Annotated in this window: 53 protein-coding genes and 1 tRNA gene (1 of these 54 cut by a window edge); 33 read left to right on the forward strand and 21 right to left on the reverse strand. The window is 60.5% G+C overall.

What is annotated here, in order from left to right; translation table 11 throughout:
- The first annotated feature begins 168 nt into the window (after positions 1-168).
- The 10 genes from BSU04_RS27080 to hutG all read left to right on the forward strand — a co-directional run bounded on the left by BSU04_RS27080 (position 169) and on the right by hutG (position 11,058).
- Positions 169-1,035, forward strand: coding sequence for a transporter substrate-binding domain-containing protein (locus BSU04_RS27080; protein WP_089163452.1), 867 nt, complete (start codon positions 169-171; stop codon positions 1,033-1,035).
- Between the two features lie 80 nt (positions 1,036-1,115).
- On the forward strand, positions 1,116-1,838 hold the full coding sequence (locus BSU04_RS27085; RefSeq protein WP_089163453.1) for an ABC transporter permease: 723 nt from the start codon (positions 1,116-1,118) through the stop codon (positions 1,836-1,838).
- Between the two features lie 33 nt (positions 1,839-1,871).
- Positions 1,872-2,651, forward strand: a complete 780-nt coding sequence (locus BSU04_RS27090) for an ABC transporter permease (protein ID WP_089163454.1) — start codon at positions 1,872-1,874, stop codon at positions 2,649-2,651.
- Between the two features lie 19 nt (positions 2,652-2,670).
- A complete protein-coding gene (locus BSU04_RS27095; protein WP_089163455.1) occupies positions 2,671-3,462 on the forward strand; it encodes an ABC transporter ATP-binding protein in 792 nt (263 codons plus the stop codon).
- Between the two features lie 115 nt (positions 3,463-3,577).
- Complete coding sequence (locus BSU04_RS27100) at positions 3,578-5,059, forward strand: aromatic amino acid ammonia-lyase (RefSeq protein WP_256983334.1); 1,482 nt, start codon at positions 3,578-3,580, stop codon at positions 5,057-5,059.
- 277 nt (positions 5,060-5,336) lie between these two features.
- Complete coding sequence (hutU, locus tag BSU04_RS27105) at positions 5,337-7,019, forward strand: urocanate hydratase (protein ID WP_089163457.1); 1,683 nt, start codon at positions 5,337-5,339, stop codon at positions 7,017-7,019.
- A 2-nt stretch (positions 7,020-7,021) separates the two neighbouring features.
- Complete coding sequence (locus tag BSU04_RS27110; protein ID WP_089163458.1) at positions 7,022-7,603, forward strand: HutD/Ves family protein; 582 nt, start codon at positions 7,022-7,024, stop codon at positions 7,601-7,603.
- Between the two features lies 1 nt (position 7,604).
- Complete coding sequence (gene hutI, locus BSU04_RS27115; protein ID WP_089163459.1) at positions 7,605-8,837, forward strand: imidazolonepropionase; 1,233 nt, start codon at positions 7,605-7,607, stop codon at positions 8,835-8,837.
- A 22-nt stretch (positions 8,838-8,859) separates the two neighbouring features.
- The gene (locus BSU04_RS27120; protein ID WP_089163460.1) at positions 8,860-10,245 is read left to right on the forward strand and encodes a formimidoylglutamate deiminase; all 1,386 of its coding nucleotides are present in this window, start codon (positions 8,860-8,862) and stop codon (positions 10,243-10,245) included.
- A 12-nt stretch (positions 10,246-10,257) separates the two neighbouring features.
- The gene (gene hutG / locus BSU04_RS27125) at positions 10,258-11,058 is read left to right on the forward strand and encodes an N-formylglutamate deformylase (protein WP_089163461.1); all 801 of its coding nucleotides are present in this window, start codon (positions 10,258-10,260) and stop codon (positions 11,056-11,058) included.
- Positions 11,059-11,214: 156 nt separating this feature from the next.
- Here hutG and nadB read toward each other — a convergent pair whose 3' ends face one another.
- From nadB to radC, 4 genes are all read right to left on the reverse strand, one after another.
- Positions 11,215-12,813, reverse strand: coding sequence for an L-aspartate oxidase (gene nadB, locus BSU04_RS27130; RefSeq protein WP_089163462.1), 1,599 nt, complete (start codon positions 12,811-12,813; stop codon positions 11,215-11,217).
- Positions 12,814-13,104: 291 nt separating this feature from the next.
- Positions 13,105-13,272 (reverse strand): 50S ribosomal protein L33, encoded by a 168-nt coding sequence (rpmG, locus tag BSU04_RS27135; RefSeq protein WP_006478046.1) that lies wholly within the window; start codon positions 13,270-13,272, stop codon positions 13,105-13,107.
- Between the two features lie 11 nt (positions 13,273-13,283).
- The gene (gene rpmB / locus BSU04_RS27140) at positions 13,284-13,517 is read right to left on the reverse strand and encodes a 50S ribosomal protein L28 (protein ID WP_031359861.1); all 234 of its coding nucleotides are present in this window, start codon (positions 13,515-13,517) and stop codon (positions 13,284-13,286) included.
- 330 nt (positions 13,518-13,847) lie between these two features.
- Entirely contained in the window at positions 13,848-14,624 is a 777-nt protein-coding gene (gene radC, locus BSU04_RS27145) for a RadC family protein (RefSeq protein ID WP_373452876.1), read from the reverse strand.
- A 339-nt stretch (positions 14,625-14,963) separates the two neighbouring features.
- Here radC and BSU04_RS27150 point away from each other — a divergent pair, with 339 nt between their 5' ends.
- The 7 genes from BSU04_RS27150 to BSU04_RS27185 all read left to right on the forward strand — a co-directional run bounded on the left by BSU04_RS27150 (position 14,964) and on the right by BSU04_RS27185 (position 22,030).
- Positions 14,964-15,419, forward strand: a complete 456-nt coding sequence (locus BSU04_RS27150) for an FKBP-type peptidyl-prolyl cis-trans isomerase (RefSeq protein ID WP_089163463.1) — start codon at positions 14,964-14,966, stop codon at positions 15,417-15,419.
- A gap of 2 nt (positions 15,420-15,421) precedes the next feature.
- Complete coding sequence (gene ispH / locus BSU04_RS27155) at positions 15,422-16,378, forward strand: 4-hydroxy-3-methylbut-2-enyl diphosphate reductase (RefSeq protein ID WP_089163464.1); 957 nt, start codon at positions 15,422-15,424, stop codon at positions 16,376-16,378.
- 495 nt (positions 16,379-16,873) lie between these two features.
- On the forward strand, positions 16,874-18,157 hold the full coding sequence (locus BSU04_RS27165) for a branched-chain amino acid ABC transporter substrate-binding protein (protein WP_089163466.1): 1,284 nt from the start codon (positions 16,874-16,876) through the stop codon (positions 18,155-18,157).
- Positions 18,158-18,342: 185 nt separating this feature from the next.
- Positions 18,343-19,293, forward strand: a complete 951-nt coding sequence (locus BSU04_RS27170; RefSeq protein ID WP_089163467.1) for a branched-chain amino acid ABC transporter permease — start codon at positions 18,343-18,345, stop codon at positions 19,291-19,293.
- 15 nt (positions 19,294-19,308) lie between these two features.
- Positions 19,309-20,478 (forward strand): ABC transporter permease subunit, encoded by a 1,170-nt coding sequence (locus BSU04_RS27175; protein ID WP_089163468.1) that lies wholly within the window; start codon positions 19,309-19,311, stop codon positions 20,476-20,478.
- 26 nt (positions 20,479-20,504) lie between these two features.
- Positions 20,505-21,281: an ABC transporter ATP-binding protein gene (locus BSU04_RS27180; RefSeq protein WP_089163469.1), complete on the forward strand. Its 777-nt coding sequence runs from the start codon at positions 20,505-20,507 to the stop codon at positions 21,279-21,281.
- A 44-nt stretch (positions 21,282-21,325) separates the two neighbouring features.
- Positions 21,326-22,030 (forward strand): ABC transporter ATP-binding protein, encoded by a 705-nt coding sequence (locus BSU04_RS27185; RefSeq protein WP_089163536.1) that lies wholly within the window; start codon positions 21,326-21,328, stop codon positions 22,028-22,030.
- 64 nt (positions 22,031-22,094) lie between these two features.
- Here BSU04_RS27185 and BSU04_RS27190 read toward each other — a convergent pair whose 3' ends face one another.
- The 3 genes from BSU04_RS27190 to BSU04_RS27200 form a co-directional block, all read right to left on the reverse strand.
- The gene (locus BSU04_RS27190) at positions 22,095-22,517 is read right to left on the reverse strand and encodes a GNAT family acetyltransferase (RefSeq protein ID WP_089163470.1); all 423 of its coding nucleotides are present in this window, start codon (positions 22,515-22,517) and stop codon (positions 22,095-22,097) included.
- Positions 22,514-23,698, reverse strand: coding sequence for an acetylornithine transaminase (locus tag BSU04_RS27195; protein WP_089163471.1), 1,185 nt, complete (start codon positions 23,696-23,698; stop codon positions 22,514-22,516). Before BSU04_RS27195 ends, BSU04_RS27190 begins: the two co-directional genes overlap by 4 nt.
- A gap of 297 nt (positions 23,699-23,995) precedes the next feature.
- Positions 23,996-25,027, reverse strand: coding sequence for a CDP-6-deoxy-delta-3,4-glucoseen reductase (locus tag BSU04_RS27200; protein WP_089163472.1), 1,032 nt, complete (start codon positions 25,025-25,027; stop codon positions 23,996-23,998).
- A gap of 59 nt (positions 25,028-25,086) precedes the next feature.
- Here BSU04_RS27200 and BSU04_RS27205 point away from each other — a divergent pair, with 59 nt between their 5' ends.
- A complete protein-coding gene (locus BSU04_RS27205; protein ID WP_089163537.1) occupies positions 25,087-26,223 on the forward strand; it encodes an NAD-dependent epimerase/dehydratase family protein in 1,137 nt (378 codons plus the stop codon).
- On the opposite strand, the gene BSU04_RS46655 is transcribed toward BSU04_RS27205, so the two are convergent.
- The 3 genes from BSU04_RS46655 to BSU04_RS27215 form a co-directional block, all read right to left on the reverse strand.
- Entirely contained in the window at positions 26,189-26,365 is a 177-nt protein-coding gene (locus BSU04_RS46655) for a hypothetical protein (protein ID WP_031359874.1), read from the reverse strand. The genes BSU04_RS27205 and BSU04_RS46655 overlap by 35 nt on opposite strands.
- A 122-nt stretch (positions 26,366-26,487) precedes the next feature.
- Positions 26,488-27,366, reverse strand: coding sequence for an alpha/beta hydrolase (locus BSU04_RS27210; RefSeq protein ID WP_089163473.1), 879 nt, complete (start codon positions 27,364-27,366; stop codon positions 26,488-26,490).
- A 144-nt stretch (positions 27,367-27,510) separates the two neighbouring features.
- Positions 27,511-28,224: a pseudouridine synthase gene (locus BSU04_RS27215; protein ID WP_089163474.1), complete on the reverse strand. Its 714-nt coding sequence runs from the start codon at positions 28,222-28,224 to the stop codon at positions 27,511-27,513.
- Between the two features lie 314 nt (positions 28,225-28,538).
- On the opposite strand from BSU04_RS27215, the gene poxB reads away from it, so the two are divergent.
- Both poxB and BSU04_RS27225 read left to right on the forward strand, forming a co-directional pair.
- Positions 28,539-30,260, forward strand: coding sequence for a ubiquinone-dependent pyruvate dehydrogenase (poxB, locus tag BSU04_RS27220; protein ID WP_089163475.1), 1,722 nt, complete (start codon positions 28,539-28,541; stop codon positions 30,258-30,260).
- A gap of 86 nt (positions 30,261-30,346) precedes the next feature.
- Positions 30,347-30,640, forward strand: a complete 294-nt coding sequence (locus BSU04_RS27225) for a hypothetical protein (protein ID WP_089163538.1) — start codon at positions 30,347-30,349, stop codon at positions 30,638-30,640.
- A gap of 217 nt (positions 30,641-30,857) precedes the next feature.
- On the opposite strand, the gene BSU04_RS27230 is transcribed toward BSU04_RS27225, so the two are convergent.
- Positions 30,858-31,757: a LysR family transcriptional regulator gene (locus BSU04_RS27230; RefSeq protein ID WP_089163476.1), complete on the reverse strand. Its 900-nt coding sequence runs from the start codon at positions 31,755-31,757 to the stop codon at positions 30,858-30,860.
- Positions 31,758-31,879: 122 nt separating this feature from the next.
- On the opposite strand from BSU04_RS27230, the gene BSU04_RS27235 reads away from it, so the two are divergent.
- From BSU04_RS27235 to BSU04_RS27245, 3 genes are read left to right on the forward strand one after another with little or no spacing between them, the layout of a single operon-like run.
- Positions 31,880-33,196, forward strand: a complete 1,317-nt coding sequence (locus tag BSU04_RS27235; protein WP_089163477.1) for a CitMHS family transporter — start codon at positions 31,880-31,882, stop codon at positions 33,194-33,196.
- A 28-nt stretch (positions 33,197-33,224) separates the two neighbouring features.
- Positions 33,225-34,595: an acyclic terpene utilization AtuA family protein gene (locus BSU04_RS27240; RefSeq protein WP_089163478.1), complete on the forward strand. Its 1,371-nt coding sequence runs from the start codon at positions 33,225-33,227 to the stop codon at positions 34,593-34,595.
- A 1-nt stretch (position 34,596) separates the two neighbouring features.
- Complete coding sequence (locus BSU04_RS27245; RefSeq protein ID WP_089163479.1) at positions 34,597-34,905, forward strand: AtuA-related protein; 309 nt, start codon at positions 34,597-34,599, stop codon at positions 34,903-34,905.
- A gap of 185 nt (positions 34,906-35,090) precedes the next feature.
- Here BSU04_RS27245 and BSU04_RS27250 read toward each other — a convergent pair whose 3' ends face one another.
- The 4 genes from BSU04_RS27250 to BSU04_RS27270 all read right to left on the reverse strand — a co-directional run bounded on the left by BSU04_RS27250 (position 35,091) and on the right by BSU04_RS27270 (position 39,560).
- Complete coding sequence (locus tag BSU04_RS27250; RefSeq protein WP_089163480.1) at positions 35,091-36,731, reverse strand: NYN domain-containing protein; 1,641 nt, start codon at positions 36,729-36,731, stop codon at positions 35,091-35,093.
- A gap of 373 nt (positions 36,732-37,104) precedes the next feature.
- Positions 37,105-37,189, reverse strand: a tRNA-Leu gene (locus BSU04_RS27260).
- Positions 37,190-37,325: 136 nt separating this feature from the next.
- Positions 37,326-38,486 (reverse strand): ABC transporter substrate-binding protein, encoded by a 1,161-nt coding sequence (locus BSU04_RS27265; RefSeq protein ID WP_089163482.1) that lies wholly within the window; start codon positions 38,484-38,486, stop codon positions 37,326-37,328.
- A 132-nt stretch (positions 38,487-38,618) separates the two neighbouring features.
- On the reverse strand, positions 38,619-39,560 hold the full coding sequence (locus tag BSU04_RS27270; RefSeq protein WP_031359892.1) for a CysB family HTH-type transcriptional regulator: 942 nt from the start codon (positions 39,558-39,560) through the stop codon (positions 38,619-38,621).
- 219 nt (positions 39,561-39,779) lie between these two features.
- Between BSU04_RS27270 and BSU04_RS27275 the strand changes: the two genes are divergently transcribed.
- The 6 genes from BSU04_RS27275 to cobA all read left to right on the forward strand — a co-directional run bounded on the left by BSU04_RS27275 (position 39,780) and on the right by cobA (position 45,914).
- Positions 39,780-41,459 (forward strand): nitrite/sulfite reductase, encoded by a 1,680-nt coding sequence (locus BSU04_RS27275; RefSeq protein WP_089163483.1) that lies wholly within the window; start codon positions 39,780-39,782, stop codon positions 41,457-41,459.
- A gap of 32 nt (positions 41,460-41,491) precedes the next feature.
- Positions 41,492-42,031: a DUF934 domain-containing protein gene (locus BSU04_RS27280; RefSeq protein WP_089163484.1), complete on the forward strand. Its 540-nt coding sequence runs from the start codon at positions 41,492-41,494 to the stop codon at positions 42,029-42,031.
- On the forward strand, positions 42,028-42,759 hold the full coding sequence (locus BSU04_RS27285) for a phosphoadenylyl-sulfate reductase (protein WP_089163485.1): 732 nt from the start codon (positions 42,028-42,030) through the stop codon (positions 42,757-42,759). The genes BSU04_RS27280 and BSU04_RS27285 overlap by 4 nt, the downstream gene beginning before the upstream one ends.
- A 67-nt stretch (positions 42,760-42,826) precedes the next feature.
- Positions 42,827-43,789: a sulfate adenylyltransferase subunit CysD gene (cysD, locus tag BSU04_RS27290; RefSeq protein ID WP_089163486.1), complete on the forward strand. Its 963-nt coding sequence runs from the start codon at positions 42,827-42,829 to the stop codon at positions 43,787-43,789.
- 31 nt (positions 43,790-43,820) lie between these two features.
- A complete protein-coding gene (locus BSU04_RS27295; RefSeq protein WP_179258460.1) occupies positions 43,821-45,146 on the forward strand; it encodes a sulfate adenylyltransferase subunit 1 in 1,326 nt (441 codons plus the stop codon).
- A gap of 9 nt (positions 45,147-45,155) precedes the next feature.
- A complete protein-coding gene (gene cobA / locus BSU04_RS27300; protein WP_089163488.1) occupies positions 45,156-45,914 on the forward strand; it encodes a uroporphyrinogen-III C-methyltransferase in 759 nt (252 codons plus the stop codon).
- Positions 45,915-46,104: 190 nt separating this feature from the next.
- Here cobA and BSU04_RS27305 read toward each other — a convergent pair whose 3' ends face one another.
- From BSU04_RS27305 to lptF, 5 genes are all read right to left on the reverse strand, one after another.
- Positions 46,105-47,409, reverse strand: a complete 1,305-nt coding sequence (locus BSU04_RS27305; RefSeq protein WP_089163489.1) for a type II toxin-antitoxin system HipA family toxin — start codon at positions 47,407-47,409, stop codon at positions 46,105-46,107.
- Positions 47,399-47,740 carry a helix-turn-helix domain-containing protein gene (locus tag BSU04_RS27310; RefSeq protein ID WP_089163490.1) on the reverse strand — a complete coding sequence of 114 codons (342 nt, stop codon included), beginning with the start codon at positions 47,738-47,740 and terminating at the stop codon, positions 47,399-47,401. The genes BSU04_RS27305 and BSU04_RS27310 overlap by 11 nt, the downstream gene beginning before the upstream one ends.
- Positions 47,741-48,082: 342 nt before the next feature.
- A complete protein-coding gene (locus BSU04_RS27315; RefSeq protein ID WP_089163491.1) occupies positions 48,083-48,451 on the reverse strand; it encodes a sirohydrochlorin chelatase in 369 nt (122 codons plus the stop codon).
- A 53-nt stretch (positions 48,452-48,504) separates the two neighbouring features.
- Positions 48,505-49,653, reverse strand: coding sequence for an LPS export ABC transporter permease LptG (gene lptG / locus BSU04_RS27320; protein WP_089163492.1), 1,149 nt, complete (start codon positions 49,651-49,653; stop codon positions 48,505-48,507).
- 4 nt (positions 49,654-49,657) lie between these two features.
- Positions 49,658-50,755, reverse strand: coding sequence for an LPS export ABC transporter permease LptF (lptF, locus tag BSU04_RS27325; RefSeq protein ID WP_089163493.1), 1,098 nt, complete (start codon positions 50,753-50,755; stop codon positions 49,658-49,660).
- Between the two features lie 251 nt (positions 50,756-51,006).
- Between lptF and BSU04_RS27330 the strand changes: the two genes are divergently transcribed.
- The 3 genes from BSU04_RS27330 to BSU04_RS27340 all read left to right on the forward strand — a co-directional run bounded on the left by BSU04_RS27330 (position 51,007) and on the right by BSU04_RS27340 (position 53,535).
- Entirely contained in the window at positions 51,007-52,518 is a 1,512-nt protein-coding gene (locus BSU04_RS27330; protein ID WP_089163494.1) for a leucyl aminopeptidase, read from the forward strand.
- Between the two features lie 37 nt (positions 52,519-52,555).
- The gene (locus tag BSU04_RS27335; protein WP_089163495.1) at positions 52,556-52,981 is read left to right on the forward strand and encodes a DNA polymerase III subunit chi; all 426 of its coding nucleotides are present in this window, start codon (positions 52,556-52,558) and stop codon (positions 52,979-52,981) included.
- A gap of 140 nt (positions 52,982-53,121) precedes the next feature.
- Complete coding sequence (locus tag BSU04_RS27340; protein WP_373452877.1) at positions 53,122-53,535, forward strand: DUF2486 family protein; 414 nt, start codon at positions 53,122-53,124, stop codon at positions 53,533-53,535.
- Positions 53,536-53,706: 171 nt separating this feature from the next.
- Here BSU04_RS27340 and ilvD read toward each other — a convergent pair whose 3' ends face one another.
- Complete coding sequence (ilvD, locus tag BSU04_RS27345) at positions 53,707-55,380, reverse strand: dihydroxy-acid dehydratase (protein WP_089163496.1); 1,674 nt, start codon at positions 55,378-55,380, stop codon at positions 53,707-53,709.
- 106 nt (positions 55,381-55,486) lie between these two features.
- On the opposite strand from ilvD, the gene BSU04_RS27350 reads away from it, so the two are divergent.
- Positions 55,487-56,091, forward strand: partial view of a LysR family transcriptional regulator gene (locus BSU04_RS27350; protein WP_256983320.1) — the 5' portion only. Its footprint extends 343 nt past the window's final position; 605 of the gene's 948 nt are visible here — the first part of the coding sequence; it begins with the start codon at positions 55,487-55,489; its stop codon lies off the right edge, out of view.

The following is a 56,091-nucleotide window of genomic DNA, read 5'->3' on the forward strand; positions in this document are numbered from 1 at the left end:
GTAAAGCCTCCGTAAGCCATACCCATCAAGCCAGTCAGTATTTTCCCTAACTTCCCCTGTTAGGTGCTAAAAAACATTGCCAGTCATTTTTGTTCACTGCATTCTTGTCTATACAAGTTGGCGTTCGCCACTTGGTCCAACCAACCTTCTTGGAAAAGTGGCTCAACAATGACAGGCAAAATGAAATTGCTCGCCCGGCTGGCTGCATCGGTGGCCGTTGGTGTGATCGCTTTCGGCGCTGCCAGCGCCCAGGCAAAAGACTGGAAATCCGTCACGATCGCTACCGAAGGCGCGTACGAACCGTGGAACCTGACGCTTCCCGGCGGCAAGCTCGGCGGTTTCGAGCCGGAACTGATCGAGAACGTCTGCGCCCGCATCAAGATCCAGTGCACGCTGGTGACGCAAGACTGGGACGGCATGATCGCCGGCCTGCAAGCGGGTAAGTTCGACGTGCTCATGGACGCTATCTCGGTTACGCCGGAACGCGAAAAAATCATCGCTTTCTCGACACCGTACGCGTCGACCCCGGCCGCTTTCGTGTCCGCCGATCAGAGCCCCGCCGCGCTCGCGAAGCAGCCCGGCGCAGGGCAGATCGTCAAGCTGACGGGCGACGCCGCTCACGACAAAACCACCGTCGATGCACTGCGCGTCGCGCTGAAGGGCAAGACCATAGGCATTCAGTCGGGCACGGTCTACACCAAGTTCATCGATACGAACTTCAAGGACGTCGCGACCATTCGCGAATACAAGACCGCGCCGGAGCATGACCTCGATCTGGTTGCAGGCCGCATCGACGTCGCTTTCGACGACAGCACCTATTGGGCCTCCGCATTCACCAAGCCGGAAAACAAGGGTCTCGCGTTCACCGGTCCGAAGATCGCCGGAACGGTCTGGGGTCCCGGCGAAGCACTGGCATTTCGTCAGTCCGACAAGGACCTGAAGGCCAAATTCGACCAAGGCATCCAGGCGGCACTCGCCGACGGTACGGTCAAGCGCCTCTCGCTGAAGTGGCTGAAGGTCGACGCCACGCCTTGATCGGTAGCTGATTCACCAAGCCCTGCGAGCGCGCTTCCATAAGCGGGTGCGCTCGACGACGTCACCGTTGGAGATAAAAGATGAGTCTGGTTCAACTACTCGGTTTCGGCGAGCAAGGGTGGGGCAGCACCTTGCTGCTCGCGCTGCTCATGACCGTCGTGCTGACGATCGCCGCGCTCGCTGTAGGCGCAGTTTTCGGAGCGCTAGTCGCCGCCGCAAAACTGTCGCGCAGCCGCACGCTGAGAATTTTCGGCGACGCCTACACCACGCTTTTTCGCGGTATCCCCGAGCTGCTGATCATCTATCTCTTCTACTTCGGCGGCTCGTCGGTGATGACCGCCGTCGGTCGTTTTTTTGGTGCCGACGGCTTCATTGGCGTGCCGCCTTTTGTAGTCGGCGCACTCGCCATCGGCCTGATTTCCGGATCGTATCAAGCTGAGGTGTATCGCTCGGCCGTGCTGGCAGTGTCGCGCGGCGAGATCGAGGCGGCACGGGCCATCGGCATGTCGACGGCAACGTTATGGCGGCGCGTGCTGATTCCGCAAGTCATCCGTTTTGCGTTACCGGGTATCGGCAACGTCTGGCAATTGAGCCTCAAGGACTCAGCGTTGATCGCAGTGACGGGACTCGCCGAACTGATGCGTACGAGCCAGGTCGCCGCCGGATCGACGCATCAATACTTCACGTTTTATATGGTCGGCGGGGCGCTGTATCTGGTCCTCACGAGCCTGTCGAACCGCGTCTTCGACCGTGCCGAAGCACGTGTCGGCCGGTCATTTCGCGGCACGCTCGCGCGCCACTGAGCCACCAATACGTTCCCCCAAGCGAATCCGACCATGAATATCGATTTCGAATTTCTCGGCGATACGTTCTCGAAACTATTAGCCGCTGTCCCCACCACGCTCGGGTTGTTCTTTGCCTCGCTGATCGTGGGCGGGATGCTTTCTCTTGTGATTGTCGCAATGCGGGTGAGCCCGAACTGGGCGCTCAACCGTTTTGCGCGTGGCTACATCCTGGTGTTCCGCGGCTCGCCGTTGCTGATCCAGATGTTCCTCGTCTACTACGGCCTGGGTCAGTTCCCGGCCGTGCGCGAGAGTTTCCTCTGGCCGCTGCTGCGCGTGCCTTATGTGTGCGCGATCGTCTCGCTCGCGTTGTGCACGGCCGGATATACGGCCGAGATCATTCGCGGCGGTTTGCAGTCGGTGCCGCACGGTCAGATCGAAGCGGCGCTCGCGGTCGGCATGTCGCGCTGGACCGTGTTGCGCCGGATCATCGCGCCGATCACGCTGCGTTATGCGTTACCGGCGTACTCGACTGAAGCCGTGCTGCTCGTCAAGTCGACGGCACTAGCCAGTCTTGTGACGGTCTGGGATGTGACGGGCGTCGCGCAGCAGATTATTCAGCGGACCTACCGGACGATGGAGGTTTTCATCTGCGCGGCCGCGATCTACCTCGTGCTGAATTTCATCATCGTGCGGGCGCTCGGCATGCTCGAGAAGAAGCTCTCACCGCACCTGCGCGATCGCAACGCCATCGCGGCCACTGCGCCGAAGAAGTCTTCAAGCGTTGCGCTCAAGGCAGCAACGGTCCCTGACGGCCAGCATATCGATTCCTGAATCCAAGGGAGAAAATCTCATGAACGTAAGCACCTCCATAGCGCTGTGCGCGACCAACATCCACAAGTCTTTCGGCGATGCGCACGTGCTCAGGGGCATTTCCCTCGACGCGCACGAAGGCGATGTGATCTCCATCCTCGGCGCGAGCGGTTCTGGCAAAAGCACCTTCCTGCGCTGTATCAACATGCTGGAAACGCCCGACGACGGTGAAGTGAAACTCGCGGGCGAAGCGATCGAAATGAAGCGTGGCCGCGATGGACGCTTGCAGCCGGGCAACCGCAAACAGGTCGACCGGATTCGTTCGCAGCTCGGCATGGTGTTCCAGAGTTTCAACCTCTGGTCGCACATGACGGTCATGCAGAACGTGATCGAAGGGCCGTTGCGCGTGCAGAAACGCACGCGTGCGGAATGCGTTGAAGAGGCAGAGCAGTTGCTGACGAAGGTCGGTCTCTACGAGAAGCGCGATGCGTACCCCGCGCATCTGTCGGGCGGCCAGCAACAGCGTGTGGCCATTGCGCGCGCGTTGGCCATGCACCCCAAGGTCATGCTCTTCGATGAACCCACGTCCGCGCTCGATCCGGAACTGGTCGGTGAAGTCTTGCGCGTGATGCGTGCGCTCGCGGAGGAAGGCCGGACCATGCTGGTCGTCACGCATGAGATGGGTTTCGCGCGGCACGTGTCGAATCGCGTGATGTTCCTGCATCAGGGACAAGTCGATGCCGAAGGGCCGCCCGATGACCTGTTCAACGGCCGCTGCTCGGAACGTTTCCAGCAGTTCGTGTCGAGTCATCATTCCCGTGCGGCTAACTAAATCAAGTGAGGTTGACGTGTTGGCTAGTTCCGTTTTACCAGTGCCATCGATTGATCCCATCGTCATCGGCACGGACTCGAGTGAGGGTGGCGGCAACGAGCGCTCGCCGGCTGCGGTGTGTATCGACAAGCCGCTCGACTGGCGTGGTGTTGCCCAGATCGCGAACGGCGCGAAGCTCGTTTTATCGCCGGGGGTACGCTCGGGGATCGACCATGCGCGCTCGCTGGTCGAGCAGATCGTCGAGCGCCGGATTCGCGCGTATGGCGTGAACACCGGCGTGGGCGCGCTGTGCGACGTGGTCGTGTCGCCGTCAGAACAGCGGGCGTTGTCGCGCAATATCCTGATGAGTCACTCGGTGGGCGTGGGTGAACCGCTGCGGCGTGAGGAGACGCGCGCGATCATCGCGGCAGCGGTGAACAACTTCGCGCACGGGCATTCCGGCGTGCGGCTCGAACTGGTGGACCTGCTCGTCACTTTGCTCGACAGCGGCTTGACACCGGAGGTGCCGGCGTTCGGCTCGGTCGGATATCTGAGCCATATGGCACATATCGCGCTGGTGCTGATTGGCGAAGGGTATGTGCATGACGGCGCCGGCCGCGTAAGCGCCGCCGGCGCGTTGCAGCGGCTGGCGCGTGAACCACTGGTACTCGAGGCGAAAGAGGGCTTGAGCGTTGTCAACGGCACGCCTTGCGTGACCGGACTTGCCTCGTTGGCCCTCGCCCGCACTGAGCGGCTGCTGGATTGGGCCGACACCATTTCGGCGATGTCTTTCGAGAACCTGCGTGGTCAAGCGGCGGCCTTCGAGGCCGACTCGCTCGCGCTGCGAATATCGCCGGGATTGTCGATGGTGGGCGCGCGTCTGCGTGCGCTTCTTGCCGGCAGCGGCATCATTGCGGCGTCGCTCGGACGCAAGACGCAGGACCCCTTGAGCTTGCGGACCATTCCCCACGTGCACGGCGCGGCGCGCGACGTGTTCGCCACGACGGCGGAAGTGGTGAATCGCGAACTGGCTTCGGTCACCGATAACCCCGTCGTCGCCGGCACGCTTGCGTCGCCGCGGGTGTTTTCGCAGGCGCATGCGGTGGGCGCTTCCATCGGCCTGGCGATGGATAGCCTGGGCACTGCGGTGGCGGAGGTTGCAGCAATGGCCGAGCGGCGCATTGACCGGCTGGTGAATCCGCTGGTCAGCGGCTTGCCCGCTTTTCTCGCCGATGGCGGCGGCACGTGTTCCGGTTTCATGATCGCGCAATACACGGCGGCATCACTGGTTGCTCACAACCGCCGCCTTGCGATGCCGGCGAGCCTGGATGGGGGCATCACCTCCGGCTTGCAGGAGGACCATCTGTGTCACGCGACACCAGCTGCGTTGAAGGCGCTGGAAATCATCGCCAATGCCGAGCGGATCTTTGCTATCGAACTGCTGGCGGCGACCCAGGCGTATGACCTGCAACCCGCCGACGTGTCGCGCGCACCTAGAACCGACGCAATTTATCGAAGCGTCCGTGCTGTTATCTCCCGATACCGCGACGACCGGCCTTTGGCAGGCGATATCGCCGCCGCTTGGGCGTTTGTCCACGAGGCAAGCCCCGAGTTCTAATTCATCGGGTCTTGTATAGACAGATCGAGCGCGCTCCATCGGCGCCGATTCCGCTTTTTTACGCGAAATCGGCGTCTGCCGCCCAATTTATAACGGGCTATCTATTTCATTCAAGTAAACCCCTACCTGAATCGATCTGCGCACCGCTTGCGCTCTGATTTATTTTGATTCAGACTTGTATATACAACTTGCCGACTAACTTTCAACGCTGGGTGAAACCCAGTGAAATTGGCTGCAAGATACCGAATGTTGACCATCCCGTCCGAGGAGTGCTTTGATGAAAAACCACAACCCGCGTCCCCTGCGCGCACCGCGCGGCACCGAGCTTACGTGCAAGAGCTGGCTCACCGAAGCACCCTATCGGATGCTGCTGAACAACCTGGATCCAGAGGTCGCCGAGAACCCGGACAAGCTGGTGGTCTATGGCGGTATAGGCCGCGCTGCCCGCAACTGGGAATGCCTCGATAAAATTCTCGAAACGCTGCAACGTCTGGAAAGCGATGAGTCGCTGCTGGTTCAGTCCGGCAAGCCCGTCGGCGTGTTCAAGACGCACGCGGACGCGCCGCGCGTGTTGATCGCGAACTCCAACCTCGTGCCGAAATGGGCGACGTGGGAACACTTCAACGAACTCGACCGTAAAGGTCTCTTCATGTACGGCCAGATGACGGCCGGAAGCTGGATCTACATCGGCAGCCAGGGAATCGTGCAGGGTACGTACGAAACCTTCGTCGAAGCCGCGCGGCAGCACTTTAACGGCGACTGGAAGGGCCGCTGGATCCTGACCGCAGGTCTGGGCGGCATGGGCGGCGCGCAGCCGCTGGCAGCGACGCTGGCGGGTGCGGTATCGCTGAATATCGAGTGCGACCAGACGCGTATTGATTTCCGTCTGCGTACGCGTTATGTCGACAAACAAGCGAAGGACATCGACCACGCGCTTGAACTGATCAAGCAGCACACGGCCGCCGGCGACGCTGTGTCGATCGCGCTGCTGGGCAACGCCGCCGAAGTGCTGCCGGAACTGGTGCGCCGCGCCAAGGCGGGCGGGATCAAGCCGGATCTGGTCACCGATCAGACTTCGTCGCACGATCTGATCAACGGTTATCTGCCGGCTGGCTGGAGCCTCGAAAAGTGGCGCGCGGCATCGCAGGATGAGTCCCAGCACGTTGAACTGAAGGCCGCCGCACAACGTTCATGCGCGCAGCACGTTCAGGCAATGCTCGATTTCCACGCCATGGGCATTCACGCTGTCGATTACGGCAACAACCTGCGCCAGGTCGCTTTCGACGACGGCGTCAAGAATGCATTCGATTTTCCCGGCTTCGTTCCGGCGTACATTCGTCCGCTGTTTTGCGAAGGCAAGGGTCCGTTCCGCTGGGTCGCGTTGTCCGGCGATCCGGAAGATATCTACAAGACCGATGCCAAGCTGAAAGAACTGTTCCCGCACAACGCGGGCATGAACCGCTGGCTCGACATGGCGCGTGATCGCATCGCGTTCCAGGGTTTGCCGGCGCGGATTTGCTGGCTGGGCCTGGGCGAGCGTCATGTCGCCGGTCTCGCATTCAATGAAATGGTCAAGAGTGGCGAGCTGAAAGCGCCGATCGTGATCGGTCGCGATCACCTGGATACGGGTTCGGTCGCCAGCCCGAATCGCGAGACGGAAAGCATGAAGGACGGCACGGATGCCGTCTCGGACTGGCCGCTGCTCAACGCGTTGTTGAACACCGCGGGCGGCGCGACGTGGGTCAGCTTGCATCATGGCGGCGGCGTCGGCATGGGCTATTCGCAACACGCGGGCATGGTGATCGTTGCCGACGGCACCGACGCAGCGCAAAAGCGTCTTGCGCGCGTGCTGGTGAACGACTGCGCGTCGGGCGTGATGCGTCATGGCGATGCCGGTTACGAGCAAGCCATTGAATGCGCGAAGAACTTCGGCCTCGATCTGCCGTTCATCACGACCTGATCATGGCGGCGGCCTTCAGCATTATTCGCGCGGCCGACTTGAAGGCCGTGCCGTGGAAGAATGGCGGCGGCGCGACACGCGAGATCGCCGCGTCGCCGCCAGGTGCTGCCTTTGACGCCTTCGACTGGCGCGTGAGCGTCGCGGATGTATCGGAGGCTGGGGCGTTCTCGGTGTTCGAGGGCATTGATCGCGTGCTGGCGTTGATCGAAGGCGCGCAGATGGTGCTCATCGATTCAGACGGCCCGCGGCATGTCCTCGCTCGCTGGGATTCGCTCGCGTTCGCGGGCGAAAAAAAGATAACGGCAGAGTTGCCGCACGGCCCGACGCGGGATTTCAACCTCATGTTGAGGCGCGATCGCGTGTCGGGAAATGTGACGGTTCGGCGTGATGCTCAAGCGTTGAGCGTGGAGCAGGGTAGCGTTGTGCTCGTCTGTGCGCTTGGCGAATTTGCGGTTGATGGCGAGCGTTTGTCTCAAGGCGATGCGCTTGTTTTTGAGGCCAGAGAACATGCTTCGTTAAACGTCGAACCGGTTTCAGAAGGCGCGGTTCTCATCGACGCCCGTATTGTTTCAAAGGATCGCTGACATGACCGAGACCGATAACAGCGCACAAATCTGGCGCAATGCACGTCTTGCAGCGCGTGCCGATCCGGCAGATGTACTGGAAAACGCGGCGATTGTCGTGCGCGACGGGCGTATCGAATGGTTCGGCGCTGAAGCTGAAATACCTTCAGCATTTGCCGGAGCGGCAAGTCACGATCTGGAAGGGCGGATCGTGACGCCGGGTCTCGTCGATTGCCACACGCATCTCGTCTACGCGGGAAACCGTGCGGAAGAATTCGCGATGCGGCTCGAAGGGGCGAGTTATGAAGATATCGCGAAACGCGGCGGCGGTATTGTCTCGACGGTGCGCAACACGCGGGCCGCGAGCGAGGACGAATTGTTCACACAGTCGCTGCGCCGGCTGGATGCGTTGCTCGCCGAAGGCGTGACCGCGCTGGAAATCAAATCAGGTTACGGGCTGGACGTGGCGACCGAACGCAAGATGCTGCGCGTTGCGCGGCGGCTCGCGGCGGCCCGGCCGGTGACGATCGCCACGACGTTCCTTGGCGCGCACGCGTTGCCGCCGGAATACGCAGGCCGTGCCGATGACTACATCGCCCACGTTTGCAGCGAGATGTTGCCGGCGCTCGCAGCAGAAGGCCTGGTCGATGCGGTCGATGTGTTCTGCGAGCGCATTGCGTTCACGCTCGAGCAAGCGGGGCGTGTGTTTGACGCGGCATCGAAACTGAATCTGCCGGTGAAAATGCACGCCGAGCAGTTGTCGCTGATGGGCGGCGCGGCGCTTGCGGCGAAGCATCACGCGCTATCCGCCGATCACCTCGAATTCCTCGACGAAGCCGGTGCAATCGCGATGCGCGAAGCCGGCACTGTCGCCGTGTTGTTGCCGGGCGCGTTTTATTTCATCCGCGAAAAGCAGCTGCCGCCGATCGACCTGCTGCGTCGCCACGGCGTGCCAATAGCGCTTGCCACCGACAGCAATCCGGGCACATCGCCGAGTACGTCGCTGCTGCTGATGCTCAACATGGGCTGCACGTTGTTTCGTTTGTCCGTGGCGGAAGTGCTCGCCGGCGTGACGCGTCACGGCGCGAAAGCGCTGGGCCACACAGAGGTGAGCGGCGAGATCACCGTTGGCGCGAAGGCGGATTTTGTAGCGTGGGATATCGAAACGCTCGCGGAGTTGGCGTACTGGACCGGCCTTGATCGGTGCGCGCTGGTCGTGCGCCACGGCGCCGTCACCGTGGATAAACGAAAATAAGCGGAATTAAGCGGAACACGCCATGACACGAAATAGCTTGTATGCCGAACACGCGCGTTTGCAAGATGGCTGGCGTCGCGATGTGCTGCTGGAATGGAACGATGACGGTACCTTGGTCGCCGTCACGCCGGACAGCACGCAACCGGCTGGCGTGATTGAAGCCAAGGGTCCGGTGCTCGCCGGCATGCCGAATCTTCACTCGCATGCGTTCCAGCGCGCGATGGCGGGGCTCACCGAATATCGCGCGAACCCTACTGATAGCTTCTGGAGCTGGCGCGACCTGATGTACCGGTTTGCCGCGCGCATTTCCCCGGAAAGCATTGGCGACATCGCGCGCTGGCTTTATATCGAAATGTTGAAGGCGGGTTACACGTCGGTCTGCGAGTTTCACTACGTGCATCACGCGCCAGACGGCAAACCCTACGCGAATCCTGCTGAAATGGCCGCTCGTGTGGTCGATGCCGCAGCACAAACCGGCATCGGCATGACGATGTTGCCCGTGCTTTATCAATACAGTGGTTTCGGCGAGCGCGAGCCCACGTCCGGTCAGGCGCGTTTTGTTCATACGCCGGAAAGCCTGCTCGATGCCCTCGTTTCATTGCGCTCGACGCATCCTGAAAACGGCAACCTGCGATACGGCGTGGCGCCGCATTCGCTGCGTGCTGTATCGAAGGAGTCGCTGGGCCGTTTGCTCAGCGGGCTCGACAGTGCTTTTCCGGGCGCGCCGGTGCATATCCACATAGCCGAGCAGACGGCGGAAGTCGATGCGTGTCTCGAGACGCTGAAGGCGCGGCCAGTGCGCTGGCTGCTCGATAACTTCGACGTGAACGAACGCTGGTGTCTCGTGCATGCCACGCATGTCGACGAAAACGAAGTCCGCGCAATGGCCGCAAGTGGCGCCGTTGCGGGTCTTTGCCTGACAACCGAAGCGAATCTCGGCGACGGCATTTTCCCCGCGCATGCCTATCTGAACGACGGCGGACGTTTCGGGCTTGGCTCGGACAGCCATATCGCGGTCGACTGGCGCTCCGAACTGCGCTTGCTGGAATACGGACAACGGTTGACGAGGCGACAGCGCAACGTGCTGGCGTCGAACGAACAGGTGCACGTCGCCGATCGTCTCTTCGATGTCGCGGGCCAAGGCGGTGCCAGCGCCACCGGCCGTGCAGTCGGCGTGCTGGAAGTGGGGCGCCGGGCGGATTTCATCGTGCTCGATCCCGATCATCCGGCTATTGCCGGGCATGCGCCGGACGCGTGGTTATCGGGTGTGGTGTTTTGCGAACACGGCGAGACGCCCGTGCTGGATGTGAGCGTTGGCGGAAAGCTCGTGGTTGAGGCACGCCGGCATGGCAATGAAGAAGAGTCGTTCGGGCGGTATCGAAACACCCTGGCCGGATTGCTCAAATAAAGGACGCAGCCTGTGACTGATCAAGTTTTTACGCTGAAGCGTGGCACTGCGCCGTTGCTGATTTCGATTCCCCATGCCGGCACGCAGATTCCCGCCGACATAGCCGCCTCAATGACGCCGATCGCCCGTGAAGTCGATGACACGGACTGGCATCTTGAACGTCTCTACGCGTTTGCATTGGAGATGGGCGCGTCGATCCTCGTGCCCGCGAATTCGCGTTACGTGATTGACTTGAACCGTCCGCCGGATGGCGCGAATCTTTATCCAGGACGCGATACGACCGGCCTGTGTCCCGTCGATACCTTCAACAGCGATCCCTTGTATCCCGCAGGCGCTGCACCTTCAGAGGCGCAGATCGCCGAGCGTCGCGAGAAATATTGGCGGCCTTACCACGATGCGCTGGCGGAAGAACTGGCGCGTTTGAAAACCGCGCATGGCAAGGCATTGCTGTGGGAAGCGCATTCCATCCGTTCGCACGTGCCGCGTTTCTTCGATGGCAAGCTTTCCGACTTCAACTTCGGCACGGCGAGTGGGGAAAGCGCGGTTGCGGGTCTCGCGGAAAAGCTCGAAGCGATGGTGGTCGAGCAAGGCGCGTACACGGCTGTGGCTAACGGGCGCTTCAAGGGCGGCTACATCACGCGGCACTACGGCGCGCCGCAGGACGGTATTCACGCGGTGCAGCTCGAGTTGTCGCAAGTGACTTATATGGAAGAGACGCGGCCGTACGCCTATGACGAAGCCCGCGCCGCACGGGTCGCGCCGTTGATGCGGAATCTCGTGCGATGCGCGCTGGATGCGGCACTGTTGGCGTGACCGGAAGGTCGGCCGATATAACTGCCGCCCATTGCTCCAAGGCAGAAACGAAAAAGCCATTCCAACTCGTGTTGGAATGGCTTTTTCGCTCTTAGCTAACGTAACGGGCTATTGCTGAATACACGCTATCGCCGCTTAATCCGCGATTCCCTTCGTTCAAATTTCCCTGCGTTTCGCGGCCGGTGGTGTCAATACGGTCGGCAGCGCCTTCGGCAACGTCTCCGGCCAGTCGCGGCTGAAATGCAAACCGCGGCTTTCGCGCCGTGAGCATGCACTCTCCACAATCAGCGAAGCGACATCAACAAGATTACGCAATTCGAGCAGGTCGCGGCTCACCTTGAAGTTCGCGTAGTACTCGTGGATCTCGTCGCGAAGCAGCGCGATCCGATGCTCGGCGCGCGCGAGCCTTTTATCGGTACGCACAATGCCCACGTAATTCCACATCAGCCGCCGCAACTCGTCCCAGTTGTGCGCGACCACGACTTCCTCGTCTGGATCGGAAACGCGGCTTTCATCCCAGGCGGGCAGGGGTCCATGACCGCTTGCCGCGAAACCATCCTCTTCCATGGCTTGCGCCGCTGCACGCCCGACCACCAGGCACTCGAGCAGAGAGTTGCTTGCCAGCCGGTTCGCACCGTGCAGCCCCGTGCACGATGTTTCGCCCACGGCATAAAGGCCCGCGCGATCCGTGCGGCCGGCAAGATCGGTGACCACGCCTCCGCACGTGTAATGCGCGGCAGGCACGACGGGAATAGGCTGTTTCGTGATATCGATACCGAACTCGCGGCAGCGCGCAAGGATGGTGGGGAAGTGCTCCTGGAGGAACGCTTCCGGCTGATGGCTGATATCGAGATACACGCAATCAATACCGCGCTTCTTGATCTCGAAGTCGATCGCCCGGGCGACGATATCGCGCGGTGCGAGTTCAGCGCGTTCGTCGTGGGCGGGCATGAACCGTGTGCCGTCGGGCAGGCGCAGGATGCCGCCTTCGCCGCGTACGGCTTCTGAAATCAGGAAGGACTTCGCGTACGGATGGAAGAGGCAAGTCGGATGGAACTGGATGAATTCCATGTTCGATACCCGGCAGCCGGCGCGCCACGCCATTGCAATACCATCGCCGGTCGCCGTATCCGGATTGGTCGTGTACAGATACACCTTGCCGGCGCCGCCGGTCGCGAGCACGGTATGCGGCGCCTCGATGGTGACGGTGCGTCCGCTTGCAAGATCGAGCGCATAAAGCCCATGACAGCGATGCCCGGGCAACCCAAGGCGCTCGGACGTGATCAGGTCAATGGCGTGATGATCTTCCAGGACCGTGATGTTCGGATGATTGCGCACGCGCTCGTTGAGCGTAGTGACCACGGCGTGACCGGTTGCATCGGCGGCATGAATGATTCGCCGATGACTATGACCGCCTTCACGCGTCAGATGAAAGCCGAGCTCGGCGGAAAGATCCTTCGTGAACGGCACGCCTTCGTTGATCAGCCATTCGATGGCCGCACGCCCGTTTTCCACGATGAACCGTGTAGCCGCCTCGTCGCACAAGCCACCGCCGGCGATCAACGTGTCGCGAACGTGGTTGTCGATACTGTCGGCCGAGTCGAGCACGGCCGCGATACCACCCTGGGCCCAGTCGCTGGCGCCTTCGCTTACGCTGCGCTTGGCGAGGATGGCAACGCGCCGCGTATCCGCCAGATTCAGCGCCACGCTCAAGCCCGCCAGCCCGCTACCGATGATTGCCACGTCGAAATTCATCCCGCCACGTCTCCGTCGATAGTTGTCCGCTGTGACTTTCGGGATTCATGCCGGTGGCATGGGAAAGCCTGGTCGGTAAGGATAACGCTTGGCACGCTACGCGCCCACTTGGCCGTTCGGCCAGTAGGGCGAACAGAGCGCGCAAGCGCGGACGGATGGAGCGCCGAGGGTTGCCAGAAGAGGGTGCCAGAAGCGGTTACCAGAACAGCGGCGCAAAAGATGGTATCGCCAAAGCAAAAAGCCTCGCGTGAGCGAGGCTTTTTGTGATGCTGCAGCGAAAGAAACCGGATCTTATTTGATCTTGGTTTCTTTGTATTCAACGTGCTTGCGGACAACGGGATCAAATTTCTTGATCGCCATCTTTTCCGGCATGTTGCGCTTGTTCTTCGTGGTCGTGTAGAAGTGACCCGTTCCTGCGGTCGATTCCAACTTGATCTTGTCGCGTGCGCCCTTGGCCATGTTCCTGCTCCTTAGACTTCGCCACGTGCGCGCAAATCTGCGAGCACGGAGTCGATGCCGTTTTTGTCGATCAGACGAAGGCCGGCGTTCGAGAGACGCAGACGAACCCAGCGGTTTTCGCTTTCAACGAAGAAGCGGCGGTTTTGCAGATTGGGCAGGAAACGACGCTTGGTGCGGTTGTTCGCATGGGAAACGTTGTTGCCGCTCATCGGCCCCTTCCCGGTTACTTGGCATACACGTGCCATGAGAGCACTCCTAATACGCTTTAATTCTGAGTTCGAACGCCAGATACATTTTGGACCGCTTCGGGCTACCCGAGAGGTTTGCCCGAAATGATGACCGCGTACGCTCGGAACAGGTTGGTTGAAAGAAGCAAACCGAGATTCTACCCGCAAAAAACCAGCAAAATCAACTCTTTTTGGTACCGGACAAGGTATCCAGCTATCGGGGCCGGGGCAGATTTCATGCGCTTTTCCGCTTGCGAAGCCCCGTTGGAGCTTGGTTTTGCCGCCTTCTTAGCCCGGCTGGCCATCAAATCAGTGAAGTCAGCGTTGGTTGGTGACTTTGGCTGCAACTCATGCCGGAATCCATCCCTGTCGCGAAAAAGAGAAAACCTCGTTCGAGGTCACCACCAGATGATCCAGCAGCCGGACGTCGATCAGCGCGAGCGAATCCTGCAGAACCCGCGTGAGCCTGCGGTCGTTTGCGCTCGGCTCGACGCCGCCCGAGGGGTGATTATGCGCGACGATCAGGCTGGCCGCATTTAGCGTGAGCGCCCGCCGTACGATTTCCCGAGGATAGACGGCAACACGGGAGATCGATCCCTTCGCCGATTCGTCCACGGTGATCAGGCAATGTTTGATATCGAGAAACAGGGTGACGAACACTTCATTGGGCCGCGTGCCGATCAGCCATTTCAGATAGTCTTCCACAGCCTGCGGGGCGTCCAGCAAGGGCCGGTCGCGGGTTTTCTCCGCCAGTGAACGCTGGCACAACTCCGAGACGGCGAGCAGCAGCGCCGCCTTGGCCGGGCCGATACCGCCAAACCTGCGTAATTCCGTCGCAGTCGTGCCCAGCACGCCCCTAATCGATTCGAACCGAACCAGAAGGTCGCGCGCCAAGTCGACGGATGTCATGCCCGGGCGTCCGGTATTCAGGAACAACGCCAGCAACTCGGCGTCAGATAAGGTCTGAGCACCCAGTTTTAACAAGCGTTCGCGCGGACGATCGCGTGCGGGCCAGTCGAGCATGCGCATGACGGCAGGCTCGATCCGTGCGAGAGGCTCCGCGGCGAGCAGGGCGGCCGCAGAATAGCGCGCGTTGTTTTGCACCAATTCGAGCCGGGCGTTCATTTCACGCTCCCGCCCGCGTGCAATGGCGGGAAAGACGTTGGAACTGACGTGGAGACTAAGGTCGGAAGTGGCGACTGGCCGGCCCCTTCGTTATCACGCCGGGGCATTGCTCGGAGCGAGGCGGGGCGGTCGCACTGTGGCTTACAATGGAGGTTTGGCGCCTCCCCGCGCGAGCGCTTGGCGCATTGCGCCGCGAGGCCGTTGGTCCCGGCGGTGCGGTACCCGGGTGCCAGCCAAGCTTTCGTCACGACTGCGTCCTGTCTGGACGCCCGGCCTTTTATCGGACGGCGGGACCGGCTGAGAAGGTAATTACGGCTCTTACGGCTATCACAATCAAACATGAGCATCATTGATATTTCCGAGGTGAGACCCGGTTCGCATGTCACGCTTCACTACCGGCTTGCGCTTGAGGATGGAGCGGACATTGTCAGCACGTTCGCCGACAAGCCCGCCACGCTGTTGTTAGGCGCCGGTCATCTTGCGCCGCCGCTCGAAGACATTCTGCTGGGTCTGAAGGTGGGTCACCACTCGACCTTTCGGCTGATGCCTGGCCAGGCGTTCGGTCCGCGCAATGCGGAAATGCTGCAATGGGTGTCGCTGGCCACATTGCGCGAGAACGCGATGATCGGCGAGAATTTTTCTCCCGGTGACCTGGTCGAATTCAATGCGCCGGGCGGCGGCCGTTACGCGGGCGTGCTCAAGGAGGTCGGCGAAACCTCCGCGCTGTTCGATTTCAATCATCCGCTTGCCGGCCAGGCGCTGGCGTTCGAAGTGAAAATCATCGGAATTCTGTAGCCATGAGCTCCACTGACACCCTGCTCGATGTCGAAATTCTTCTCGCCCAGCCACGCGGCTTTTGCGCCGGCGTCGATCGCGCAATCGAAATCGTGGAGCGGGCCATCGCGCTGTTCGGCGCGCCTATCTATGTTCGCCACGAGATCGTGCACAACGCCTATGTGGTCGAGGATTTGCGCAAGAAAGGCGCGGTGTTCATAGAAGACCTGGCGGATGCGCCTGAAGGCAGCACGCTGATTTTCAGCGCGCACGGCGTGTCGAAAGCAGTGCGCTCGGAAGCGGAAACCCGCGGCTTGCGCGTGTTCGACGCCACCTGCCCGCTGGTGACCAAGGTGCATATGGAAGTCGCGAAGATGCGCCAGGAGGGCTTCGATATCGTGATGATCGGCCACAAAGGCCATCCCGAAGTGGAAGGCACGATGGGGCAGAGCGGCGAGGGCATGCATCTGGTGGAGGATATCGAGGACGTGGAAGCGCTCACGCTCGCCGATCCCGACCGAATTGCCTACGTGACGCAAACCACGCTGTCAGTCGACGACGCCTCCGCGATCATCGGTGCATTGAAGTTGAAATACCCGTCGGTGAAAGAGCCGAAGAAGCAGGATATTTGCTACGCCACGCAGAATCGTCAGGACGCGGTTAAGTTTCTTGCGCCTCAATGCGATGTCGTGATCGTAGTGGGAAGCCCTAACAGCTCGAATTCAAGCCGGCTGCGCGAAGTCGCTGAAAAGCGCGGCATCCCTGCTTATATGGTGGATTCGCCCACGCAGATCGACCCGAAATGGGTGGAGGGGAAAAAGCGCATCGGCGTGACGGCGGGCGCGTCGGCGCCGGAAGTGCTGGCACAGGCCGTGATCGCGCGCTTGCGGGAGCTGGGGGTGCGAAACGTGCGCCCGCTGGAAGGGATAGAGGAGACGGTTTCGTTTCCGCTGCCGCGTGGACTGACGCTGCCGGGGTGACGCGCCATCCGAGAAACGTCGTTCTTCGTTTCTGAATGAGAGGCAACAGTCGAAAGTGTATTGAGAGGCCGCGCCAACTCGTGTTGGCGCGGCCTTTTTATTTGCGCGCAGCGAAAAATGTCGAGCTCAAACCTTGAGCCCAAACGTGCGGTGGCGAGCACATCCCGAGGGTCGCTACGCGAACGCCCGGATTGACCGGTTGATTTTGCACTCGCACCATGAAAGTGCGTTTCTGAGAATCCGCAGCGTCACCGAGGCAATGCAGCGCATCGGTGTTTACCCACGATGCCAGCCAATGGTGCAACTTGCGCACCGAGGCAGGGCGCAACCGGGTTGCTCCAAGATCTCCACCAGAGGCCGGATAGAGGGTTGCAATGGAGGAAAACCCCTGTCGCTGAACAATATTGCACGTCTCAAAAACCGAGTTACAATGCGCGCGTTCCAAGCCGGATGGGCTGGAAACATCAGCTTTTCAAGGCGCCGGAGACCTATTGAATGCGAATTAAGTTTGCCTATGCCGTGACCATCGCGGCTGCGGTTGCGATGGCAACGGCGTGCAGCAAAAAGAGTGATAACGAGCCGGCTGCGGGAGCATCGGCGGTGCCGGAAGCCTCGGCAACAGCCTCGGCGAGTGTGGCAGGAAGTGCGCCGGCCGTGCCGGCATCGGCGGCCTCGGTGGCTGCGGCCTCCGCGCCCGTATCGGCCAGCAATGCGACCGTGGTCAAGATCGGCCATGTCGCGCCGCTTAGCGGACCGCTGGCCCATCTCGGGCTGGACAACGAAAACGGCGCACGGTTGGCCATCGAGGAAATCAGCGCGCAGGGATTGACTATCGACGGTCACGCGATTCATCTCGAACTGGACACGCAGGACGACGCAGCCGATCCCAAGAGGGGTATTTCAGCGGCGCAGCTACTGGTGGCCGACCACGTGGTGGCGGTCGTCGGACATTTGAATTCGGGGGTGTCGATTCCGGCATCGAAGATCTATAGCGACGCGGACGTGGCGCAGATCTCGGGAGCAACGACCAACCCTGCGTACACCCAGCAAGGGTACAAAACGACGTTTCGCGTAGTGCCGACGGATGCGCGCCAGGGGCCGGTGCTTGCAACCTACGCGCTCAAGACGCTGCACGCGCGGAAAATCGTGGTCGTCGATGACGCCACGCTCTACGGCCGGGGTCTCGCGAACGAGTTTGCCAAGGCCGTGGTCGCAGGCGGCGGCCACATCACGGGGCACGAAGTCACGAGCGAAAAAGCACGGGACTTCAAGGCAATACTGAACAAGATCAAGCGCGTCCAGCCTGACGCGGTGATGTTCGGCGGCATGGACGTGACCGGCGGACCGTTTGCCAAGCAGGCAGCGGCAATGGGCATCAAGGCAAAGATTCTTGGCGGTGATGGCATGTGTTCCGCCGACATGGCCGCGCTCGCGGCCAACGCAGCGTCGAACGTGGTGTGCTCGGAACTCGGTGTGGACGTGTCGAAGCTGGACAAGGGCGGCGATTTCGCGCAGCGCTACGAAGCCCGTTTCCATCTGCCGCTCCAAAGCTACGCGCAGTTCACCTATGACGCCGTGTATGTGATTGTCGACGCCATGAAGCGGGCTAATTCGGTTGAAGCGCCAAAGGTGCTTGCCGCGATTGCATCGACGGATTTCAATGGCCTGACAGGGCACATTGCCTTCGATGACAAAGGCGATTTGAAAGGCGGGGGCGCAATCACGCTAATCGATTTCAAGGATAACAAGAAGAACGTCATTGACGTCATAACGCCGTAACCCTCTGTTGCGGCGCCGCGCGGCGAATGCACATTCGGTTGAACAACCCCTCGATTCGTAGTCACTTTCGGACGTTTTAGAGTTTTTTTTCAAGTACGCGCGGTGCGGTTGCGTTTTTTTCTTCCCTTCGGTTTATCGGCCAGCGATAAAGCGTAAATCTAGTCGCATGGGCTAAGGAGCCTTCAATGGATATCTTCATCCAGCAGATTATCAACGGGCTGGTGCTTGGCAGCGTCTACGCCATCATCGCGTTGGGTTACACGATGGTGTACGGGATTCTCGGCATCATCAACTTTGCACACGGGGACGTGCTGATGGTCGGCGCAATGGTCGCGTTGTCGGCCATTGGCGTCATGCAGAACCACTTCCCGGGCTTGCCGTTATCGTTGGTGCTGGTCATCGCGCTACTGGTGGCCGCCGTCGTCTGTGCGTTGGTCGGCTACACCATCGAACGCGTGGCTTACCGGCCGTTGCGTAAAGCGCCGCGTCTGGCTCCGCTGATTACGGCTATCGGCGTGTCGATTCTTCTCCAGACGCTGGCCATGATGATCTGGGGCCGCAATCCGCTGGCATTCCCGCAACTGCTGCCGACCGATCCGATCAACGTGATCACGGCCACAGCCGATCGTCCGGGGGCCGTCATTTCGATGACGGAAATCGTGATCATCGTGGTGGCGTTCATTGTGATGGGTGGCCTGCTGCTGCTCGTGCACAAGACGAAACTCGGCCGCGCCATGCGCGCCATTGCCGAGAATCCGGGTGTCGCCAGCCTGATGGGGGTCAACCCTAATTTCGTGATCTCGGCGACCTTCATGATCGGCTCCGCGCTCGCGGCTCTCGCCGGCGTGATGATCGCTTCCGAATACGGCAACGCGCACTTCTACATGGGCTTCATCCCCGGGTTGAAGGCGTTCACGGCGGCGGTGCTGGGGGGGATCGGCAACCTGGGCGGCGCGATGGTGGGCGGCGTGCTGCTCGGCCTGATCGAACAGCTTGGTGCCGGGTATATCGGCAATTTGACCGGCGGTGTGTTCGGCAGTAACTACCAGGACGTGTTCGCTTTCATCGTGCTGATCATCGTGCTGGTGTTCCGTCCGTCCGGCCTGCTCGGCGAACGTGTCGCAGATCGCGCTTAAAAGGGAGAGACAAGAATGACTTCAATTCAACCGATCGAGCCGTCGACCACGCTCATCCCTGAAAGAAAGACCGCGAAGAACTACGCCGTCACGGTGCTGGTGACCGCGCTCGTGGTCCTCGCCCCCATGCTGATCGGCGCTGCCGGCGGCAACTACTGGGTGCGCGTGCTCGACTTCGCGATGCTGTACGTGATGTTGGCACTCGGTCTTAACGTGGTGGTGGGTTTTGCCGGCCTGCTGGACTTGGGCTACATCGCGTTCTACGCCGTGGGCGCTTACGTGGCCGCGTTGCTGTCCTCGCCGCAACTGACTTCGCAATTCGAATGGATCGCGCATCTGTTCCCCGGCGGACTGCACGCGCCGATCTGGGTGATCGTGCCGTGTGCGATGGGGCTGGCTGCCACCTTCGGTGTGTTGCTCGGAGCACCGACGCTGCGTCTGCGCGGCGACTATCTCGCTATCGTGACCTTGGGGTTCGGGGAAATCGTCCGGATCTTCATGAACAACCTGGATCGTCCGGTCAACATCACGAACGGGCCGAAGGGGATTACCGGGGTTGATCCGGTGTCGCTGTTTGGTTTCGATTTATCGAAGACGCACTCGTTGTTCGGGTTCACCTTTCCCTCGGTCTACAACTATTACTACCTGTTCGTGCTGTGTTCGCTGTTCGTGATCTTCGTGTGCATACGCTTGCAGCATTCGCGTATTGGCCGCGCGTGGGCCGCGATCCGCGAAGACGAAATCGCCGCCAAGGCGATGGGCATCAACACCCGTAACGTGAAACTGCTGGCCTTCGCGATGGGTGCGTCGTTCGGTGGTTTGTCGGGCGCGATGTTCGGTACGTTCCAGGGATTCGTCTCGCCGGAATCGTTCACGTTCTGGGAATCCATCGTGGTGCTGGCATGCGTGGTGCTCGGCGGCATGGGCCACATTCCGGGCGTGATCCTGGGCGCGGTGCTGCTCGCCGTGTTCCCCGAATTCCTGCGCTCGACCATGGGTCCGCTGCAGAACTTCGTCTTCGGTCATCAGATCGTGGACACCGAAGTCATCCGCCAGTTGCTCTACGGTCTCGCGATGGTGCTGATCATGCTGTACCGCTCGGAAGGCCTGTGGCCATCTCCGAAACACGAAGACAAGATCGCGAAGATCGCGAAGCGCGCTGGCAAGAAGCCGGTGCGCGCTTGAGCCCCCGAGAGAGCGGAGAAAAAACAATGAGCGATAAACCCATTCGACTGTCCGTGAAGGGCGTGAACAAGCGCTTCGGCGGCCTGCAGGCACTGGCTGAAGTTGGCCTGGAAATCAGGGAAGGCGAAATCTACGGCCTGATCGGCCCGAACGGCGCAGGCAAGACCACGTTCTTCAACGTGATCACGGGCCTCTACACGCCGGACTCTGGTACGTTCGTGCTCGACGGTACGCCGTACACGCCGACCGCCGTGCATCAGGTGGCGAAGGCGGGCATTGCGCGTACCTTCCAGAACATTCGCCTGTTCGGCGGCATGACGGCGCTCGAGAACGTGATGGTCGGACGCCACGTGCGCACGAAGCACGGCCTGATCGGCGCGGTGTTGCAGACGCCGTCCGAGCGTCGCGAAGAGAAGGAAATCAAGGAGCGCGCGCTGGAACTGCTGGAGTACGTGGGCGTGCTGCAATACGCGGACTACACGTCGCGCAACCTGTCGTACGGGCACCAGCGCCGCCTGGAAATTGCGCGTGCGCTTGCCACCGATCCGAAGTTGCTCGCGCTCGATGAACCCGCCGCCGGCATGAACGCGACGGAGAAGGTCGAACTCACGCGCCTGCTGGACAAGATTCGCGGCGACGGCCGTACGATCCTCTTGATCGAACACGATGTGAAACTGGTGATGGGATTGTGCAACCGGATGACGGTGCTCGATTACGGCAAGGTGATCGCCGAGGGTCTGCCGCAGGACGTGCAGAAGGATCCGAAGGTGATTGAGGCTTATCTCGGGGCAGGGGTTCACTGATGGCTACGACGAATGGTGCGAACGCTAATGGCGCGAACGGCGCAATGTTGAAGATCAAGGGCCTGCAGGTCAGCTACGGCGGCATTCACGCCGTCAAGGGCGTGGACCTGGAAGTCGGCCAAGGCGAACTCGTGACGCTGATCGGTGCGAACGGCGCGGGCAAGACGACCACGATGAAAGCCATCACCGGTCTGAAGGCGTATTCGGCTGGCGATATTGAATACATGGGCCAGTCGATCAAGGGTGTGCCGTCGCATGAATTGCTCAAGCGCGGCCTCGCGATGGTGCCGGAAGGGCGGGGCATTTTTGCGCGCATGTCGATTCTGGAAAACATGCAGATGGGCGCGTACTTGCGTAACGACAAGGACGAAATCGACAAGGACACCGACCGCATGTTCGGCTTCTTTCCGCGGCTGAAGGAGCGGGCGTCGCAGTATGCGGGCACGCTCTCGGGCGGTGAGCAGCAGATGCTGGCCATGGCGCGTGCGCTGTTGTCGCGCCCGAAGCTGTTGCTCCTCGACGAACCGTCGATGGGTCTCTCGCCGATCATGGTCGAGAAGATCTTCGAGGTGGTGCGTGAGATTTCGGGCGAAGGGCTGACGGTGCTGCTGGTTGAGCAGAACGCGCGTCTGGCGTTGCAGGCGGCGAATCGTGGTTACGTGATGGATTCGGGCTTGGTCACCATGTCGGGTGACGCGAAGACCATGCTGGATGATCCGAAGGTCCGGGCGGCCTATTTGGGCGAATAATCTTAGATTGATGAATGAACGAGCCGCATGCCTTTGAAGGGCATGCGGCTTTTTTAATGAGCTATCAGAGCCGCTTGCCGAAGCTGACTACTTCATCCATCTGATAACCGAGCTTCGCGTAAAACGCCTGCGTCTCAGGCTTGTTCGCCATGATCTGCAAATTGAGCTTCGGACATCCGATGGCAGCAAGCGCGCGTTCCGCGTGTTCGACCAGCGCGCGGGCATAACCGTTACCGCGTTCATCCTCGGCTACCGCGAGCGAATACATCCATCCGCGATGTCCGTCGTAACCCACCATCACCGTTCCGATCAGACGCTCTTCCAGCAAGCCGACGAAGAAGAACTCCGGCTGCATGGCGAGCTTGTTTCGAATCGATAAACGCGGGTCGCGCTGCGGTTTGCCAGGCGTGGCGTATTCCGGAAACGCTTGTGCCCAGAGCGCGAGCACCGCCTGCGTGTCGCGCTCATCGAAGATCCGGATAATCACAGCGCGTCCAGCACGGACCGCAGCATCGACATCATCTGGTCGATCTCATCCTTCGTCACGTTCAGCGCCGGCATGAAGCGCAGCAGGTTCGGCCGCGCTGCGTTCAGCAGCAAACCATCCGGTCCCATGTCGCGCGCCATTTCGACAATCTTCGGCCCGTTGTCGTTATTGAGCAGCAACGCGCGCAGCAAACCTTCGCCACGTTCGCCGTTAAAGCCGCGCTCTTCCGAAAGCTGCAGCAACTGCGCCTTCAGATACTCGCCACGCTCACGCACGCCTTCGAGGAAGCCCGGCGCCGTAAGCTGCGAAATCACCGAAAAACCTGCTGCCGTCATCAGCGGATTGCCGTTGTACGTGCCGCCCTGGTCACCGGGTTCGAAGCACGCCACTTCCTTGGTCGAGAGCAGCGCGGCCAGCGGCACGCCGCCGCCAATGCCCTTGCCGAGCGTCATGATGTCCGGCTCCACGTCCGACAATTCATAAGCGAACAAGGTGCCGGCGCGGCCGCAACCGCTTTGCACTTCATCGACGATCATCAGCAAGTTGTGTTTCTTCGTCAGCGCGCGCAACGCCTGCATGAACTCGCGTGTGGCCGGAATCACGCCGCCTTCGCCCTGGATAGGCTCGAGCATCACGCCGACGGTTTTATCGGTGATGAGTTTTTCCACCGTTGCGATGTCGTTCAGCTCAGCCTTCGGAAAGCCCGGTACTTGCGGTGCATAGATGGTGTCCCAGCCGGGCTTGCCGCTGGCCGACATGGTTGCCAGGGTCCGGCCGTGGAAGCTGTGGTCGAACGTGATGATCTCGTACGCGCCGCCCTTGAACTTCTTGCCCCACTTGCGGGCGAGCTTGATCGCGCCTTCGTTCGCTTCCGCGCCGCTGTTGGCAAAGAACACTTTGTCGAAGCAGCTATTGGCGCTCAGCAAACCGGCGAGCTGCGCCATCGGCGCGTTGTAGAACGCCGGCGACGGGTTAATCAGCGTGCGAGCCTGTTTGTCCATGGCTTCGATCATGCCGTCGTTGCAATGACCCAGACTATTCACCGCCCAGCCCTGGATGAAGTCGAGGTATCGCTTCTCGTTGTTGTCGTAGAGCCAGGAACCCTTGCCGTGGGTGAACACGATCTCAGGACGGTTCGTGATGAACATCAGCGATTCGACGGGGTACTCTTGGAAATTCATGACGGCGGGCTCCACAAAAACAGCAAATAAAAAAAGTGGCGAGATAAAAAACCGAATCCACAATGCAAAAAGCCACGGAATTCCGTGGCTTCATAGTGGCGAAGTGTGCGCCGGTTCGAAAACTCAAGCGCCAATCCGTGACGAGCCAGCGGCATCCCTAGGGGAGCGGCGAGCGGCGACGTCGAAGAGTGGCGTAAATTTTGAGCATTCGCGAAGAATACGATATGAAGTTCCTGCGTGTAAACCATGGCGGCCCGATTTTTTGTCGAGCCGCCACGCTTGCCAGCTAAAGTGCGCTTAAACCGGATTGGCGAGATCCGCCGCGCTGGTGAACGAATCGGCGTAGAACTCGTCTTCCGGCAAGCGGTGGTGACTCGTGAAATCGCGCTGCGCGGATTCCACCATCACCGGTGCGCCACAGGCGTACACCTGATAGGCGCTCAAGTCTGGCAGATCTTCGATGACAGCACGATGAACAAAGCCCGTACGGCCAGTCCAGGCGTCGCTCGCATCGGGTTCTGACAGTACCGGCACGAACGAGAAGTTAGGCACGTCCTTCGCCCATTGTTCAGCCATGTCCATCATGTACAGGTCTTGCTTGCGGCGGCCGCCCCAATAGAGCGTCATGGGCCGGTTCAGGTTCTTGAACACAGCATGTTCAATGATCGCCTTGATAGGCGCGAAGCCCGTGCCGGAAGCGAGCAGCACGATGGGCTTCTCTGAATCTTCACGCAGGAAGAACGTGCCGAGCGGGCCTTCGAAGCGCAGGATGTCGCGCTCTTTCATGGCGCCGAAGACATGGTCCGTGAAGGTGCCGCCAGGCATGTGGCGAACGTGCAACTCGATCGGGCCTTCGTGGTGCGGCGGGCTCGCCATTGAGTAGCTGCGGCGCTTGCCGTCTTTCAGGATGAATTCGATGTACTGGCCAGCGAGGTATTGCAGCCGTTCGTTGGCCGGCAATTGCAGCTTCAGTTCAATGACGTCGGCCGCTTTGCGCGCAAGCGCGTTCACGCGGCAGGGCAGTTTCTTGACCTGGATGTCGCCTACACCCGCCACTTCGCGTATGTCGACCGTCAGGTCGCCCTTGGCCGTCGCGCAGCAGAACAGGGCCATGCCGCGGGTTTTTTCGTCGTTGGACAAAGCCGACGATGAATGCGGCGCCTGCTCGACTTCGCCAGAGACGACCGTGCCCTTGCATGAACCACAGGCTCCGTTCTTGCAGCCGTAGGGAAGCCCTATGCCCTGGCGCAAGGCGGCGAGCAGCACCGCTTCGTCGGGTTCTACCTGAAACTGCCGGCCGCTTTGCCGGAGCGTAACGTTGAAAGCCATAGATCCTGGATGAGTTGGATGAAACAAATGCAAAAGCCGTCGCGGCTACAATCGACAGCATGATCGCCACTCGAAAACTACGCCGCGCGCGTGTGCTGATTGCCGGTTGCGGCGATGTCGGCCTGCGTTGCGTGCCGCTTCTCGCCCAGCGCGCCGCCGCGCCTCACGTGATCGCACTCTCAACTCAACCCGCGCGCGCGGCCGAACTGCGCGCAGCCGGCACAACACCGTTGATTGCTAACCTGGACGAGCGTCACAGCCTGCGACGGCTGGCCGGTCTTGCATCCACGGTGCTGCATCTCGCGCCGCCCCAGAAAACTGGCGACGACGACAGCAGGACCCGCGCGCTGATTGCCGCTTTGAGTGCGCCGCGACTGTCCGTTGCGCGCGCCGCGACCAGCGCCGTGGCCCGTCAGCGAGCGTGGCGCGGATGGTTTCGTGCGACCTTCAAAAGCGGCATGCCAGCGGCCGTCAGAATGGGCGTCGGGATCAGCGTCAGCAAGCACGCCAAAGCCATAAAAAGAGCGTCTATTGTACCCGACCGGGTCTTGAGCGCCGCCGTGAGCCGGGCACGGATCCGCCTGATTTATGCGAGTACGTCCGGGGTTTACGGCGATTGCGGCGGGGCGTGGATCGATGAGACGCGTCCGGTCAGGCCGGACAACGCGCGCGCGAAACGACGCGTTTCGGCGGAAACGCAATTGCGGCGCGCCACGCGCAGCGGCGTGCTGAGTGCATCGATTGTGCGGATTCCCGGGATCTATGCCGGAAACCGCCTGCCGCTCGCTCGCCTGCACAAGGGGACGCCGGCGCTCGCGCCGGCCGACGACGTCTACACCAATCATATCCACGCGGACGATCTCGCTGCCATTCTCGTGCTCGCGATCCGGCGGGCGCGGCCGCAGCGCGTGGTGCATGCATCGGACGACAGCGACTTGCGCATGGGGGATTATTTCGACCTGATAGCCGATGCGTTCGGTTTGCCGCGCGCTCCCCGTGTTTCGCGCGAGCAAGCCGAGGCGCAACTCGAGCCGATGATGCTCTCGTTCATGCGCGAATCGCGACGTCTGCAGAATTCCCGGCTGCGAGACGAAATGCGCTACGCGTTACGTTATCCGAGCATCGACGACTTCTTGCGCCAGGCGAGCGTTCATCCGGCCGTCACATCAGTACCGGTAGCGTCTCCAGCAGAATGAAGCACAGCAAGGCCCCGATCAGCGCGCCGATCAGGTTGGGTTGATAGCGATGGCGCAGATGCATCGTCACCAGCAATCCGACGATAAACAACACGCTGATCGCCACGAACGCAATCATTGCAATGGTCATGTGAGCGGCCATGGTGGCCCTCCTGCTTCTTTTAATAGTCGTGTAAGGAGTATAGATTTCCGTCGTAAGAAAGGCATGCTGCAGTGCGGCGCCAGCGTGCTGTGTTAACACCTATTGAATTGCCTCGGCGCCGGTCACGTTCCGCTTGAACGCGAGTCGATGAAAGCCGCTACATCGGCGAGCACGGTCGAGCGTCCCCGCAACGGCAACGCGAGCGCCGAAACAATGCGGATATGGCTGAAGCCATCGTAATGTCTGACTTCCACCGAGTCGCCATGTTTGCGCAGCATGGCCGCCAGACGGTCCGTGTTGCCGGGATCGACGACGGTGTCGTCGGTGCCGGCTGCGAGGAACATGGGCGGCTCGTGGCCGGTGACGTAGTTGATCGGCTGGCTTTCGGCGCGCGTGGCCGCCGGAAAGACGTCGAGCAGCGTGCGGTCCACGATCGGCAGGAAATCGTAAGGTCCGGCGAGGCCGATTACCCCGCGCAAGTCGGCTTTCGACATCGATTGCGAAGCGAGATAACGCGGATCGGTCGCGATCAGCGCGGCCAGGTGAGCGCCTGCTGAATGGCCCATTACAAAAAGCCGGGACGGATCGCCGCCGAATTCATGCGCATGATCGCGGGTCCAGCGCGTGGCGGCCGCCGCGTCATTGACAAAACCAGGAAACGCCGTTTCCGGATACGTGCGGTAGTCCGGCAGCACAGCCACGTAGCCACGCGACGTCAACGCTTGCGCGACAAACAGATAATTGCCGCGATCGCCGTTCTGCCAGCTTCCGCCGTAGAAAAAGACGACTACCGGGCGCGGCTCAGGGCTGGCGGCGGCGGGCACGTAGACATCGAGTACCTGCCGCCGATCGCTTCCGTACGCGATATCCGACGTTTTCCTGTAACCACTCGAGGGGATGGCGGCGTTCAAAAGTTTGACGGGACTACAGGCGGCGAGCGCTGCAGCGCCAAGACTGGCAAGACCGAATGTCACGATGCGGCGTTTTTTGTGTGTGGGCATAAATGTCGAACAGCAGGGAGATGCCACTTCTACGCTTGAAGCACCCGGATGGATGCAGCGCGCCGGGTTGGCCTGATGGAGACGTTAAACCCGCCGCGATGTTGACTCAGCGTGCTGTCGCACGAATATGACACACGAAGCGCGTCAGCTTTTCCGGAGCATGGCGAGGTCTGCATCGTCGAGCCACCGCCATTGGCCTTCGGCCAGCTCATCGGGTAGAGCAAATCCGCCAATACGCTCCCGATGCAACTTCTCCACGCGGTTCCCCGCCGCTGCGACCATCCGCTTCACCTGGTGATACTTGCCTTCGAGCACCGACAGTTCGAGCTGCCGCTCGTCGCGCTGTTCGGCGCTAACGGCTGCAACGGGCTGCGATTCGCCATGCAGCAAGACGCCGTCGCGAAGTGCCGAGAGTTGAGCATCGTCCAGTGGATGGCGCGTGGTTGCCAGATACCGCTTTGGTACCTTGCGTTTCGGCGATGTGAATGCATGCACGAACGCGCCGTCGTCAGAGAGCAGCAGAAGGCCGGTCGTGTCCTGATCCAAACGCCCCACGCATTGCACTCCGCGCTCCGCCAACTGCGGCGGCAACAGGTGAAAGACGCTCAGGTGGTGCTGCGGATCACGTGAGCACTCGTAGCCCGGTGGCTTGTTCAGCGCCAGATACGCTTTTTCCCGGTACCGCCATGTCATGCCATCGACTTGAAACTCGAACGAAGCGAGCGTGTCGGACGCGATGTCGATTGCGGCATTGGTCCATGGTGATCCCGCAATGGATACGCGGCCATCGGCTATAAGCGCGCGGCATTGTCGGCGCGAGCCGAAACCCTGTGTGAAGAGAATGCGTTCGAGATCCATCAGGGCGGTTCTTGGCTCAGGCAGGAAGAAGGGACGGACATTCTAGCAACCGGCGTGCTTCGATCCCTTGCGACGACTGCCTGAACGAGCGCGGCGCGGGTTCCTTGCACCCTCACTCGACCACCGCCTGCATAGGTCGTCGGCCATTCGTAAAGCAGCTCGATTAAGGTCTTTTCATAATTGATTCCCCGCATCACGTTTATGCTTTTCGTTTTGAGCCTGTTTGAGCTGTTTCACGCGTACGACGAAAGGATGCTGACAAGCCGGCATCCGATCGACCACTCCGATCCCTCTTTTCACCCAAGGAGCAGGACATGGCAAGAAACACGGTTGCGGAATTTTTGGCCAGGACGCTGGCGGCAGCAGGCGTCCAACGCATCTGGGGCGTGACTGGCGACAGCCTGAACGGGCTTGCCTACAGCCTCGAGCAGCTCGGCTCCATTCGATGGATGCACACACGCCACGAGGAAGTAGCCGCGTTCGCGGCAGGCGCCGACGCTGCATCGACGGGCAAGCTTGCCGTGTGCGCCGGCAGTTGCGGCCCGGGCAACCTGCACTTGATCAATGGCTTGTATGACTGCCACCGTAACCAGCAGCCGGTGCTGGCTATTGCCGCGCATATTCCGTCCACGGAGATCGGGCTGGGCTACTTCCAGGAGACCCATCCGACCGCGCTGTTCAAGGAATGCAGCCATTACGTGGAGCTCGTGTCGAGCGCCGCGCAATTTCCCCGTGTGCTCGCCCGCGCGATGCGCACAGCGATCGAAGAGCGCGGCGTCGCGGTGATCGTGCTACCCGGTGATGTCGCGTTGAGCGACGCGCCCGCGGAAAAGCCGGGCTGGTCGGCGACGGGGCCGTCGACCATCCTGCCGTCGGACATCGATATCGACCGGCTCGCGGCCTTGCTGAACGACTCGGACGCGGTGACACTGATGTGCGGCAGCGGCACCGCGGGCGCGCACGACGAAGTGGTCGCGCTCGCGGACATGCTGGGCGCACCGGTCGTCCACGCGATGCGCGGCAAGCAGTTCATTGAATGGGACAACCCGTATGACGTCGGGATGACGGGGCTGATCGGTTTCAGCTCCGGCTATCACGCAATGATGTCGTGCGACACGCTGCTGCTGCTCGGTTGCGATTTCCCCTACCGGCCGTTCTATCCCACCGACGCCAAGATCATCCAGGTCGACTGGCGCGGCTCGAAGCTCGGGGCTCGCGCGCCGCTCGCACTTGGGCTGGTCGGCACGGTCAAGGAGACGGTCGCGGCGGTCCTGCCAAAGCTTACGCGCAAGCCTGAGCGCAAGTTCATCGATACCGCCCGCCAGCACTATGCAACGGCCAGAAAGGGGCTCGACGAACTCGCCACGCCGTCAGGCCCAGGCAAGGCGATTCATCCGCAATATCTGACCAAGCTCATTAACGAAGCCGCCGCAGAAGACGCCATTTTTACCGCCGATGTCGGCACGCCGACCGTCTGGGCTGCGCGTTATCTCACGATGAACGGCAAACGCCAGCTTCACGGCTCGTTCAACCACGGCTCCATGGCAAACGCGATGCCCCAGGCGCTCGGCGCGCAGGGCGCAAATCCGGGGCGGCAGGTGATTTCGCTCTCGGGCGATGGCGGTTTATCAATGCTGCTCGGCGACTTGCTCAGCGCCCGTCAACTTAATCTGCCGATCAAAGTGGTGGTTTATAACAACAGTCTGCTCGGCTTCGTTTCAATGGAGCTCAAGGCCGCTGGTTACCTCGATACCAACGTCGATCTGGCCAAAACGGACTTCGCGGCCATTGCCCAGGGTGCAGGCATTTTCAGCATCCGGGTGGAGGAGTCCGAAGATATCGCAGAGGCGCTGCAGAAGGCTTTCGCTTATCCCGGGCCGGCGCTCGTGGACGTGGTGACCTCGAAGCACGAACTGGCGATGCCGCCGAAAGTGGAATTGGCGCAGGCGAAAGGCTTCAGCCTCTACATGCTGCGGGCAATCCTGAATGGTCGCGGCGACGAGATCGTGGAGCTCGCCAAGACCAATTTTCGCTAGGAATATTCTGAATTCGTTGAAATTCCATGCATTTCGAACAACAATGCGGTGCTGCAATCGATTCACAACTCCAGGGAGATTTAGCAATGACGAAGTTCTCGCAAATTGCAATGGTTGGTGCGCTCGCATTCGCGTTCGCAGGCGCGGCAATGGCACAGGGTGCCGGCGGCGGTGGTGGTTCCAAAACGGACGAAAGCAAGCCCGCGGTTAGCCCGAAGGAACCCAAGCCGCATTTGCCGCACTTCAAGCATAAGAAAGCAGCATCCGGTGTGGGCGGTACGACGTTGCATCAGCAAGACAAGGCATCGCACCTGAAGGGCGCATCGGCTGCTGCAGCTGCTTCGGCCATGGGTACCAACGACAAGGGCCAACCGCAGTAAGCGGCAAGGCCTGGAACAAGGCGCTCGGGACAGTTTGTCTCACGCGCTACATACGGCGGCACGCGTAAGCTTGCCGCCGTATTGTTTTTGAGGTGGCGCGAACAACGCCGGTAATTTCATACCATTTGACCGCGCACGCATTGCCGCACGCAGTCCACCAAGCCGTGAGCCGCGCTGGCGCTGTTTGCTTACACGCGTTGAATCGATAGCCGCGCCTTTATTCCGGGCGCTGTCCGAACCCTTTGACGATTACATCGACAAACGCTTCCGTCACGGGTGGCAGCGTGCGTCCGCGCTTCTTCACGAGTGCAATGGGCCGCACGAAACCCGGTTCATCAATAACCCGCGCCACCAGTGCCGGTTCCGCGCGCACTTCGCGCGCTGAGCGGGGCAGGATGGTCACGCCGAGCCCGGCGCGAACCATGGCCACGGCCGTCATCATGTAGATCGGCTCGCAGGTGGGCACGGGTGCGCAGCCGGCGCGCTCGAACGCGGCGTCCACCACTGCCCGCACGCTCGTTCCCGCAGCCGTCAATACCAGCGGATAGCGGACGATCTCCTCCAGCCCGATCCGCTTGCCAGCCATCAACGGATGCCCGTCCGGGCACACCACGCACAGCCGGTCCTCACCCGCGTGCAGCACTTCCAGCGAGGCATCGGTGATGTCGCCGCCGGTCAGGCCCACATCCACATCCTCGTTACGCACCAACGTATTGACGACGCTCGCGACCACATCGCGGATTTGAAACGACACGTGCGGCAACTCGCGTCTGAAATCCTGGATCAGGTCAGGCAGCAAGCTCGCGGCGAATGACGGCAGGCACGCGAGCCGCACCGTACCGGCGGAACCGTCGCTGAGCGCGCGGGCGTCGTGGAGAACCTGCTCCATGTCGCCAAGCGATTTTTGCAGGACCGGCAGCAAATCCCGACCGACCGGCGTCAACGCAACGCTGCGGCTATTGCGGTCGAACAGCCGCGCGCCGAGCGTTTCTTCGAGGCGCCGGATCTGCACGGTCAACGCGGGCTGCGACAGATGCAGCCGCACGGCGGCGCGCGTGAAATTGCCCGCCTGGGCCACGGCGATGAACGCGCGGATATCGCGGAGATTCAGGTCCATGGTTCCTGTCTATTACGAAACGTGATTGCTGCCATCAAATCATTTCAATTGTTTTATCGACGTTCCGAAACTACGCTTGGTTGACACATAAAACAATCGATTAAAAAGATCGGAGACAAACCTTGCTGCCTTTACTTGGCCTCGCCACTATCGTCGTCCTGCTCGCGGCGATCCTTTCAAAACGGATGTCGCCGCTGGTGGCGCTGATCATCGTGCCGATAGCGGCATCGCTGATCGGCGGCTTCGGCTTGCAGACCAGCAAGTTTGTCATCGACGGCCTGAAGAGCCTTGCGCCCGTCGTCGGCATGTTCGTCTTCGCGATCCTGTACTTCGGCACGATCACAGACGCCGGCACGCTCGATCCGATCATCGACCGCATCTTGCGTACGGTAGGCACGCGGCCGACGCGCATTGTGATGGGCACGACGCTGCTCGCGCTGCTGATCCACCTCGATGGCTCGGGCGCCGTGTGTTTTCTCGTGACCATTCCCGCGATGCTGCCGCTCTACGACCGTCTCAAGATGGATCGGCGCGTGCTGGCTGCGGCAGCGTCGATGGCGGCAGGGATCAATTTCCTGCCATGGACCGGGCCGATGATCCGCGCGTCGGCGTCGCTGCATCTGCCTATATCGGCGTTATTTAATCCTTTGATTCCGGTGCAGATCGTGGGCCTTGTATTTGTATTCGGCATGGCGTGGTGGCTCGGTCGGCGCGAAGAGAAACGGCTGGGATACACGGCTGCCGATGGCGCGATCCCCATGCCGGGACACGTGCCAGCGCGCGAACTCACCGACGAACAGAGGGCGCTGCGTCGACCAGGAAATTTTTGGTTCAACATCTTGCTGACGCTGGTGGTGCTCGGCACGATGGTGGTGATGGGCGAGAAGATTCCGCCGGCGATCATGTTCATGCTCGGGCTGTGCGTCGCGTTGCTCGTCAACTATCCGAACGTGGATATGCAGCGCCAGCGCATTGATGCTCACGCACGCGCCGCGCTGATGATGGCAGGCATCCTGCTCGCAGCCGGCGTGTTCACGGGCGTGATGCAAGGCAGCGGCATGCTCAAGGCGATGGCGCAAGCCGCCGTCGGTTTTGTGCCGCCTTCGATGGCAACGCACATCCCGGTCGCACTCGGTTTCTTGTCGATGCCGCTCAGCATGCTCTTCGATCCCGACTCGTTCTACTTCGGCGTGTTGCCTGTGATCGCGGAAGTCGCGGGGCAGCTTGGCGTGCCTGCGGTGCATGTCGGCCAGGCAGCATTGCTTGGCCAGATGACCACGGGGTTCCCGGTGAGCCCGCTCACGCCCGCGACGTTCCTGGTCGTCGGGCTGACCGGTATCGATCTCGCCGATCATCAGAAATTCACGTTTCCGCTGTTGTTCGGCGCATCGATCGTGATGACGATCGCGTGTGTCGTGCTGGGTATTTTTCCTCTTTGAGCGCGTTCTTTTAACGTAAGGAATGGGTATGACTGCTGCACTCAATGCTGTGACCCAAGCTTCCCGCGTGCGGATCGGCGCGGGCGCGGGTTACTCGGGCGATCGCATCGAGCCCGCGGTCGAACTGGCCGAACAAGGAGCGCTCGACTATCTCGTGTTCGAGTGCCTGGCAGAGCGAACCATCGCACTTGCACAACAAACGCGGCGAGCGAATCCGGAGCTGGGTTACGACCCGTTGCTCGAAGCCAGGATGCGCGCCGTGTTGCCGGCCGCCGTGCGTAACGGTGTGAGGATCATCTCGAACATGGGCGCAGCGAATCCGCTGGCGGCGGCGCGCAAGACGGCATCGGTTGCGCGCGAGCTCGGTTTGCGCGGGCTGAAAATCGCGGCCGTCAGTGGCGACGATGTACTCGATGTCGTGAGGCAAGGGACGTATCGATTCGAGGAGTCGGGTGACAGTGTCGCCGACTACGAAAGCAGGCTCGTTTCGGCGAACGCGTATCTGGGTGCGGAGCCGATTGTCGATGCGTTGCAGACCGGCGCCGATATCGTGCTCACTGGCCGCGCGGCCGATCCGTCGTTGTTCACGGCACCGCTGATCCATGCGTTCGGCTGGGCGATGGACGATTGGGACACGCTCGGACAGGCGACGGTGGTAGGGCATCTGCTCGAATGCGCTGGGCAGATCACGGGGGGGTATTTTGCCGATCCCGGTTTCAAGGACGTACCGATGCTCGCGCGCCTCGGTTTTCCGATAGGCGAGGTCGACGCCGATGGCGCCGTCACGATCACCAAGGTCGCGCACGCTGGCGGCCGTGTGACGGAGGCCACGTGCAAGGAGCAACTGTTGTACGAGATCCACGATCCTTGCCGATATCTGCAGCCCGATGTAGTCGCCGACTTCACGCAGGTTCGCGTGGTGGAAGAGGCGCCGGATCGGGTACGGGTGAGCGGCGGCCGTGGGACATCGCGGACCGGGACGTTGAAGGTGACCGTGGCTTACGTGGATGGGTTTATCGGCGAGGGGCAGATTTCGTATGGCGGTCCGGGCGCGCTCGCGCGGGCGAAACTGGCGCTTGAGATTGTGCGTGAACGGCTCGAGATAACCGGCGTTGCGACGAGCGAACTGCGCTTCGATCTGATCGGTATCGATTCATTGCATGGCGCGACGCTGGGTGAACGTAACGCGCAACCGTATGAGGTTCGTGTGCGTGTCGCTGGCCGTACTGATTCGATGGAGCAGGCGGTCCGTGTCGGCAATGAAGTCGAGACGCTTTATACAAATGGTCCTGCGGGCGGCGGCGGGGTGACGAAGACTGCTCGTGAAGTGATCGCGGTGCAGTCGGTTTTGCTGCCGCGAGAACTCGTGCGGCCATCGTTTGAAATGGTGGAGGCTTGAGATGAAACTACGTCTGCTTGCTCATTCCCGAACTGGCGATAAAGGCAATACGCTGAATGTATCGGTGATCTGTTATGACGCGCGCCATTACGATCATTTGCTCGCGCATGTGACGCCGGAGCGGGTGAAGGCGCACTTAAGCGATGTCGTGAAAGGCGATGTGACACGCTTCGAATTGCCGGGGATATTGGCGATGAATTTTGTGCTCGGACGCGCGCTCGGTGGCGGCGTGACGCGATCACTCGCGCTCGATGCGCACGGGAAATCGCTGAGCTCGGCGCTGATGGATCTGGAGATTCCCGAGCCTTGAGGCGTGGAGTCGTTAAGTTGAGCGCGGAGTCGAATGAGACCGGCTGTAGCGAGCCGAAGGCTCTATGTCGTGTCTCAACACCCTGGCTGTCACCAGGGCGTTCCGGTCATTTAACCGCAAGCAATTTCCGACAAACCGGCATCGCCATGACCACCACGTCACGGCGATGCCCCGTCTTCAACCGTTCACTCTTCGCTCGTTGCGGCCGCTGTTTTTCGAGGACGCCGGCTGCCGGGAGCCGTTTTACGCGGCGTCTTTTTCGCTGCGGTTTTCTTGGCCGCGGGCTTGTCCGTGCTCTCGACAGAGTTGGCTGCAGCGGCGCTCTCAATTGGCGCTTCCGGCTGCGTCTTTGCCACGACTTTCTTCGCCGCTGCTTGACGTCCACGTCGCGCCACGCCGGGCTTAGGTGACGGCGCTTCATTTACTTCGCTAGGTTGCACAGGTGTTTCTTCCGTGCGTTCCACGAACACGAATTCTTCCTTAGCCTTGATCGGTAGCGTGAAGAATGGTCGCTCGTCGGCGGCTTGCGCGTGCATTTGCGCACGAGCTTCGGGTGGCTGTTCCTGTGCTGTATCGAACAGCGGTTCGTGAACCTGCGGCCTTGGGTTCCGATTGTTTCGACGATTGCGGTCGCGGCCCTGTCTCGGTCGCGCTTCCACTTGCGCCTCAGGTTGCTGCGTGGTTTGCGGTTCGTCGAAGAGCGGTTCCGCAACCTGCGATCGTGGGTTCGGTCCGTCTCTGCGATCATGCTCGTCACGCGATTCGGAGTGAGCGTCTGAAGGCGTTGCCGGTTGCGCGTCGCGCTGTTCATCGAAGAGCGGTTCGGAAACCTGCGGGCGCGGGTTGCGGCCTTTCCTCCGATTCCGGTCGTTACCCGAGCCACTCGAGCCACCCGCATTCCCCGCTTGCCGATTTTCCTTCGGCACGGCGGGCGGCTCGATGTCCCTTACGGGCTCCGTCGCGGCCACTGACTGTGTGCGAAAAACAAATGAACCCGACTTTTCGTCCCGTCCCACCTCGAGCAGACCGCGCGCCTGCGCTTCCTCCAGCAGATTGCCGAACGCGCGAAAGCCGTAGTACGACTCGTTGAAATCGGGCTTGCGCCGCTTGATCGCGCTCTTGAGAACCGAGGCCCATATCTTGCCGCTCTCGCCGCGCTCGGAGGCGAGGTCATCGAACGTTTCCACCGCAATCGCAATGGCCTTGGCCTTGCGTGCTTCAATTTCCTGCTTCGGCTGGCGCTCGTCATCCGGTGAGCGCTTCGCCGACGATGCGGCAGCGCTCGCATCCCGTGCGTCGCGTGCTTCACGGGCCTCGCGCGCTTCACGTTTCGCGATGCTGCGTTGCTGCTCGCGCACGAGGTCATCGTAGAAAATAAATTCATCGCAATTCGCGACGAGCAGGTCGGACGTCGAGTTCTTGACGCCTACGCCGATCACTTTCTTCGCGTTCTCGCGCAACTTCGACACGAGCGGCGAGAAGTCCGAGTCACCGCTGATGATGACGAACGTATCGACGTGAGATTTCGTGTAGCAGAGATCGAGCGCGTCGACGACGAGCCGGATGTCCGCTGAATTCTTGCCCGACTGACGCACGTGCGGAATTTCGATCAGCTCGAAACTCGCTTCGTGCATGGCGGCTTTAAAACCTTTGTAGCGATCCCAGTCGCAATAGGCCTTCTTGACGACGATGCTGCCTTTGAGCAGCAGCCGTTCGAGCACCGGCATGATGTCAAACTTCTCGTACTTCGCGTCGCGCACGCCGAGAGCGACGTTTTCGAAGTCGCAAAACAACGCCATGCTGACGCTATCAGGGGATGAGGCCATAGAAACTCCAGCAGGAATGCCGGGTGTGCACGGCAGTATTAACGAGCGCACATGATATCTGTTTGTGCGGTGGGGTTTGAGAGAGAGAAATAATCGTGGCGGGAAGAGTCCAGTCAGAGCCTTGAGGTCGCAAGCCGTGCCACGAGCATATCGAGGAATAGACATGGTCTGATCAACGGAATGTCCGGGTTGGCGGCGCCTGGTTTCTTCGTCACCGACCAGCTTAATTGGATGCTGTCGACCTGCGCCGGCGAACCCTCGCCAGGGGAATCCGGGTTCTCACGTCTGTCCGCGGCCTTCTCCGGTCGTTGATCCATCGCGGCCCAAATGCGAAAAAGCCGTCTCTGCATACGCAGAAACGGCTTTTCGGAAATGGTGCCCGGGGCCGGAATCGAACCGGCACGCCTTGCGGCGGGGGATTTTGAGTCCCCTGCGTCTACCAATTTCACCACCCGGGCAAACAGCATTTGAACCAGCCGACTTGGAGACGGAAGAAATCCGACACCAACCGGCAAGTCAGCGATTATGCCGAAAATCGTTTCCGCGGGCAAGCCCTTGAGCACGCATGACAGACAACCGCGCTCGCTGATCCATTCACTGGCTCAAATATGTGAACTGGCCATTCTTGATGATGCCCATCACGCTTGCCCGCTGATCCAACCCGACGTGATCGGTGGCGCTGGTGTTGACCACGCCGTTAGGCACAACCAGTTCATGCGCGTGCTCCAGCTCCGAGCGCAATGCCACCCGAAATGCCACCGTGCCAGGCTGCCCGGCCTTCAACGCGCGGCCGACGGCATCCTCCAACCGCGGATAGACCCCCGCCGCATCGCCGGCAAACTGCGTGACCGAACCCTTGCCGTATTTCGCCTCGTAAGCATCGACGAAAGCCAGCGCCGCTTTCTTCGACGGATGGTCAGAGGGCAATGTCCGCGCGACCACCACCGGCTGGGTCGGGAACAACGTGCCTTCCACGTCCTTGCCGCCGAGCTTGATGAACTCCGGCGTCGCAATGCCGTGCGTCTGATAAATCGCACCTTTATAACCGCGCTCGATCAGTGTGCGTTCCGGCAACACCGTCGGCGTGCCCGCGCCGGCAATCAGCACCGCATCGGGTTTCGCGGACATCAGCTTAAGGATCTGCCCGGTCACGCTCGCGTCGGTGCGATTGAAGCGTTCGCTTGCGACCACCTTGATATGCCGCAACTCGGCGAACTTCGAAAACTCGTTGAACCAGCTATCGCCGTAACTATCGGCGAAACCGATGAAACCGACCGTCTTCACGTTCCGGTTGACCATCGTGCGGGTCATCACGTCGGCCATTGCACGGTCGGTCTGGGCCATCTTGAACGCCCACACCTTCTTGCCCTCCTGGGGCTCGACCACCGATGCCGAGCCGATCAGCGTGATCATTGGCGTCTGGTATTCGGCCACCGGATCGAGCGCCGCGAGCGCCGCCGGCGTGATGTTCGGTCCGACGATCACATCGACCTTGTCTTCTGTAATCAGCTTGCGGATATTGCGCACGGCCGCGCCCGGATCGGAGCCATCGTCGAGGATGATGTATTCCGCTTGTTGACCCGCAATCGTCTTCGGCCACATCAGCATGGCGTTCTTGCTGGTGATGCCGATGGCGGCCGCCGGACCCGTGCTCGACAAATCGATACCGACTTTCAGTTGCGCGCTAGCCGCTGCACTGAAAAACGCGAGCGCGCTGAACATCAGCGCCGGGCGCATGAACTTCGACAACTTCATTTGGATGGTCTCCGCGAAGAGGTGTGGTTTGAAAATGCTGAAGTGTGGGGCTGACAAAAATCTCGCGGCACGAGTTTCGACGCGATCATCGGCCGCGTCGTACGTCGTTCGTAGGTACTCGAACCCGGTTAATCAAAGCTCGTAGGTTTCGTGCTCGCCCGACAGCGCCTGCTCGATCAGCTTGCGGTTCATGGAAGGTGAGAGCAGTTCGACCAGCGTGTACACATAACTGCGTAAATACGCGCCTTGTTTCAAAGCAAGCCGCGTGACGTTCGTGCCGAACAGATGGCCAACAGGCATCGCGCGAAGATGTTTGTCGCGTTCGGGGTTGAACGCGATATCCGCGAGAATGCCCACGCCCAGACCCAGCTCGACGTAAGTCTTGATCACGTCGGCGTCGATGGCTTCCAGCACGATATCGGGCGTCAGGTGGCGCAGCGCGAACGCCTGATTTATTTTCGAGCGGCCGGCGAACGCGTTGTCGTAGGTGATGATCGGGTATTGCGCCAGGTCGTCGAGGGTCAGCAGCTTGCGCTCGAGCAGCGGATGATCCGGCTGCACCACGGCCACGTGGTGCCACTGAAAGCAGGGCAGCGACACCAGTTCCTTATAGTTGGCAATCGCTTCCGTCGCGATGGCGATATCCGCCTGATCGTGTATGACCATTTCGGCGACCTGCGTCGGGCTGCCTTGCAGAATCGAAAGGTGTACCTTCGGAAAACGCTTCTTGAACTCTGCGATGGCATTCGGCAGCGAATAACGCGCCTGCGTATGCGTGGCGGCGATCACGAGATTGCCCTGATCCTGCGCCGCGTAATCTTTACCAACACGCTTCAGGCTCTCCACCTCCTGCAAGATTTTTTCCACCGATGCCAGGATAATTCGCCCCGGCTCCGTCAGCGAACGAACCCGCTTGCCGTGACGCGTGAAGATCTCGACCCCGAGTTCATCCTCCAGTTCGATGATCGCTTTCGATACCCCCGGCTGCGACGTGAACAGCGCTTTCGCGGCTTCGGTGAGGTTGTAGTTCTGGCGGACGGCCTCGCGCACGAAGCGGAACTGGTGCAGATTCATATATAACCCACCGGCATATCAAAGTAATTTATCAGTCGTTTGCAATATATAGGAAGTTTATTACTATCGAGCCAATTTTTCCAATATCGATATCTGTATTTGTCATAAGCAAATGAACGCTTTGTCCGAACGGCGTTCCAGGCAACGACTCTACTGATAGCGACGTGCGGCGTGGCTAGGACGCCGTACTGACGGAACTACTAAAACTGGGGCCCCCGAATGTATCAATACGATCAGATCGACCAGAAAATCGTCGACGAACGCGTCGCTCAATACAGCGACCAAGTGCGCCGTCGTTTGTCGGACGAGTTGAGCGAAGAAGAATTCCGGCCGCTGCGCCTGCAGAACGGTCTGTATTTGCAGCGCCACGCTTACATGCACCGCATCGCGATTCCGTATGGCAACTTGCGCAGCGACCAGATGCGCATGCTCGGCACCATCGCGCGTGAGCACGACCGCGGCTACGGCCACTTTTCTACGCGTACCAACATCCAGTTCAACTGGATCCAACTCGAAGAAACGCCGGAGATTTTGCGCAAGCTGGCATCGGTGCAAATGCATGGCATTCAAACATCAGGCAATTGCATCCGCAATATCACCGCCGATCAATTCGCCGGCGTGGCGCCCGATGAAATCGTCGACCCGCGTCCGTGGGCCGAAATCCTGCGGCAATGGTCGACTTTTCACCCCGAGTTCGCGTGGCTGCCGCGCAAGTTCAAGATCGCGGTGAACGGTTCGGTGGAAGATCGCGCAGCCGTGCAAGTGCACGATCTGGGCGTGTATCTGAAGAAGAACGCTGCCGGTGAAGTGGTCGCGAGCATTCTCGCGGGCGGCGGCCTGGGTCGTACGCCGATCGTCGGCGCGATCATCAAGGAAGATCTGCCCTGGCAGCATCTGTTGACGTACTGCGAAGCCGTGTTGCGTGTCTATAACCGCTACGGCCGTCGCGACAATATGTATAAGGCGCGGATCAAGATTCTCGTGAAGGCGCTGAGCCCCGCGAAGTTCGCGCAGCAAGTGGAAGAGGAGTGGGCGCATTTGAAGGACGGTCCTTCCACGCTCACGCAGGAAGAGCTCGAGCGCGTGTCGCAGTTCTTCGCACCGCCCGCGTATGAAAAGTTGCCGGATACAGATGCATCGTATGAAAAACATCTCATCGACAGCAAGCCGTTCGCGCGCTGGATCGAACGCAACGTGCGTCCGCACAAGGTGCCGGGTTATGCATCGGTGACGTTGTCGCTGAAGCCAACCGGCATTGCGCCGGGCGATGCAACGGACACACAGATGGAAGCAGTAGCCGATCTCGCCGATGAATTCTCGTTCGGTGAAATCCGCGTCTCGCACGAGCAGAACCTGATCCTCGCGAACGTGAAGAAGCGCGATCTGTTCACGGTGTGGGAACGCGCGAAGGCGCTGGGTTTCGCGACATCGAATATTGGTTTGCTGACTGACATCATTGCTTGCCCGGGCGGCGATTTCTGTTCGCTCGCGAATGCGAAGTCGATCCCGATTGCGCAAGCTATTCAAGAGCGTTTCAGCGATCTCGATTATGTGTACGACCTTGGCGACCTGACGCTCAACATCTCGGGTTGTATCAACGCGTGCGGTCATCATCACATCGGCAACATCGGTGTGCTGGGTGTCGATAAAGACGGCTCGGAGTGGTATCAGGTCACGCTTGGCGGCGAGCAAAGCTCGGGCGCAACGGGCGCGCATCTTGGCCGCGTGATCGGCCCGTCGTTCTCGGCGGAAGAGATGCCCGACGTGGTGTCGCAAGTGATCGATACGTTCGTCGAGAACCGCATTGAAGGCGAGCGTTTCATCGAGACGTATGGCCGTATCGGCATCGCACCGTTCAAGGAACGCGTGTATGCGTCGCGCCAGCCGGCGCATGCCTGATCTGCTACGTTGAGTCGCTAAGGAATAAGCACATGGCTTTGATAATCAAGAATCGCGAAGTTGTTGAAGACGACTGGACCGTGGTGCGTGCCGGTGAAGACGGCACGCTGCCCGCAGTCGATGCATTGTTGCCAGGGAAGGTGATCGTGCCGTTCACGTGGTGGAAAGAGCACAAGAGCGCGCTGAGCGCGGCGCACCAGAAAGAACCAATCGGCATCTGGCTCGCCCCGGACGATGAACCTGCGGAATTGGTCGAAGACTTCGACAAGATCGCGCTGATCGCCGTCGATTTCCCGAAGTTCAGCGATGGCCGTGGTTTCAGCATCGGCCGTTTGCTGCGCGAGCGGTATCACTGGACCGGTGAGTTGCGGGCTATCGGCGACGTGCTGCGCGATCAGTTGCGCTTTCACGCACGTTGCGGCTTTGACGCGTTCGCCGTACGCGCCGATAAAGACATTCACGACGCACTGAATGCGTTCGGTGAGTTGAGCATCCCGTACCAGGGCGCTGTGGACAATCCGGAACCGCTGTTCCGCCGTCGTGGCGCAGCCGCTGCCGGAGCGTCTGCATGAATGCCGAACTGCAAGCCAAAGTCGATCGCCTTGATGCGCTGCTCGATTCCATCGCGCAACGCCATGCGAACGTCAAGCTAGCCAGCAGCCTCGCCGCCGAAGATATGTTGCTCACGCACGCCATTCTTTCGCGCGGTGTAAAGATCGGCATTTTCTCGCTGAACACCGGTCGTCTGCATGCTGAAACACTGGGCATGATTGATCGCGTGAAAGAGCGCTATGGCTTCGACATCGAACAGTTTCATCCGCAGCCGCAGGCGGTTGAGGAGTATGTTCAGGATCATGGTCTGAACGCGTTCTACGAGAGTGTCGATCTGCGTAAAAGCTGTTGCGGCATTCGTAAGGTCGAACCGCTGAATCGCGCGCTGAAGGACGTCAGCGCGTGGGTCACGGGACAGCGCCGCGAGCAATCGGTAACACGCGCGGAGTTGCATGAAGAAGAGCACGACGCGCCGCGTGGCATCGCGAAGTTCAATCCGCTCGCGGACTGGACTGAAGCCGATGTCTGGGCTTATTTGAATGCCTTCGATGTCCCCGTCAACCCGCTGCATGCGCGCGGTTATCCAAGCATTGGTTGTGAGCCTTGCACGCGCGCCATCCGTGCGGGCGAAGATAGCCGGGCAGGACGCTGGTGGTGGGAATCGCGGGATACGAAGGAATGCGGTTTGCACATCACGAACATCAAGATTGTGGAAGACCGCAGCGCAGCGCCCAGCTCGGCGCTCTGAACGCATTGATATTGACGCATGACGCCACAAGCTGGGTGTCATGCAAAGCAACCAAGGAACGACGCATATGAGCAGCACGCTCGATTCAACAGTCAACGCTCCCATCGGGAATCACGGGATCCGGATGGACCACCTCGACTGGCTCGAAGCCGAGTCGATTCATATCCTGCGCGAACTTGTGGCCGAGTGCAGCAAGCCCGCGTTGCTGTTCTCCGGCGGCAAGGATTCTGTCGTCGTGCTGCATCTTGCGTTGAAGGCATTTGGCCTGGGCTCGGGTCGCAAGACCGTGCTGCCGTTCCCGCTGGTTCATATCGATACGGGTCATAACTTTAGCGAAGTGATCGACTTCCGCGATCGTCGTGCCGCTGAAATTGGTGCGCAACTCGTGGTCGGTCATGTCGAAGATTCGATCAAGAAAGGCACCGTGCGTCTGCGTCGCGAAACGGATTCGCGTAACGCTGCGCAGGCTGTGACGTTGCTCGAAACCATCGAGGAATACGGTTATACGGCGTTGATCGGTGGCGCGCGCCGCGATGAAGAAAAGGCTCGCGCGAAAGAGCGCATCTTTTCTTTCCGCGATGAATTCGGCCAGTGGGACCCGAAAGCGCAACGCCCGGAATTGTGGAGCATCTATAACGCGCGTCTGCATAACGGCGAACACTTGCGCGTGTTCCCGATTTCGAACTGGACCGAACTGGATATCTGGCAATACATCGGGCGCGAGAAGCTTGAATTGCCGTCCATCTACTATGCGCACGATCGCGAAATTATTCGCCGCAATGGCTTGCTCGTGCCGCTGACGCCGATCACACCGCTGCAGGAAGGCGAGGTGTCCGAAGTCGCGCAAGTGCGTTTTCGGACCGTCGGTGACATCAGCTGCACGTGCCCCGTCGCCAGCGATGCCGACGACGTCGAGAAGATCATCGCGGAAACGGCCGTGACGGAAATCACGGAACGCGGCGCCACGCGCATGGACGATCAAGCCTCCGAAGCTGCGATGGAAACCCGCAAGAAACAAGGTTATTTCTAAGCATCACGCCGCAAACAAGGAACAGGGAAACATCATGAGCATTCATCAACCCGAAGACCTCGGCGTGTTGCGTTTCATCACGGCAGGCAGTGTCGACGACGGCAAAAGCACGCTGATCGGCCGCCTGCTGTTCGATAGCAAGGCGGTGTTGTCGGATCAGTTGTCGGCGTTGTCGCGGGCGAAGAACAAGCGCACCGTTGGGGATGAAATCGATTTGTCGCTGCTGACCGATGGCCTTGAAGCCGAGCGCGAGCAGGGCATCACGATCGACGTGGCATACCGTTATTTTGCAACGGCGAAGCGCAAGTTCATCATCGCCGATACCCCCGGCCACGAGCAGTACACACGCAACATGGTGACGGGCGCTTCGACGGCGCATGCCGCGATCATTCTCGTCGACGCCACGCGTGTGACGTTGCAGGATGGCGTTGCGCAATTGCTGCCGCAGACCGTGCGCCATAGCGCGATCGTGAAGTTGCTTGGGCTGCAGCACGTGATTGTCGCGATCAACAAGATGGATTTGATTGAGTTCAGCGAGACGCGCTTCAACGAGATCCGCGACGCGTACGTTGAACTCGCGCGCCGGCTTGGAATTGCCGATGTGCGCTTCGTGCCGGTGTCGGCGCTCAAGGGCGACAACATCGTGAGCGCGAGCGAGCGCATGCCCTGGTATGCCGGCGAACCGTTGCTCGATCTGCTTGAAGCGCTGCCGGTTGCGCAGCCTGTTGATCAGGCGCTGCGTTTCCCAGTGCAATGGGTTGCGCGTCAGGACGGCAGTCAGGCCGACGATTTCCGCGGCTACATGGGCCGGGTGGAATCGGGTGAAGTGAAACTGGGCGACACGATCACCGTGCTGCCGGCCAATCGCGATGCAACCGTTGCCGAGATCATCGCGCCGGTTCCTGGCGGCGTGGCGCAGGTGGATCGCGCGTTCGCGGGCCAGACGGTGACCATTCGCCTGGCGGAAGATGTCGACGTCTCGCGTGGCGATACGTTCGTGCCGCGCAACACAAGCGGCGTCAAGATCGAGCCGGCGAAGAAGCTGGACGCGGACCTGTGCTGGTTCGATGAAGAGCCGCTCTCGCCGCAGCGCAAGTACTTGCTCAAGCAGACCACTAACACGGTGTTCGCGCGGATCGGCGCGATCAAGGAAGTGCTCGACGTACATACGTTGCTGCACTCGGTGGACCGCCATAACCTGGCGATGAACGACATCGGCCGCGTGGCACTGACGCTGCAAAAGCCGATCGTCTGCGATGCGTACGATACGCATCAGGGCACGGGCGCGTTTGTTCTTATCGATGAAGCGACGCATCACACGGTCGCGGCCGGGATGATCCGCGCGTATTCAGCCTGAGTATTGATTATGGGTAAGGTGTATTTGATCGGCGCGGGGCCGGGTGCTGCGGACCTGATCACGGTTCGCGGCGCGAAGTTGTTGAGCCAGGCACAGGTCGTTCTGCATGACGCGCTGATCGAGCCGGCCATGCTGGACTACGCGCTGGACGCGCGCAAGATCGCGGTGGGCAAGCGCTGTGGACAACGTTCGACGGCCCAGCATTTCATCAACAAGCAGATCGTCGATGCCGCTCGTGAACATGACGTCGTCGTGCGTCTGAAGGGCGGCGACCCCATGCTGTTCGGCCGCGCCGACGAAGAAATGCGCGCACTGGAAGCGGCGGGTATTGAATACGAAGTGGTGCCGGGGATCACGGCCGCGCTGGCAAGCGCCGCGACGTTGAAGCGCTCGCTGACCTTGCGCGGGGTATCGCGCAGTGTTGCACTGGCGACGTATAGCCGTGCCCCTGACAGCGATGAAATCCGCGAGCAGGCAAGCGCGGACTCGCTCGTGTTCTACATGGGTCGCGACAGCGCGCCGGAGATTGCGCAGCAACTGATCGATGCCGGGCGGCTAGCGTCGACGCCGGTTGCTATCGTCGAGGCTTGCAGTACACCGCGTGAACGTTCGCTGACGCTGACGCTGGGCGAAATGGCGATTGGTGATGCGCAGGATTGGCTCGATGCGTCGCAGCCGAGTTTGCTGATGATCGGTGAGGCGTTTGCGGAGCGGCGGTTGTCGGAATCGGTCCGGAGCGTGGAAGCGGCGTTGCAGGTCGCAGCCTGATTGAGGCCGAAGGCGACGCGGCGAAATCGCGCCGCCTGCGCGCGAGTTCTTCGGCTCGACGCCGCTCGTGATTTGTCGTTTGAAAAGCCCCGTAGGTCATTGACCCACGGGGCTTTTTTACACCCGTGCCGATTTCCCGATGCCTGCGCAATGACATTCTCCAATGCCTTGTTCGGCAAGCGTTGAAGATCTAGGCTTTTTCCACTTCACGCAAACCAATGGTCTGCGGCTTGCGGAACGCAGAGCAGATCTTGTCGCACTCGGTCTTGGGAACGCCAAACTCCTCGAAGTAAGTTCGCCACTCCCTCACAACAGCCGACAGATGCTGGATGATTTCAACGGCTGCGTGTTTGAGCAGACCGAATCGGCCCGCCGCGGAGAGGGCATTGTCGAGCGTCGCCAGCCGGCCCATTGCTGGACCTACTCCCAGTACGAGGAAGCGCTCGGAGCCGACCTGCGGCTTCGGCACGACGTCGTAAAGGTCGCTCAGGCGCCAGCCCTTGTTTGCTCCGTCCCACACGAACGCATGATTGCGAAGATGGTCATCGTCGTTGGTCACGAGGATGTTGAAGACCATTCGCTTGAACAACTCGACCTTGTCCGCCGCAACAAAGCCCGTGGCGCCACGTTCACCGATCAGGTCCGCCAGGTCCGTGTAATTGGCCGACGCGGTATCGCTTTCGTGCATCTTGAGCATGGTCAGCGCGCTCACGACGTGGCGTTTGCCGAATACACCCCCGGGCAACGGCACGCGGTCAAATCGTTCGATCAGCATCACATCCCGCCCGTCGGCCAAGTGAATGGGCTTGGTTGCAGGAACCCGCATACCGCATTCGCGGGCGAGTTCAAGCGTTGCGCGCTCCACGACAGGAACGTTAAAACCGTCCCGGGCGACGGGAAATTTGGCGACCCATTGCCGTCCATCGTCCAGCAGCACGGCTTTGGGCCGCGCGCCGCCGAAAGTTGCGCCAACGCTAAAGAGTAATTGCAGCTTTTTCGGTACCGGCTTGCCGTCCTGGATCATGGCTGCTGCGTCGAGCAGATAGGATAACTCTCTTGCATCTGGCAACTTGCCGGGTTCTGCAGGTGCGGTGAGGGAGTCCCTGAAATCCAGCGCGCCAGTCCGGTGCGGGCCGGCATGAGCCAGATACTCAGTCTCGGGCAAACCGTCGGGCGCCGCCCTCAACATATTCTCAATCACGCGCCGTCCCCAGGAATCCGGGGCCGCATCACGAATTGCGCCAAACAGCGCCAGCCCCGCAGGCGGCTGAAATACGGTTTCTTTGGACTTCTTCGCCTCGTCCAGAGGCATGCTGACCGGGTCCACGGCGGCGGAGTTTGCACGCTGCAGGTACTTGTTGCCGTAGACGAAGGTCGACCCGACGGGCTTGATACCTTCTTCGAGTAGTTCGAGCTTACCGGCAGGGACCGCCTCGGCTGCGCCTTCGAGGGCGATGAAGACGTATTTGCTCCATGTGGTTGTATTAAAAATCATACTCGCCAGTCTTCGAAGCGGTTTTGCGTGGACGCACACGAGAATCCGTCTTGCGCCGCGCTTCGCCGATCACGTCGTTTTGCGGATTCGCGAGCGGCTGGAGCAATCCGAGGAGGCCGGCACGTTCGAACGCGTGCAGCCACGACGAGAAACTGACCGAAACGTCGCCATTTTCTATGCGTATCAGGGTGCTCGGGCTAATGTTGGCTCGTTCGGAAAAATCCTTTCGGGTCATGTTGCGTGCGATCCGGGCGGCTGCGACCGCGCGTCCCAGCCCCGTGGCCTGAAGCTTAAGTTCTGGGGAAGAAAAATCCTTGTTGTTGCGCTTCATTTTGTCGTATCTGACATATAAACCCACTTAATTGGTCAGTATAGACAAAATATGGAGATCATCAATATTTTGTTTTGACTAGATTGGTCATATCTGAACAAATAAGTGGCTTAATTAATCAGATATGACTATTTTTGATTGATCGGAAGGCGTTTGATTGATGATCTGTCCGCAAAAGCCGTTTGCCAAAGCTCACCCCGGCGGCCATCTTCGGCGCGCAGGCGCAGTGGCGTCGGCCAAGAAAATCCTTCAGAGAAAACAATGCCCCGGAAGTCCATGACTCGCGGGGCATTGTGGAAAACGGTCGTGCTTTCGTCAGCACGTTGGCGAGAGGCTATAAACCTACTCAATCTGCCGAACGCAATATTGCGCGACCGCATCCAGCACTGAGTCGTCTTCACCAACCGCTGTTGCGCATTGGATGGTCAGCGATGGAAACATCAGGCGGCATCGATCAAGCAACTCAGGCAAGTCGCGCCGTATATGGCCACCCTGACCGAAGAACACGGGCACGACAGTGAGCGCATCACACCCATCTGCCGCCAGGCGTTCGATAGCCGTGGGTAAATCGGGGGTCATCAGTTCAAGAAACGCAAGCGATACGGGGGCGCTGCGCATTGCGCGCAGCTTGGTGGCGAGCCGTTCAAAAGGCTCAGCCCAGCGTGGATCGCGTGCGCCGTGGCCGAACAAGATCATGCCGTGCTTGCTCATCGCGTTCTCCGCTGTTTTAAAGCCCAGATACTCAAAGGCCGATACTCAAAGCCCTAATGCCGGTCCACCCACCGCAACCCGATCAAGCCGACGATCAGGTACGCCAGCGCCGGCGCTGCCGCCGTCAATGGCGCGGGCCAAGTGTTCAGCGTACCAATGTGTGAAAACAGCGTGTTGACCAGCTGGAAGCTCATGCCGATCATGATGCCGCCGAACACCTTCACACCGACCACGCCGGCGCGCGTATGCAGGTACGCGAACGGCAGCGACAGCACCAGCATCACGAGCACCGCGAGCGGATACAGGATCTTGCGCCAGAACGCGATCTGATACCGCTGCGTGTCCTGATGATTTTCTGTCAAATGCTGGATGTAGCTGAACAGGTTGAACATCGACATCCGGTCCGGCGACACCAGCAGCACCGACAAAATCTGCGGCGTGAGTTCAGAGCGCAGCGAATACTCGGGCAGGGTGATCTGTTTCGCGCGATACACGGGATTCAGCGCGTCTCCGGGATTCACGGTTTGCGGCGGCGCGTCGATCAGTTCAGTGTCCGTTACGTCGGTAAGCTTCCAGTGGCCCGGAGGCTGGAACACGCCACTTTTAGCGATCCGCACGTTCGTCAACCGGAACAGCGAATCGAATTCGTAGATGCGCACGTTCGCAATGGTCGTATCCGGATTCAGCGTGCCCACGTTCACAAAGCGCGTGACCTGTTCGCCATCCGCGCGCGCGGTCAGCGTGTCTTTCACCCAGACGCCTGATTCGAAGTTCATGGACACCGACGACCCCAGCGCCTCGAGCCGCACTTTCTCGGAGAGCTGGTCGGAGTAGGGGCCGACCACTTCGCCGATTACATACGTGAGCAACACCATGGGTATGCCGATCTTGAGCAGCGAGCGCAGCGCCTTGCCGGTGGACAATCCTGACACGCGGAAAATGGTGAACTCGGAGGCGGCGGCCATTTGTGCGAACACGTAGATGGCCGCGATCAGCGCGGCAACCGGGATGATTTCGTAGAAGCGCGAGGGCGTCTGCAAGGCCACGCGCAGCACGGCGAGCCCGAACTTGTAGTTGCCATGCCCGACGGTGTTCAGCTCATTGATCAGGTCAAAGAAGAAGAACAGGCCCGAGAACGCAAACAAGATGAAGATGAACGCGAGATAGATCTGACGCGCGAAATACCGTTCGTAAATGCGCATTGCGTCAGGCCCCTTTCGAGCGGGTGAGCGCCGACAGCTTGAACAGCGGGCGATTGCGTATGCGCATCCAGAAGATGAACGCGACCATGACCGAAACGATTATGTGCAGCCCCACCAGCCCGACAACAAACGACACCCGGCCTTGCTCGATCCACGACTGAACCACGTTCAGCAGGTTGGAATACGTCAGATAGATCAGCACTGCCATCACGAGATTGATTGTGCGACTGCGTCGCGGGTTCTGGTAAGAGAGCGGAATGGCAAGCAGCATCAGGTTGATCGCGATCAGCGGCAGACCCGCGCGCCACGCGATTTCGGCAAGGTTGTCGCGCGTGGGATTGGCCAGCAATTCATTCGTGTACATGCCGGTCGTAGTCGGCGTGTTCACGAATTGCTGACTTTGAATTTTCACGCCGTAGCGCTCGAATTCCATGATCCGAAAGTTCGGCTGGCCTGGAATGCCGTCATAGCGCCTGCCGTTTTCCAGCACCACGAAACGGTCCCCATTGGCATGCGTTTCAGTATGGCCGTTCTTCGATACCACCACGTTGACCTTGCCGCCCTCCGTGCTCGTCACGAACACGTTCTGCACGTGTCCCTGATCCGGCGACATTTTCTCGATAAAAAACACGCGGTGGCTGGTTTGCGATTCACGGAACTGGCCAGGTGCGAGCAGCGAGACTTCGTCGCGTTGCTGGAATCGAGCCTTGATGAGCTTGCTCTGCAAATTCGACCAGGGCCAGACGACGAACGCAAAAAATACGATGGCGATGATGATGGGCGTAGAGAAGAGCGCGACCGGTTTGATCAGCGCCGTCTGGCTGACGCCTGATGCGAGCCACACCACCATCTCCGAGTCGCGATACCAGCGCGTCAGCACGAAGAGGATGGACACGAACAGGGTCACGATCATGATCACGGCGAGATAGCCGATCACGGTAAGGCCGATCAGCACGACGACGTCGCGCGGATCGACTTGCCCCGATGCTGCAAAGCCGACGATGCGGATCATCATCGTGGTGAGCATGATCGTGAGCAGAACCATGAATACGGCACCGGCCGTATACGCGAGTTCACGCTGAAGGGAGCGTTCGAAGATCATTGATTGTCAGGTGGAAACCGGCGACGACAAGGCGGTTGGATTATGTGCGGTCCGCGTTTGGATCCGCGTTTGGATCCGAGTTTGGACCACACGCCATGACAAACGTGCCGATTGAACGAGTCGAACGAGTCGAACGAGTCATGAGCGAGTCATTCAATCCGGGTATCGCAGCTCGCGACCGCCTCGGAAAAAAATAGCGGATAATTGCGGCTTTCATCCTTCAGCCCAGATTTTATCCGAGGATAAGCGCGATGGACTTTAGCATAAAAGCCTGTGATTGGAGCAAAGGCTCGGCAAATGGTTTCCTTAACGGGAAGGCCGATGTAGTGGTGCTCGGAGTGTTCGAAGCGCAGACGTTGACGGGCGCAGCCCGCGAGATGGATTTGGTGACCAAGGGACTGCTCACGCGCACGGTGAAAGCCGGCGACATGAGCGGCAAAGCCGGTTCCACGCTGATGCTGACCGAAGTGACGGGGATTGGCGCGTCACGGATTTTGCTGGTCGGCCTCGGCAAGCAGGACGCTTTCAATCAGAAGGCTTACACAGAAGCCGCACGCGCCGCATGGCGTGCGCTGCTTGCCACGAAGATCGCGAACGTGGCGTTCACGCTCGCTCAGCTGCCGGTGCCCGAGCGCACCAGCGACTGGGGCGTGCGCTCTGCCATTCTTGCGCTGCGCGAGTTGACCTACAAGTTCACGCAGATGAAAAGCAAGCCGGAAAACGGCGATCGCGCGCTGAAGAAAGTGGTGTTCAGCATCGAAGCCGCCGACGAAAAAGCCGCGAAGCTTGCGGTCAAACACGCCACGGCGCTCGCCAACGGCATGGACCTGACGCGCGACCTCGGCAACTTGCCGCCGAACGTCTGCACGCCCACGTATCTTGGCCATACCGCGAAAAAGCTGGGCAAGGAATTCAAGCTGAAGGTGGAAGTACTCGGCCAGAAGCAGATCGAAGCGCTGGGCATGGGTTCGTTCCTGTCGGTCGCGAAAGGCTCGATCGAACCGCCTGCGTTCATCGTGATGCATCACCAAGGCGCGGGCGCGAAGGCCGCTCCCGTCGTGCTGGTTGGCAAGGGCATCACGTTCGACACCGGCGGCATTTCCATCAAGCCGGGCGAAGGCATGGACGAGATGAAGTACGACATGCTCGGGGCCGGTTCCGTGTTCGGCACAATGCGCGCCATCGCGGAAATGGGGTTGAAGCTCAACGTGATCGGTGTGGTTCCGACCTGCGAGAACATGCCGGCCGGTAACGCGGTGAAGCCGGGTGACATTGTGACGTCGATGTCCGGCACGACTATTGAAGTGTTGAACACGGACGCGGAAGGCCGCCTGATTCTCTGCGACGCGCTGACCTACGTGGAACGCTTCAAACCCGCTGCAGTCATCGATATCGCCACGCTCACGGGTGCATGCGTGGTGGCGCTTGGCCATCACAACACAGCTTTGTTCTCGAAGGACGATGCGCTGGCGGGCGAGTTGCTGGATGCATCGAAGGAAGCCATCGATCCGACCTGGCGCATGCCGCTCGACGACGAGTACCAGGACCTGCTGAAGTCGAATTTCGCCGATGTCGCGAATATTGGCGGCCGGCCGGGCGGCGCGATTACCGCGGCGTGTTTTCTGTCACGGTTCGCGCAGAACTACCCGTGGGCTCACCTCGACATCGCGGGTACGGCGTGGAAAAGCGGCGCGGCAAAGGGCGCAACCGGTCGTCCGGTGCCTTTGCTCACGCAGTTCCTGGTCGATCGCGCGGGCCAATGAGCGTGATTGAACGAAGCGCAAGCGGGGAGGCGCGGGTATGACGCGTATCGATTTCCATTCGAATGTGGGGGATTCGATCGCGTACGCCTGCCGCCTTGCGCGCAAGGCTTACCTGAGCGGCCAGCCGTTGATCGTGCTGGCCGAACCCGAGCGGTTGAAACGGTTCGACGAGCAATTGTGGACGTTCAAGCCGCTCGAGTTCGTGCCGCATTGCATGGCGGACAGCGCGCTGGCGGCTGACACGCCGGTGTTGCTGACGGCGTCGCTGGAATCGCTGTTGCAGGATCAGCGGCATCAGATCCTGCTGAACCTCGGCGCAACAGTGCCGCCGCAGTTCGCGCGGTTTGAACGCCTGCTGGAAGTGGTCGGCAACGAGGAGCAGGAACTCGTGGCTGGGCGCGACCGGTATCGTTTCTATCGCGATCGGGGCTATGTGCTCAACAACTACAAGCAGGGCGACTGAGCGCACCGCTCAGTCGCAGTGTGCGGCGGCCACGCGGTATGATCGCAAAAACGCCCGCCGTTAGCCCGCAGTCGGCCCGCCCATCGGGTCGCCATCAGGTTGCCAACAGCCTGCCATCAAGAAAGAGACGGAGTCCACTCGTGCCCATCACCACCGCGCCCGATATGGCTGAAACACCCGAAAACTTCGATTCCTCCATTCCCGTGCTGACCGATGTCATCGCACCGGGCCGGCCGGAGCGCGCCCGTGTTGCGCCGCGTGCGCCGGAGCCGGTGTTGTCGCCGGCGGCTGTGCCATCGCACGAAGAGCTTGCGCACGGCGCAGATCGCGACGCCGATGTGATCGCAGACAGGCTGCGCGGGCGCTTCACTCACTTTTTGACGGGCGATGGCCGGGAGTTGATCGAGGAACGCTGCAGGGAGTCGTTGCAGGAGCATTCAACCTGGCTGGTCAGCCAGATTACGCGGGAGGTTGCGTTGGCGCTGGAAACCGAACTGACGCAATGGGTGCGCGAGGCGGTAGCGGACGAACTGGAACGGCGAGGGCGCCAGTAAAAAGGGTTTTCGGGGCAATTCCAGCGGCCGGAGCCGAGCCCGATCGGGCGCAGCGGCAAACCGGCACTAATCCAGCATTTAATCGGGCATTATTTAATCGGGCATTAAATCCCTGCCGGCGCCGGCAGAACCTGAAACGGTCCACCGGCGCGCGTGAAGAACAGCTGGCAATTAACCGGTTACCGCGCCTTTGTTGGCCGGCAACGCGAGCGCAGCATACTTGGCCAGCACGCCACGCGTATAACGCGGCGCGGGCTGCGTCCACTCCCCGCGACGGCGCTCGATCTCGGCGTCATCCACGTTCAGTTGCAACAGCAACTTGTGGGCGTCGATGGTGATCGAATCCCCTTCCTTGATGAGCGCGATCGTGCCGCCCATATAGGCTTCCGGGGCAACGTGACCCACCACCATGCCCCACGTGCCGCCGGAAAAGCGGCCATCGGTAATCAGGCCCACCGATTCACCCAGCCCCTGGCCGATGATTGCGGAAGTGGGCGCCAGCATTTCCGGCATGCCCGGACCGCCCTTCGGGCCGAGATAGCGCAACACCACGATATCGCCCGCCTTGATCTGCCCCGCGACAATCGCGGTCATCGCGCTTTGCTCGTCTTCGAACACGCGTGCCGGGCCGGTAATGACCGGGTTCTTCAGGCCGGTGATCTTCGCGACCGCGCCGTCCGGCGCCAGGTTGCCCTTCAGGATGGCAAGGTGGCCTTCGTCGTAGAGCGCCTTGTTGATCGGGAAAATCACGTCCTGATCTGCGCGCGGCTTCGACGGCACGTCCTTCAGTTCTTCGGCAATGGTCTTGCCCGTGATCGTGATGCAATCGCCGTGCAACATGCCTGCGTCGAGCAAGATCTTCAGCACTTGCGGAATACCGCCGGCCTTGTGCAGATCGGTCGCCACGTACTGGCCCGACGGCTTCAGGTTGCAGATCACCGGCACTTTCTTGCGCATGCGCTCGAAGTCGTCGATGCTCCATTCCACTTCCGCTGCATGGGCGATAGCCAGGTAGTGCAGCACGGCATTGGTTGAGCCGCCGGTCGCCATGATCAGCGCAACCGCATTTTCGATCGATTTCTTCGTGATGATGTCGCGCGGCTTGAGACCGGCCTTGACCGCTTCGACCAGCACACGCGCCGATTCCGCCGCGGAGGTGACCTTTTCTTCGTCGGGGTTTGCCATGGTCGATGAATACATCAGCGACATGCCGAGCGCCTCGAACGACGAGCTCATGGTGTTGGCCGTGTACATGCCGCCGCACGAACCGCTCGACGGGCAGGCGTTTTTCTCGATGCCGTCGAAATCTTCCTTCGACATCCGCCCAGCCGAGAATTCCCCCACGGCTTCGAACGACGACACGATGGTCAGGTCCACGCCCTTCCAGTTGCCCGGACGGATCGTGCCGCCGTACACGTAGATGCCCGGCACGTTCATGCGCGCGAGGCCGATCATGCCGCCCGGCATGTTCTTGTCGCAGCCGCCGATCACGACCACGCCGTCCATCCACTGGCCTTGCACGGCCGTTTCGATACAGTCGGCGATCACTTCGCGCGACACGAGCGAGTACTTCATGCCTTCGGTGCCCATCGACATGCCGTCCGAGATGGTCGGCGTGCCGAAGGTTTGCGGATTTGCATCCGATTTACGAATCGATTCGACGGCTGCGTCCGCCAGCTTTTGCAGGCCGGAATTGCACGGCGTGATGGTGGAATGAGCGTTGGCGATGCCGATCATCGGCTTGTCGAAGTCTTCTTCCTTGTAGCCAAGGGCGTAATACATCGAGCGATTCGGGGAACGCGCGATGCCTTGCGTGATGTTTTTCGAGCGGCGATTGAAGGCCATGTGGGGGCTCCTTGAGGATTTTTTTGTCTGGTCGCGAAAGGATGAAGCTTGTGCGAACGCGTGTCCAATATATTATTCAGGGTCTACTAAGTCGCGGAACATATCAGTGGAAACGCGGAACATCGAACTCAGATTGTTGCGGTATTTTGTGACGGTTGCGGAAGAAATGCACTTCGGACGGGCCGCAGGGCGGCTCGCAATGACGCAGCCGCCTTTGTCGCAGGCCATCCGGGCGCTGGAAGACATGCTTGGCGTGGCGCTGTTCGTGCGGACGAAGCGTTCTGTGGAGTTGACGCCGGTGGGGAAGGATCTGCTGCCGGAAGTGCGGCGCCTGCTCGCCGGCGCAGATGCGTTAAGACCGCTCGCCCAGTCGCTTGCGCGGGGCGAGGCGGGTGTTCTGTCCCTTGCGTTCGTTTCCACCGCCGATTACGGCCTCCTGCCGCTGCTGCTGCGTGATTTTGGCGCCCGCTACCCGGGCGTCCGCCTGCAGCTCGTGGAAGCGACCAGTGACGTCCAGGTGGAAGAACTGGTGGCCGGCCGCATAGATGCCGGTCTCGTCATTCCCCCGCTGCTGCCGCGCCACGCCGTCGCGTTGTCGTATTTGCCAATCGCACGCGAGCCGTTGGTCATCGCCATGTCGAGTGATGCCGCGGCTGAGCTCGGGCAGGGCGCGCAAGAGTGGTCGCAGACGCCTGTCAGCCTTCACCAACT

The sequence above is a fragment of the Caballeronia sordidicola genome, from assembly GCF_002220365.1.
Taxonomy (GTDB): domain Bacteria; phylum Pseudomonadota; class Gammaproteobacteria; order Burkholderiales; family Burkholderiaceae; genus Caballeronia; species Caballeronia sordidicola_C.

What these genes read in the sequence shown, in the direction of transcription:
- BSU04_RS27080 (WP_089163452.1), top strand. Translation starts at nt 169, where the DNA reads ATGACAGGCAAAATGAAATTGCTCGCCCGGCTGGCTGCATCGGTGGCC.
- BSU04_RS27085 (WP_089163453.1), top strand. Translation starts at nt 1,116, where the DNA reads ATGAGTCTGGTTCAACTACTCGGTTTCGGCGAGCAAGGGTGGGGCAGC.
- BSU04_RS27090 (WP_089163454.1), top strand. Translation starts at nt 1,872, where the DNA reads ATGAATATCGATTTCGAATTTCTCGGCGATACGTTCTCGAAACTATTA.
- BSU04_RS27095 (WP_089163455.1), top strand. Translation starts at nt 2,671, where the DNA reads ATGAACGTAAGCACCTCCATAGCGCTGTGCGCGACCAACATCCACAAG.
- hutU (WP_089163457.1), top strand. Translation starts at nt 5,337, where the DNA reads ATGAAAAACCACAACCCGCGTCCCCTGCGCGCACCGCGCGGCACCGAG.
- BSU04_RS27110 (WP_089163458.1), top strand. Translation starts at nt 7,022, where the DNA reads ATGGCGGCGGCCTTCAGCATTATTCGCGCGGCCGACTTGAAGGCCGTG.
- hutI (WP_089163459.1), top strand. Translation starts at nt 7,605, where the DNA reads ATGACCGAGACCGATAACAGCGCACAAATCTGGCGCAATGCACGTCTT.
- BSU04_RS27120 (WP_089163460.1), top strand. Translation starts at nt 8,860, where the DNA reads ATGACACGAAATAGCTTGTATGCCGAACACGCGCGTTTGCAAGATGGC.
- nadB (WP_089163462.1), bottom strand. Translation starts at nt 12,813, where the DNA reads ATGAATTTCGACGTGGCAATCATCGGTAGCGGGCTGGCGGGCTTGAGC.
- rpmG (WP_006478046.1), bottom strand. Translation starts at nt 13,272, where the DNA reads ATGGCCAAGGGCGCACGCGACAAGATCAAGTTGGAATCGACCGCAGGA.
- rpmB (WP_031359861.1), bottom strand. Translation starts at nt 13,517, where the DNA reads ATGGCACGTGTATGCCAAGTAACCGGGAAGGGGCCGATGAGCGGCAAC.
- radC (WP_373452876.1), bottom strand. Translation starts at nt 14,624, where the DNA reads ATGAACGCCCGGCTCGAATTGGTGCAAAACAACGCGCGCTATTCTGCG.
- BSU04_RS27150 (WP_089163463.1), top strand. Translation starts at nt 14,964, where the DNA reads ATGAGCATCATTGATATTTCCGAGGTGAGACCCGGTTCGCATGTCACG.
- ispH (WP_089163464.1), top strand. Translation starts at nt 15,422, where the DNA reads ATGAGCTCCACTGACACCCTGCTCGATGTCGAAATTCTTCTCGCCCAG.
- BSU04_RS27165 (WP_089163466.1), top strand. Translation starts at nt 16,874, where the DNA reads ATGCGAATTAAGTTTGCCTATGCCGTGACCATCGCGGCTGCGGTTGCG.
- BSU04_RS27170 (WP_089163467.1), top strand. Translation starts at nt 18,343, where the DNA reads ATGGATATCTTCATCCAGCAGATTATCAACGGGCTGGTGCTTGGCAGC.
- BSU04_RS27175 (WP_089163468.1), top strand. Translation starts at nt 19,309, where the DNA reads ATGACTTCAATTCAACCGATCGAGCCGTCGACCACGCTCATCCCTGAA.
- BSU04_RS27180 (WP_089163469.1), top strand. Translation starts at nt 20,505, where the DNA reads ATGAGCGATAAACCCATTCGACTGTCCGTGAAGGGCGTGAACAAGCGC.
- BSU04_RS27185 (WP_089163536.1), top strand. Translation starts at nt 21,326, where the DNA reads ATGTTGAAGATCAAGGGCCTGCAGGTCAGCTACGGCGGCATTCACGCC.
- BSU04_RS27195 (WP_089163471.1), bottom strand. Translation starts at nt 23,698, where the DNA reads ATGAATTTCCAAGAGTACCCCGTCGAATCGCTGATGTTCATCACGAAC.
- BSU04_RS27200 (WP_089163472.1), bottom strand. Translation starts at nt 25,027, where the DNA reads ATGGCTTTCAACGTTACGCTCCGGCAAAGCGGCCGGCAGTTTCAGGTA.
- BSU04_RS27205 (WP_089163537.1), top strand. Translation starts at nt 25,087, where the DNA reads ATGATCGCCACTCGAAAACTACGCCGCGCGCGTGTGCTGATTGCCGGT.
- BSU04_RS46655 (WP_031359874.1), bottom strand. Translation starts at nt 26,365, where the DNA reads ATGGCCGCTCACATGACCATTGCAATGATTGCGTTCGTGGCGATCAGC.
- BSU04_RS27210 (WP_089163473.1), bottom strand. Translation starts at nt 27,366, where the DNA reads ATGCCCACACACAAAAAACGCCGCATCGTGACATTCGGTCTTGCCAGT.
- BSU04_RS27215 (WP_089163474.1), bottom strand. Translation starts at nt 28,224, where the DNA reads ATGGATCTCGAACGCATTCTCTTCACACAGGGTTTCGGCTCGCGCCGA.
- poxB (WP_089163475.1), top strand. Translation starts at nt 28,539, where the DNA reads ATGGCAAGAAACACGGTTGCGGAATTTTTGGCCAGGACGCTGGCGGCA.
- BSU04_RS27225 (WP_089163538.1), top strand. Translation starts at nt 30,347, where the DNA reads ATGACGAAGTTCTCGCAAATTGCAATGGTTGGTGCGCTCGCATTCGCG.
- BSU04_RS27230 (WP_089163476.1), bottom strand. Translation starts at nt 31,757, where the DNA reads ATGGACCTGAATCTCCGCGATATCCGCGCGTTCATCGCCGTGGCCCAG.
- BSU04_RS27240 (WP_089163478.1), top strand. Translation starts at nt 33,225, where the DNA reads ATGACTGCTGCACTCAATGCTGTGACCCAAGCTTCCCGCGTGCGGATC.
- BSU04_RS27245 (WP_089163479.1), top strand. Translation starts at nt 34,597, where the DNA reads ATGAAACTACGTCTGCTTGCTCATTCCCGAACTGGCGATAAAGGCAAT.
- BSU04_RS27250 (WP_089163480.1), bottom strand. Translation starts at nt 36,731, where the DNA reads ATGGCCTCATCCCCTGATAGCGTCAGCATGGCGTTGTTTTGCGACTTC.
- BSU04_RS27265 (WP_089163482.1), bottom strand. Translation starts at nt 38,486, where the DNA reads ATGAAGTTGTCGAAGTTCATGCGCCCGGCGCTGATGTTCAGCGCGCTC.
- BSU04_RS27270 (WP_031359892.1), bottom strand. Translation starts at nt 39,560, where the DNA reads ATGAATCTGCACCAGTTCCGCTTCGTGCGCGAGGCCGTCCGCCAGAAC.
- BSU04_RS27275 (WP_089163483.1), top strand. Translation starts at nt 39,780, where the DNA reads ATGTATCAATACGATCAGATCGACCAGAAAATCGTCGACGAACGCGTC.
- BSU04_RS27280 (WP_089163484.1), top strand. Translation starts at nt 41,492, where the DNA reads ATGGCTTTGATAATCAAGAATCGCGAAGTTGTTGAAGACGACTGGACC.
- BSU04_RS27285 (WP_089163485.1), top strand. Translation starts at nt 42,028, where the DNA reads ATGAATGCCGAACTGCAAGCCAAAGTCGATCGCCTTGATGCGCTGCTC.
- cysD (WP_089163486.1), top strand. Translation starts at nt 42,827, where the DNA reads ATGAGCAGCACGCTCGATTCAACAGTCAACGCTCCCATCGGGAATCAC.
- cobA (WP_089163488.1), top strand. Translation starts at nt 45,156, where the DNA reads ATGGGTAAGGTGTATTTGATCGGCGCGGGGCCGGGTGCTGCGGACCTG.
- BSU04_RS27305 (WP_089163489.1), bottom strand. Translation starts at nt 47,409, where the DNA reads ATGATTTTTAATACAACCACATGGAGCAAATACGTCTTCATCGCCCTC.
- BSU04_RS27310 (WP_089163490.1), bottom strand. Translation starts at nt 47,740, where the DNA reads ATGAAGCGCAACAACAAGGATTTTTCTTCCCCAGAACTTAAGCTTCAG.
- BSU04_RS27315 (WP_089163491.1), bottom strand. Translation starts at nt 48,451, where the DNA reads ATGAGCAAGCACGGCATGATCTTGTTCGGCCACGGCGCACGCGATCCA.
- lptG (WP_089163492.1), bottom strand. Translation starts at nt 49,653, where the DNA reads ATGCGCATTTACGAACGGTATTTCGCGCGTCAGATCTATCTCGCGTTC.
- lptF (WP_089163493.1), bottom strand. Translation starts at nt 50,755, where the DNA reads ATGATCTTCGAACGCTCCCTTCAGCGTGAACTCGCGTATACGGCCGGT.
- BSU04_RS27330 (WP_089163494.1), top strand. Translation starts at nt 51,007, where the DNA reads ATGGACTTTAGCATAAAAGCCTGTGATTGGAGCAAAGGCTCGGCAAAT.
- BSU04_RS27335 (WP_089163495.1), top strand. Translation starts at nt 52,556, where the DNA reads ATGACGCGTATCGATTTCCATTCGAATGTGGGGGATTCGATCGCGTAC.
- ilvD (WP_089163496.1), bottom strand. Translation starts at nt 55,380, where the DNA reads ATGGCCTTCAATCGCCGCTCGAAAAACATCACGCAAGGCATCGCGCGT.